Source organism: Streptomyces lancefieldiae (assembly GCF_031845825.1).
In the GTDB taxonomy this organism is placed as follows: Bacteria; Actinomycetota; Actinomycetes; order Streptomycetales; family Streptomycetaceae; genus Streptomyces; species Streptomyces lancefieldiae.
Genome location: NZ_JAVRFH010000032.1, coordinates 1 through 54,575, shown reverse-complemented (window position 1 = coordinate 54,575; position 54,575 = coordinate 1). Strand labels below are relative to the sequence as shown.

56 protein-coding genes and 1 pseudogene (1 of these 57 running past the window's edge) are annotated in these 54,575 nt (G+C 73.1%); 30 read left to right on the top strand and 27 right to left on the bottom strand.

Annotation, left to right across the window (positions count from 1 at the left end; all coding sequences use genetic code 11):
- Positions 1-201, top strand: partial view of an SDR family NAD(P)-dependent oxidoreductase gene (locus RM812_RS26830; RefSeq protein WP_311577134.1) — the end only. Its footprint begins 549 nt before the window's first position; the window shows 201 of its 750 coding nt (coding positions 550-750); its start codon lies beyond the left edge, outside the window; it ends in the stop codon at positions 199-201.
- A 9-nt stretch (positions 202-210) separates the two neighbouring features.
- Here the strand turns inward: RM812_RS26830 and RM812_RS26825 are convergent, their stop codons facing one another.
- From RM812_RS26825 to RM812_RS26815, 3 genes are all read right to left on the bottom strand, one after another.
- The gene (locus tag RM812_RS26825; protein ID WP_311577131.1) at positions 211-780 is read right to left on the bottom strand and encodes a hypothetical protein; all 570 of its coding nucleotides are present in this window, start codon (positions 778-780) and stop codon (positions 211-213) included.
- Between the two features lie 62 nt (positions 781-842).
- Positions 843-1,778 carry an N-acetylmuramic acid 6-phosphate etherase gene (murQ, locus tag RM812_RS26820; protein WP_311577128.1) on the bottom strand — a complete coding sequence of 312 codons (936 nt, stop codon included), beginning with the start codon at positions 1,776-1,778 and terminating at the stop codon, positions 843-845.
- A 102-nt stretch (positions 1,779-1,880) separates the two neighbouring features.
- Positions 1,881-2,816 carry a MurR/RpiR family transcriptional regulator gene (locus RM812_RS26815; protein WP_311577125.1) on the bottom strand — a complete coding sequence of 312 codons (936 nt, stop codon included), beginning with the start codon at positions 2,814-2,816 and terminating at the stop codon, positions 1,881-1,883.
- 55 nt (positions 2,817-2,871) lie between these two features.
- Between RM812_RS26815 and RM812_RS26810 the strand changes: the two genes are divergently transcribed.
- Positions 2,872-3,255, top strand: coding sequence for a hypothetical protein (locus RM812_RS26810; RefSeq protein WP_311577122.1), 384 nt, complete (start codon positions 2,872-2,874; stop codon positions 3,253-3,255).
- A 13-nt stretch (positions 3,256-3,268) separates the two neighbouring features.
- Complete coding sequence (locus tag RM812_RS26805; protein WP_311577119.1) at positions 3,269-3,547, top strand: DUF4031 domain-containing protein; 279 nt, start codon at positions 3,269-3,271, stop codon at positions 3,545-3,547.
- On the opposite strand, the gene RM812_RS26800 is transcribed toward RM812_RS26805, so the two are convergent.
- Positions 3,529-4,635: a GNAT family N-acetyltransferase gene (locus RM812_RS26800; RefSeq protein ID WP_311577116.1), complete on the bottom strand. Its 1,107-nt coding sequence runs from the start codon at positions 4,633-4,635 to the stop codon at positions 3,529-3,531. The genes RM812_RS26805 and RM812_RS26800 overlap by 19 nt on opposite strands.
- Positions 4,636-4,645: 10 nt before the next feature.
- On the bottom strand, positions 4,646-5,308 hold the full coding sequence (locus tag RM812_RS26795; protein WP_311577113.1) for an HD domain-containing protein: 663 nt from the start codon (positions 5,306-5,308) through the stop codon (positions 4,646-4,648).
- Here RM812_RS26795 and RM812_RS43105 point away from each other — a divergent pair.
- The 3 genes from RM812_RS43105 (at position 5,307) to RM812_RS26780 (ending at position 7,096) form a co-directional block, all read left to right on the top strand.
- Positions 5,307-5,561 carry a hypothetical protein gene (locus tag RM812_RS43105; protein WP_394816521.1) on the top strand — a complete coding sequence of 85 codons (255 nt, stop codon included), beginning with the start codon at positions 5,307-5,309 and terminating at the stop codon, positions 5,559-5,561. The two genes, RM812_RS26795 and RM812_RS43105, sit on opposite strands and share 2 nt — an antisense overlap.
- A gap of 32 nt (positions 5,562-5,593) precedes the next feature.
- Entirely contained in the window at positions 5,594-6,277 is a 684-nt protein-coding gene (locus tag RM812_RS26785; protein WP_311577110.1) for a maleylpyruvate isomerase family mycothiol-dependent enzyme, read from the top strand.
- A gap of 126 nt (positions 6,278-6,403) precedes the next feature.
- Positions 6,404-7,096 (top strand): copper homeostasis protein CutC, encoded by a 693-nt coding sequence (locus RM812_RS26780; protein ID WP_311577107.1) that lies wholly within the window; start codon positions 6,404-6,406, stop codon positions 7,094-7,096.
- Positions 7,097-7,446: 350 nt separating this feature from the next.
- Here RM812_RS26780 and RM812_RS26775 read toward each other — a convergent pair whose 3' ends face one another.
- A complete protein-coding gene (locus tag RM812_RS26775; protein WP_311577105.1) occupies positions 7,447-9,492 on the bottom strand; it encodes a HelD family protein in 2,046 nt (681 codons plus the stop codon).
- Positions 9,493-9,780: 288 nt separating this feature from the next.
- Here RM812_RS26775 and RM812_RS26770 point away from each other — a divergent pair, with 288 nt between their 5' ends.
- On the top strand, positions 9,781-9,963 hold the full coding sequence (locus RM812_RS26770; RefSeq protein ID WP_311577102.1) for a hypothetical protein: 183 nt from the start codon (positions 9,781-9,783) through the stop codon (positions 9,961-9,963).
- Between the two features lie 25 nt (positions 9,964-9,988).
- On the opposite strand, the gene RM812_RS26765 is transcribed toward RM812_RS26770, so the two are convergent.
- The 3 genes from RM812_RS26765 to RM812_RS26755 form a co-directional block, all read right to left on the bottom strand.
- On the bottom strand, positions 9,989-11,632 hold the full coding sequence (locus RM812_RS26765) for a DNA repair helicase XPB (protein ID WP_311577099.1): 1,644 nt from the start codon (positions 11,630-11,632) through the stop codon (positions 9,989-9,991).
- Between the two features lie 84 nt (positions 11,633-11,716).
- Positions 11,717-11,932: a hypothetical protein gene (locus RM812_RS26760; RefSeq protein WP_311577096.1), complete on the bottom strand. Its 216-nt coding sequence runs from the start codon at positions 11,930-11,932 to the stop codon at positions 11,717-11,719.
- A 490-nt stretch (positions 11,933-12,422) separates the two neighbouring features.
- Positions 12,423-15,032, bottom strand: coding sequence for a helicase C-terminal domain-containing protein (locus RM812_RS26755; protein ID WP_311577093.1), 2,610 nt, complete (start codon positions 15,030-15,032; stop codon positions 12,423-12,425).
- A 136-nt stretch (positions 15,033-15,168) separates the two neighbouring features.
- On the opposite strand from RM812_RS26755, the gene RM812_RS26750 reads away from it, so the two are divergent.
- Together RM812_RS26750 and RM812_RS26745 are read left to right on the top strand one after the other, a co-directional pair.
- A complete protein-coding gene (locus RM812_RS26750) occupies positions 15,169-16,206 on the top strand; it encodes a hypothetical protein (protein WP_311577090.1) in 1,038 nt (345 codons plus the stop codon).
- 166 nt (positions 16,207-16,372) lie between these two features.
- On the top strand, positions 16,373-17,035 hold the full coding sequence (locus RM812_RS26745) for an HAD family hydrolase (protein WP_311577087.1): 663 nt from the start codon (positions 16,373-16,375) through the stop codon (positions 17,033-17,035).
- Here the strand turns inward: RM812_RS26745 and RM812_RS26740 are convergent.
- Positions 16,984-17,262 carry a hypothetical protein gene (locus tag RM812_RS26740; protein ID WP_311577084.1) on the bottom strand — a complete coding sequence of 93 codons (279 nt, stop codon included), beginning with the start codon at positions 17,260-17,262 and terminating at the stop codon, positions 16,984-16,986. The genes RM812_RS26745 and RM812_RS26740 overlap by 52 nt on opposite strands.
- A gap of 162 nt (positions 17,263-17,424) precedes the next feature.
- Here RM812_RS26740 and RM812_RS26735 point away from each other — a divergent pair, with 162 nt between their 5' ends.
- Positions 17,425-17,808: a cold-shock protein gene (locus RM812_RS26735; protein WP_161163330.1), complete on the top strand. Its 384-nt coding sequence runs from the start codon at positions 17,425-17,427 to the stop codon at positions 17,806-17,808.
- A gap of 11 nt (positions 17,809-17,819) precedes the next feature.
- Here RM812_RS26735 and RM812_RS26730 read toward each other — a convergent pair whose 3' ends face one another.
- The 4 genes from RM812_RS26730 to RM812_RS26715 are packed head-to-tail and all read right to left on the bottom strand — an operon-like array spanning position 17,820 to position 21,348.
- On the bottom strand, positions 17,820-18,686 hold the full coding sequence (locus RM812_RS26730; RefSeq protein ID WP_311577287.1) for a 1,4-dihydroxy-6-naphthoate synthase: 867 nt from the start codon (positions 18,684-18,686) through the stop codon (positions 17,820-17,822).
- Positions 18,658-19,443: a futalosine hydrolase gene (locus RM812_RS26725; protein WP_311577077.1), complete on the bottom strand. Its 786-nt coding sequence runs from the start codon at positions 19,441-19,443 to the stop codon at positions 18,658-18,660. The genes RM812_RS26730 and RM812_RS26725 overlap by 29 nt, the downstream gene beginning before the upstream one ends.
- The gene (locus tag RM812_RS26720; RefSeq protein ID WP_311577074.1) at positions 19,413-19,901 is read right to left on the bottom strand and encodes a DUF2771 domain-containing protein; all 489 of its coding nucleotides are present in this window, start codon (positions 19,899-19,901) and stop codon (positions 19,413-19,415) included. The genes RM812_RS26725 and RM812_RS26720 overlap by 31 nt, the downstream gene beginning before the upstream one ends.
- 58 nt (positions 19,902-19,959) lie before the next feature.
- A complete protein-coding gene (locus tag RM812_RS26715; protein ID WP_311577071.1) occupies positions 19,960-21,348 on the bottom strand; it encodes an MFS transporter in 1,389 nt (462 codons plus the stop codon).
- A gap of 333 nt (positions 21,349-21,681) precedes the next feature.
- Here RM812_RS26715 and RM812_RS26710 point away from each other — a divergent pair, with 333 nt between their 5' ends.
- Together RM812_RS26710 and RM812_RS26705 are read left to right on the top strand one after the other, a co-directional pair.
- The gene (locus tag RM812_RS26710) at positions 21,682-22,608 is read left to right on the top strand and encodes a DUF3027 domain-containing protein (protein ID WP_311577068.1); all 927 of its coding nucleotides are present in this window, start codon (positions 21,682-21,684) and stop codon (positions 22,606-22,608) included.
- A gap of 251 nt (positions 22,609-22,859) precedes the next feature.
- Positions 22,860-26,012, top strand: coding sequence for a sacsin N-terminal ATP-binding-like domain-containing protein (locus RM812_RS26705; RefSeq protein WP_311577065.1), 3,153 nt, complete (start codon positions 22,860-22,862; stop codon positions 26,010-26,012).
- A gap of 154 nt (positions 26,013-26,166) precedes the next feature.
- Here the strand turns inward: RM812_RS26705 and RM812_RS26700 are convergent, their stop codons facing one another.
- Both RM812_RS26700 and RM812_RS26695 read right to left on the bottom strand, forming a co-directional pair.
- Positions 26,167-28,560: an HAD-IC family P-type ATPase gene (locus tag RM812_RS26700; protein ID WP_311577062.1), complete on the bottom strand. Its 2,394-nt coding sequence runs from the start codon at positions 28,558-28,560 to the stop codon at positions 26,167-26,169.
- 220 nt (positions 28,561-28,780) lie between these two features.
- The gene (locus RM812_RS26695; protein ID WP_311577058.1) at positions 28,781-29,038 is read right to left on the bottom strand and encodes a DUF2530 domain-containing protein; all 258 of its coding nucleotides are present in this window, start codon (positions 29,036-29,038) and stop codon (positions 28,781-28,783) included.
- Positions 29,039-29,217: 179 nt separating this feature from the next.
- Here RM812_RS26695 and RM812_RS26690 point away from each other — a divergent pair, with 179 nt between their 5' ends.
- The gene (locus RM812_RS26690; RefSeq protein ID WP_311577055.1) at positions 29,218-30,675 is read left to right on the top strand and encodes an NCS2 family permease; all 1,458 of its coding nucleotides are present in this window, start codon (positions 29,218-29,220) and stop codon (positions 30,673-30,675) included.
- 7 nt (positions 30,676-30,682) lie between these two features.
- Here the strand turns inward: RM812_RS26690 and RM812_RS26685 are convergent, their stop codons facing one another.
- A complete protein-coding gene (locus RM812_RS26685) occupies positions 30,683-30,865 on the bottom strand; it encodes a ribbon-helix-helix protein, CopG family (protein WP_311577052.1) in 183 nt (60 codons plus the stop codon).
- 155 nt (positions 30,866-31,020) lie between these two features.
- On the opposite strand from RM812_RS26685, the gene RM812_RS26680 reads away from it, so the two are divergent.
- Complete coding sequence (locus tag RM812_RS26680) at positions 31,021-31,458, top strand: MarR family winged helix-turn-helix transcriptional regulator (RefSeq protein ID WP_217139705.1); 438 nt, start codon at positions 31,021-31,023, stop codon at positions 31,456-31,458.
- Positions 31,459-31,485: 27 nt separating this feature from the next.
- Positions 31,486-32,850 carry an MFS transporter gene (locus tag RM812_RS26675; protein WP_311577047.1) on the top strand — a complete coding sequence of 455 codons (1,365 nt, stop codon included), beginning with the start codon at positions 31,486-31,488 and terminating at the stop codon, positions 32,848-32,850.
- 12 nt (positions 32,851-32,862) lie between these two features.
- On the opposite strand, the gene RM812_RS26670 is transcribed toward RM812_RS26675, so the two are convergent.
- Positions 32,863-33,450 carry a Uma2 family endonuclease gene (locus RM812_RS26670; RefSeq protein WP_311577044.1) on the bottom strand — a complete coding sequence of 196 codons (588 nt, stop codon included), beginning with the start codon at positions 33,448-33,450 and terminating at the stop codon, positions 32,863-32,865.
- 116 nt (positions 33,451-33,566) lie between these two features.
- Here RM812_RS26670 and thpR point away from each other — a divergent pair, with 116 nt between their 5' ends.
- Positions 33,567-34,139, top strand: coding sequence for an RNA 2',3'-cyclic phosphodiesterase (thpR, locus tag RM812_RS26665; protein WP_311577041.1), 573 nt, complete (start codon positions 33,567-33,569; stop codon positions 34,137-34,139).
- A gap of 130 nt (positions 34,140-34,269) precedes the next feature.
- Here thpR and RM812_RS26660 read toward each other — a convergent pair whose 3' ends face one another.
- Both RM812_RS26660 and RM812_RS26655 read right to left on the bottom strand, forming a co-directional pair.
- Positions 34,270-35,262, bottom strand: a complete 993-nt coding sequence (locus RM812_RS26660; protein WP_311577038.1) for an aldo/keto reductase — start codon at positions 35,260-35,262, stop codon at positions 34,270-34,272.
- Positions 35,263-35,314: 52 nt separating this feature from the next.
- Positions 35,315-35,902 carry a Uma2 family endonuclease gene (locus tag RM812_RS26655; protein WP_311577035.1) on the bottom strand — a complete coding sequence of 196 codons (588 nt, stop codon included), beginning with the start codon at positions 35,900-35,902 and terminating at the stop codon, positions 35,315-35,317.
- Positions 35,903-35,992: 90 nt separating this feature from the next.
- Between RM812_RS26655 and RM812_RS26650 the strand changes: the two genes are divergently transcribed.
- Positions 35,993-36,754 (top strand): aminoglycoside adenylyltransferase family protein, encoded by a 762-nt coding sequence (locus RM812_RS26650; protein ID WP_311577031.1) that lies wholly within the window; start codon positions 35,993-35,995, stop codon positions 36,752-36,754.
- On the opposite strand, the gene RM812_RS26645 is transcribed toward RM812_RS26650, so the two are convergent.
- On the bottom strand, positions 36,736-37,416 hold the full coding sequence (locus RM812_RS26645) for a GDSL-type esterase/lipase family protein (protein WP_311577029.1): 681 nt from the start codon (positions 37,414-37,416) through the stop codon (positions 36,736-36,738). The genes RM812_RS26650 and RM812_RS26645 overlap by 19 nt on opposite strands.
- A gap of 88 nt (positions 37,417-37,504) precedes the next feature.
- Between RM812_RS26645 and RM812_RS26640 the strand changes: the two genes are divergently transcribed.
- A complete protein-coding gene (locus tag RM812_RS26640) occupies positions 37,505-38,497 on the top strand; it encodes a WD40 repeat domain-containing protein (RefSeq protein WP_311577026.1) in 993 nt (330 codons plus the stop codon).
- On the opposite strand, the gene RM812_RS26635 is transcribed toward RM812_RS26640, so the two are convergent.
- Positions 38,471-39,268, bottom strand: a complete 798-nt coding sequence (locus RM812_RS26635; RefSeq protein WP_311577024.1) for a TetR/AcrR family transcriptional regulator — start codon at positions 39,266-39,268, stop codon at positions 38,471-38,473. The two genes, RM812_RS26640 and RM812_RS26635, sit on opposite strands and share 27 nt — an antisense overlap.
- Positions 39,269-39,358: 90 nt before the next feature.
- Here RM812_RS26635 and RM812_RS26630 point away from each other — a divergent pair, with 90 nt between their 5' ends.
- From RM812_RS26630 to RM812_RS26610, 5 genes are all read left to right on the top strand, one after another.
- On the top strand, positions 39,359-40,345 hold the full coding sequence (locus tag RM812_RS26630) for an ATP-binding cassette domain-containing protein (protein ID WP_311577022.1): 987 nt from the start codon (positions 39,359-39,361) through the stop codon (positions 40,343-40,345).
- Positions 40,342-41,166: an ABC transporter permease gene (locus tag RM812_RS26625; RefSeq protein WP_311577020.1), complete on the top strand. Its 825-nt coding sequence runs from the start codon at positions 40,342-40,344 to the stop codon at positions 41,164-41,166. Before RM812_RS26630 ends, RM812_RS26625 begins: the two co-directional genes overlap by 4 nt.
- A gap of 124 nt (positions 41,167-41,290) precedes the next feature.
- A complete protein-coding gene (locus RM812_RS26620) occupies positions 41,291-41,830 on the top strand; it encodes a hypothetical protein (protein ID WP_311577018.1) in 540 nt (179 codons plus the stop codon).
- 2 nt (positions 41,831-41,832) lie between these two features.
- Positions 41,833-43,032: a sensor histidine kinase gene (locus tag RM812_RS26615; RefSeq protein ID WP_311577016.1), complete on the top strand. Its 1,200-nt coding sequence runs from the start codon at positions 41,833-41,835 to the stop codon at positions 43,030-43,032.
- Positions 43,029-43,706, top strand: coding sequence for a response regulator transcription factor (locus tag RM812_RS26610; RefSeq protein WP_311577014.1), 678 nt, complete (start codon positions 43,029-43,031; stop codon positions 43,704-43,706). The genes RM812_RS26615 and RM812_RS26610 overlap by 4 nt, the downstream gene beginning before the upstream one ends.
- Before the next feature lie 24 nt (positions 43,707-43,730).
- Here the strand turns inward: RM812_RS26610 and RM812_RS26605 are convergent, their stop codons facing one another.
- A complete protein-coding gene (locus RM812_RS26605) occupies positions 43,731-44,930 on the bottom strand; it encodes a methyltransferase (protein WP_311577011.1) in 1,200 nt (399 codons plus the stop codon).
- 42 nt (positions 44,931-44,972) lie between these two features.
- Here RM812_RS26605 and RM812_RS26600 point away from each other — a divergent pair, with 42 nt between their 5' ends.
- Complete coding sequence (locus RM812_RS26600) at positions 44,973-45,080, top strand: DUF397 domain-containing protein (protein WP_311577008.1); 108 nt, start codon at positions 44,973-44,975, stop codon at positions 45,078-45,080.
- A 137-nt stretch (positions 45,081-45,217) separates the two neighbouring features.
- Here the strand turns inward: RM812_RS26600 and serC are convergent, their stop codons facing one another.
- Positions 45,218-46,336, bottom strand: coding sequence for a phosphoserine transaminase (serC, locus tag RM812_RS26595; protein WP_311577006.1), 1,119 nt, complete (start codon positions 46,334-46,336; stop codon positions 45,218-45,220).
- 109 nt (positions 46,337-46,445) lie between these two features.
- On the opposite strand from serC, the gene RM812_RS26590 reads away from it, so the two are divergent.
- Together RM812_RS26590 and RM812_RS26585 are read left to right on the top strand one after the other, a co-directional pair.
- Positions 46,446-49,304: an FAD-binding and (Fe-S)-binding domain-containing protein gene (locus RM812_RS26590; RefSeq protein ID WP_311577003.1), complete on the top strand. Its 2,859-nt coding sequence runs from the start codon at positions 46,446-46,448 to the stop codon at positions 49,302-49,304.
- Between the two features lie 117 nt (positions 49,305-49,421).
- Positions 49,422-49,979: a DinB family protein gene (locus RM812_RS26585; protein ID WP_311577001.1), complete on the top strand. Its 558-nt coding sequence runs from the start codon at positions 49,422-49,424 to the stop codon at positions 49,977-49,979.
- A 137-nt stretch (positions 49,980-50,116) separates the two neighbouring features.
- Here the strand turns inward: RM812_RS26585 and RM812_RS26580 are convergent, their stop codons facing one another.
- Both RM812_RS26580 and RM812_RS26575 read right to left on the bottom strand, forming a co-directional pair.
- Complete coding sequence (locus RM812_RS26580; RefSeq protein ID WP_311576998.1) at positions 50,117-50,401, bottom strand: hypothetical protein; 285 nt, start codon at positions 50,399-50,401, stop codon at positions 50,117-50,119.
- Complete coding sequence (locus tag RM812_RS26575; protein WP_311576995.1) at positions 50,398-50,658, bottom strand: hypothetical protein; 261 nt, start codon at positions 50,656-50,658, stop codon at positions 50,398-50,400. Before RM812_RS26575 ends, RM812_RS26580 begins: the two co-directional genes overlap by 4 nt.
- Positions 50,659-50,805: 147 nt before the next feature.
- Between RM812_RS26575 and RM812_RS26570 the strand changes: the two genes are divergently transcribed.
- From RM812_RS26570 to RM812_RS26555, 4 genes and pseudogenes are all read left to right on the top strand, one after another.
- On the top strand, positions 50,806-51,057 hold the full coding sequence (locus tag RM812_RS26570; protein WP_311576992.1) for a GntR family transcriptional regulator: 252 nt from the start codon (positions 50,806-50,808) through the stop codon (positions 51,055-51,057).
- A gap of 54 nt (positions 51,058-51,111) precedes the next feature.
- Complete coding sequence (locus tag RM812_RS26565; protein ID WP_311576990.1) at positions 51,112-51,927, top strand: class I SAM-dependent methyltransferase; 816 nt, start codon at positions 51,112-51,114, stop codon at positions 51,925-51,927.
- 76 nt (positions 51,928-52,003) lie between these two features.
- Positions 52,004-53,584, top strand: a complete 1,581-nt coding sequence (locus RM812_RS26560; protein WP_311576986.1) for a VCBS repeat-containing protein — start codon at positions 52,004-52,006, stop codon at positions 53,582-53,584.
- An 83-nt stretch (positions 53,585-53,667) separates the two neighbouring features.
- A pseudogene (locus RM812_RS26555) lies at positions 53,668-53,789 on the top strand (IS630 family transposase); the annotation flags it as partial.
- 63 nt (positions 53,790-53,852) lie between these two features.
- Here the strand turns inward: RM812_RS26555 and RM812_RS26550 are convergent.
- Entirely contained in the window at positions 53,853-54,314 is a 462-nt protein-coding gene (locus RM812_RS26550) for a hypothetical protein (RefSeq protein WP_311576982.1), read from the bottom strand.
- Positions 54,315-54,575 lie beyond the last annotated feature (261 nt).

The window sequence follows — 54,575 nt, the reverse complement described above, 5'->3', positions numbered from 1 at the left end:
GTCGACACCCCCGGGATCACGGACCTCTTCGGCGGGGAGAACGCGTCCGCCGGCCGGGCGAAGGTCACCGCGGACACCGCGATCGGGCGGATGGGGCGCCCCGAGGAGGTCGCCGCGGTGGTGGCCTTCCTCGCCTCCGGGCAGAGCAGCTTCGTCCTCGGCGCCAACTGGTACGTCGACGGCGGCGAGAACCAGATCTGACCCGGTGGCTCAGAGGCCGCCCATCGGCTCGATGTCCACCCGTACCGGCGTCCCCCACACCCGCAGCACCTCGTAGTCGGTGAACTCGTGGACGAGCCGGTACGCCATGGCCGCGCGCGGGCCGCGCAGTTGGGCCGCGATGTACAGCTCGGCCTCGCGGCGGTCGCGGCGCGGGGTGCCGCACAGCTGCCACGCCTGCCCGTTCCACAGCTCGGGCAGCCAGCGCTGCTGGGGCTGCGGCCGGTCACCGCGCACCCCGTACCGGGACGGGACCGGCTCGGTGGGCCGGGCCGGGACGGGGCCGCCGTTGTACTCGGCGCGGCGGGCGGCGCGGCGCCGGGTCTCGCACAGGAGGCACAGGTCGGGGGCGGCCTTGTCGACCGGGCCGTTCGGATGCTCGGGGCAGCGGGTGCTGGGGGCCGCCGTCGTGACGCCCTCCTCCAACTGGTCCAGCGCACGCTTCAGGTCCGCGCGGACCTCGTGCAGCTTGGCCTCCGGCGTGTCGGTGGTCAGGGCCTCGCCGTGCTCACCGAGGAGACGCAGGGCGCGGCCCAGGGCGGTCAGCTGGGCGTGGTTCATGCTCCCCAGAGTCGCACACCGCGCCGACGGTGCCGACGGTGCTGACGGCCCCGGGTGTGCGGTCAGCCGTCCGCCGCCGCCAGCGCCGCGCGCAGGTGGCCGCCGGAGCCCGCCAGAAGACGGGCGGCCGTGGGGCCGTCCACGCCGGCCAGCAGGGCCAGGATGGCGTTCTTGGCCTCGCCGCCGGTGGCGGTCAGGGCGCGCTCGATCTCGTCGTCGGCGGCCCCGGTGGCGAGCGCGACGATACGGCGGGAGCGGGCGCGCAGCTTCTCGTTGGAGGCGCGGACGTCCACCATCAGGTTCCCGTAGGTCTTGCCGAGCCGGATCATCGTGATCGTCGACAGCATGTTCAGGACCAGCTTCTGCGCCGTGCCGGCCTTCAGGCGGGTGGAGCCGGTGATCAGTTCGGGGCCGGTGACGACCTCGATGCCGTGCTCGGCGGCGGCGGCCAGGGCGCTGCCCGGGTTGCAGGCCAGGCCGATGGTCAGCGCGCCGAGCGCGCGGGCGTGCTCGACGGCGCCGACGGCGTACGGCGTGCGCCCGGAGGCGGAGACGCCGACCACCGTGTCGTCGGGGGTGAGGGCGAGGGCGTCCAGGTCCGCGCGGGCCAGGTCGGCCGAGTCCTCGGCGCCCTCCACGGAGGTGACCATGGCGTCCGGGCCGCCCGCGATGAGGCCGACGACCTGCCCGGGGGAGGTGTTGAAGGTGGGCGGGCACTCCGAGGCGTCCAGCACGCCGAGCCGGCCCGCCGTGCCGGCGCCCGCGTAGACCAGCCGGCCGCCGCGCGTCATGCGGGCGGCCACGGCGTCGATGGCGGCGGCGATCTCGGGCAGCCGCTGGGCGACGGCGGCGGGCACGGCGGTGTCCTCGCCGTTCATCAGCCGCGCGATGTCGAGGGTGGCCATCCGGTCGATCTCGGCCAGCTCGGGCCGGAACGCCTCGGTGGTCAGGGTCTCCAACTGGGAGCGGAGGTCGGGGTGATGGGGGGTTGAGGTCATGAGGGCGGCTCTTCTCCACTTCGGTGCCTGCACTTACCCAGGGGCGCGGGGAACTGCGCGACCAGCCACAACGGACTCGCAGTCGCGTACGGCGAACAACCCCTACGGTCTACCGCGCGATCCATGCCGGTGCGCCAACGCCTCGTAGGAAGCCGCCAGAGCCGGCGCCGCCGACTCGTACGTCCGCTGCGCCACCCCCACGAACAGGCAGTCCACGACCAGCAGCTGACTCGTCCGCGACGACATCGCCGCCGGCCGCAGCTCGCTCTCCCGCGACGTGGACGTGGTCAGCACGTGGTCGGCGTACTGCGTGACGGGGCTGTCGGGGCGGCCGGTGATGGCGACGGTCGTCGCGCCGCGTTCGAAGGCGACCCGCAGCGGTTCGATGACGTCCCCCGTCGACCCGGAGTGCGTGATCGCGAGGGCGACGTCCCCGGCGCGCAACTGCACCGCGTTGGTGACGGCGAGGTGCGGGTCGCTGGGGGCGTGGGCTATGAGCCCTATGCGCAGGAGCTTCTGGGTGAGGTCCTGGGCGACCAGCCCGGAGGCGCCGATGCCGTACACGTCGGTGCGGCGGGCGGTGGCGAGCGCGGCGACGGCCGCGCCGAGCTGGACGGTGTCCAGGCCGGCGGCGGTGTCGGCAAGGGTCTGCTGCTCGTCGTAGGCCAGCTTGGCGACGACGTCGGCGATCGGGTCGTCGACCGCGATGTCGGTCGTGATCGCGGGCGCGCGGCCGGACTGCTGCTGCGCGGCGAGTCCGGCGAGCGCGAGGCGCAGATCGCGGTAGCCGGGGTAGCCGAGCAGCCGGGCGGTGCGCACGACGGTCGCCTCGCTGGTGCCGGTGAGCTCGGCGAGGCCGGTGACCGTGAGGGCCGCGCAGCCGGCCGGGTCGTCCGCGACGGCCTCGGCGACCCGCTGCATGGAACGGGTCATCGACGGCGCCAGCGTGCGCACCTTGGCGGCGAGGGCGGCGGGCGCGGGAAGCGAGGCCCTGGTGCCGCCCGAGCCTGCGAAAGTTTCCTTCACTTCATCGGTCACTCATGAAAGATATTTTCGTTTCGGTTCGTGGGTCAAGAGTGCGCACAATGGGTGCATGGACCCCATCAGCCCCCTGGAGCAGGCGTTGCACGCCGCGCGCGCCCTCGTGCTCGCCGACCTGGTGGCGGGCGAGGTCGCCGAGCCGGACGTGGTGTCGCTGGTCGAGGAGTCCGTCGTGCAGCGGCGCTGGTGGGTCGAGCAGTGGCCCGAGGGCGCGGAGTTCGTGGCCGGGTTGGTCGCGCAGGACGTGCAGGACGCCCTGCTGGAGCGGTACGGCCGCTGGCCGCTGTGCCCGGTGTGCGGCTCCGGCGACCCGCACGCGCTGGACGTCGAGCCGGAACTCGGCCCCGACCCGCACTGGGTGTGCGGCAAGGCGGGGGTGAAGGTCGCGGCGGTCGGCACGCTGGGCGCGGCCACCGGCGACGCGCAGTCCTCGTGACCAGGGCCGCCCGGTGACCGTCTACATCGATCCGCCGACCTGGCCGGGTCACGGCCGCATGTGGTCCCACCTCGTCAGCGACGTCTCCTACGCCGAACTGCACGCGTTCGCCGAGCGGCTGGGCGTGCCGCGCCGCGCCTTCGAGCGCGACCACTACGACCTCCCCGCCCAGCGGTACGCCGACGCCGTCCGCGCCGGTGCCCTTCAGGTCAGCAGCCGTGAGGTGGTGCGGCTGCTGCACGGTGCGGGGCTGCGCCGGCGCAAGGGCTCCGCTCAGCCGCGCAGCTCGTAGGCGAACTGCGCGGTGTCCTCGGCGGCCTCGGTGTCCTCCCCGGCGACCCGGGTGAAACCGGCGCGGGCGATGACGGCCTGCGACGCGGTGTTGTCCGGCTCGGTCGTGGCGAACACGGACGTCACCTCCTCGCGGGCGAGCGCCCACGCGGACAGCGTGCGCAGGCCCTCGGTGGCGTAACCGTGTCCGCGGGCGGCCTCGGCGAGGTCGTAGCCGATCTCCACCCGGCCGTCCTCGTCGGGCGCGCCGTGGAAGCCCATGCCGCCGACCGCCCGCCCGTCCTCCTTCCGCACGAGTGTGAACACGCCCCACTCCGGCCGGTGCACGCCCGCCTCGTACGCCTTCAGCAGCATCCCGGCGGCGTCCCGGGTGCCCTGGAACGGCCCGCCGTCGACCCACGCGAACCCACCGTCGCCGCCCGCCGCCAGGTCGGTGGCCGCGGCGGGCGTGACCCCCTGGAGGGTGAGCCGCTCGGCCGGGATCACGAGGTTGTTGCGCCAGCGCCACTCGGTGACCGGGGCGCGCCCGGGCAGTTCGCCCCGGCCGGTGGCCCACAGCAGGGTGCGCCAGGGGTCGGCGCCGGGCTGGACGTGCGGGAAGATCCGGGTGAGGACGTCCTCGCACAGTCCGGCGGGCGGCTCGTAGGTCAGGCCCAGGCCTTCGGCGATGTCGTGCGTGTGCGCCAGCACCTCGGTGATCCCCATGGCGGCGAAGCCCTCGCGGTTCGCGCTGCGGAAGGGGTACGGGTGGAAGGCGCGGACCTCGCGCGGGGTGGTGCGGACGGCGGCGGCGAGCAGCGCGCCGGTCGTCTCGATCACCTGGAGGACGCCCTCGTTGTCGGCGGGGTCCAACCCGTCGTCGGTGCCGTCCAGGGTGATCTCGAAGGGGACGTAGGCCTCGGTGGCGCGTCCGGCCAACTGGCCCGCGTAGGCGATGAGGTCGCCCGCGATGTGCTCCGCCGTGTACCGGCAGCTCCACTCCAGGCCGCCGGCCCGCGCCGCCTCCCAGTCCCGGTCCGTCGCCGTCCGCAGCAGCGCGACGGCGCTCGCGACGGCCTCTTCCACCTGTTCCCCACCCATGGTCCGCATGCCGGGCAGGCTACGGCGCCGGGGTGTCCGGGAGCGACAGCATTTCCAGCTCGCCGCGGAGGTTGTAGCGGGCCGTCGCCTCCCACTCCCGCCGCCCGTGCGGGGTGTGGAACAGGCGGGGCAGGCCCAGGAGTTGGCGCAGCACCGCGGCCCTGCCCTCGCGGAAGGCGTCGTTCGGCACGAAGCGGTACTCCTCGCGGACGGCCGCCGTGTACGCCGCGTACGCCGACGGGGGCGAGGCGAGGATCGCCAGGTCCGCGTCGCACAGCACCTGCCCGTCGCGGTCGTCGTCGGCCGGGGCGTGGGTGACGGTGAGGCGGACGAGCCGTGCCACCTCGGCGGTCCTGCCCGCCGGGACCCCGGCCTCGGGCAGGGCGCGCTCGGCGAGACGGGCCGAGCGCTCCTCGTTCTCGGACCGCTCGGGCAGGTAGACCGCGTCGTGGAACCAGGCGGCGAGGCGTACGACGTCCGGGTGGTCCGCGTACTGAGCCAGTACGTCGACGTGGTCCAGGACCGCGGTCAGGTGGGTGAGCGTGTGGTAGTGGCGCTGGGGCTCCTGCCAGCGGGCGAGCAGGTTGTCGGCGTACGGCGCCGGGTCCGGCCCGGGTGCGGGGTTCCTGGTCGCGTCGAGGGCACGGGCGAAGCGGGAGCGCAGGGCGTCGAGGTCGGCCATGGGCGCATTCTCCCAGCGGACGCGGAAGGGCGGGCGGGCCACGCGCGACGACCGGGTCCTCGGCCGAGCGGGAGCGGGGAGGCGGCGGGCGGACGGCCACGCGGCCTCCGCCGGGGCCCTCCGTCGCGCCCTGACCTTCTGGACCCGGCCGCACGGCGTTCCGTCCCCGGAACACGCGGGCCGCTTCGAGGGCACGGAGTTCGACCCCGCCGTCCTCTTCGCCGCCGAACTGGACCGCCTGCCGGGACGCTGACCGCGGGGCGGTGCCGGCCCTAACGTGGTCCCATGACGACTCCTGCTGACACGCACGACGTACGCGACCCCGAGCTGCCCGGGCGGCTGCTGGTCACCGAGCGGGACGAACTGGTGCCCCTGCTGCGTTCCCGGCCGGACGAGGACTTCGCGCTGCCGATGGCCGCGTGTCCGGGCTGGACCGTGCGGGACGTGCTGGCGCACTGCTCCAGCGCGCTGATGCGGACGGTGGAGAACCGCTTCGAGGAGGGCGTCTTCTCGCCCGAGTCCAACGACCGCGACATCGCCGAGCGCGCCGACTGGACGAACGCCCGGGTCCTCGACGAGCTGGAGCGCGGCATGACCGAGGCCGGTCCGGTGATCAACCGGGCCGGCGGCGCCCTGGACATGCTCGCGCTGGGCGAGTGGGTGCACGCCGGGGATGTGCGGGTGGCCCTCGGCGAGCCGGGGGCGTACGCGGGGCGCGGGCTGCCGGAGGCGCTCGCGCTGCTCGGCACGGTCACCCGCGAGCGCGGCCACGTGCCGCTCCACGCCGACCTCGACGACAGGGACGAACCCCTGAAGCTGGGCGAGGTGAGCGGCGAGCGGTCGCCGGGCCGGTTCATCGGCGACGCCGCGACCCTCGTACGGCTGTACGCGGGCCGGCCCCTGGACGGCGCGGCCGGATACGAGCTGGCCGGGGTGAGCCCGGAGGAGCTGAACCTCTTCGGCGGCTGAGCGGCTGAGCGGCTGAGCGGTCCTCCCGTGGGGGGCGCGTCCCGGGACGCGGGGGAGCCCCGGCCCGCCGTCTGGGCGTAGTCTTGGATTGGACTAGACCTGTAGCAGGCCGACGAATGGGGTCCCATGAGCAAGCGTGCAGTCCTGGAGGTGATCGCCCTCGACGTCGAGGACGCGGTCGCCGCCCAGGCCGGAGGCGCGGATCGCCTCGAACTGGTCACCGACATGGCGGCCGACGGACTCACCCCGTCGACCGCGACCGTCGCCGCGATCCGCGCCGCCGTCGACATCGACGTACGCGTGATGCTGCGGCTCGCGGACGGGTTCGCGGCCGGGGACGTCGAACGGCTGGTGCGGGTCGCCGGGACGATGCGGGAGGAGGCCGGGGCCTCGGAGTTCGTGCTCGGGTTCCTCGACGCGCACGGTGACGTGGACCTCGGGGCGGTGGAGCGGGTCGCCGGCGCGCTGGACGGGTGCCGGTGGACGTTCCACCGGGCGATCGACCGCGCCGGGAACCGGGACGCCCTGCGCAAGCAGCTCGCGGACTTTCCCGGCCTGGACACCTATCTGACGGCCGGCGCGGCCGGTGGGGTGGACGAGGGACTGGCCGTCCTGCTCGCCGAGGCGCGGCGGCGGGGAGAGCCGGGGTACGAGCAGCAGTTGCTGGTGGGCGGCGGGCTGCGGCTGGACCATGTGCCGGGGCTGCTGGACGCGGGGATCGACGGCTTCCACATCGGCGGCGCGGCGAGGCCCGCCGGGTGGAGCGGGCCGGTGTCGGCGGAAGCGGTCGCGGAGTGGCGGCGGGTACTGGGGGACTGAGCGTCGCTCGTCCGGTCACCGGCGTGACCGCTCGCGGGGGCGGGGCGCGCGGCCCGGCGTTGCGGGGTGCCTCCCCCACGCTCGGCTTCGCCCGAGCGGGGGCCCCATGAGCGGGGCCTTCATCGTCCACCCGTGCCGCCCTGGGGGTCCTTCCCTGGCCGTTCGGGCACTGTGGGAGCCGCGACTGCCCGCAGCCGCGGCCCGGCGTTGCGGGGTGCTTCCCCCACGCTCGGCTTCGCCCGAGCGGGGGCCCCATGAGCGGGGCCTTCATCGTCCACCCGTGCCGCCCTGGGAGTACTTCCCAGGGCGTTCGGGCACGGGGGAGGCCCGACCGCCCGCGGCCGCGCCGGCTAGGCCAGTTGCGGCGGCAGGTCCGTCCCGTGCGTCACGATCAGCCCCGACACCGCTCGGGTCAGGCAGACGTACAGCCGGCGCAGACCCGTCCGCTCGTCCGGTTCGCCGTCGACCACGGCCTGCGGTTCGTCCAGGACCACGTAGTCGTACTCCAGACCCTTGGCCAGCGAGGCCGGGACCAGGGTCAGCCGGGTGGTGAGGGTCGTCTCCTCGCCCGGTCCGATGAAGCCGATCCCCGCCGCCCCGAGGGCGTCCGCCAGCTCCGGCACCCGCGCGTCGGCGACGATCAGGCCGACCGAGCCCTCGCGCTCCAGCAGTTCGCGGCACGCCGCCACCACGTCGGCCGTACCGGCTTCGGCCGTACGGATCTCGAAGAAGCCCGGGTTCTCGCGGATCGACGCCACCGGCGTCAGACCGGGCGCGATGTGCGGCAGCAGCCGGGAGGCGTACTCGATGACGTCCGTCGGCACGCGGAAACCGGCCGTCAGCTCCTCGACCACGGCCTCGCCCTTGCCCAGGTGGTCCAGGGCCTCCCGCCAGCTCCGGGTCGCCCACGGCGTGGTGCCCTGCGCCAGGTCGCCGAGGACGGTCGCCGAGCCCGTGGAGCAGCGCCGGCCCACCGCCCGGTACTGCATCGGGGAGAGGTCCTGCGCCTCGTCGAGGACCACGTGCCCGAGGGAGTGGGTGCGCTCGATCAGGTCGGTGGCCTCGTCGATCAGCACGGCGTCGGCGGGGGACCACCTGGCGGACTTCACCGAGCGGGCCGGCTTCACCCACAGCACCGCCTTCCGCTCGTCCTCGGTGAGGACGCCCTCGGCGTGCTCGGCGAGGAAGTCCGGGTCCGACAGGAGGCGCAGGACGAGCTTCGCGGGGTCGACCTGCGGCCAGACCGCCTTCACCCACGCCTTCACCGCGGCGTTGCGCGCCACCGCGTTCTGCACCCGGTCGTCCGGTGCCTCGCCCGCCCGCTCCATCTGCACCAGTACGGCGTGCGCGACGCGCTGCGGGAGAGCCTCGCGGGCGGCACCGTAGCGGATGTCGCGGGCGAGCAGTTCGCGGACGATCTCCTCCAGCTCGTACGCCGGCACGCGCCACCGGCGTGACCCGCGTACGACGACGACCCCTTCGGTGGGCAGGGTGACGTGCGAGTAGAGCGCCCTGCGCAGTACCTCCGCCATCCGCGCGTCGCCCTTGACCACCGCCGCCGTGGCGTCGTCCGCCCCGCGCACCTCGACGTGCGCGACCAGGTCGTCCACGGTGGCCTGGTGGACCGTCAGCTCGCCGAGCGCCGGGAGCACCTGCTCGATGTAGTGCAGGAAGGACTTGTTCGGCCCGATGACGAGCGTGCCGGTGCGGGCGAGGCGCTCGCGGTGGGCGTAGAGGAGGAAGGCGACCCGGTGCAGTCCGACGGCGGTCTTCCCGGTCCCGGGGCCGCCCTGCACACAGACCGAGCCGGCGAGCCCGGCGCGCACGATCTCGTCCTGCTCGGGCTGAATGGTCGCCACGATGTCGCGCATCGGGCCGACACGGGGCCGCTCGATCTCCTGCTGGAGCAGCTTGCTGGTGGTCGCCGCCTCGCCGGGGTCGGACAGGTGCTCGTCCTCGTACGCCGTGAGCTCCCCGCCGGTGTACCCGAAGCGGCGGCGCAGCGCGATGTCCATCGGGTCCTTCTTCGACGCCCGGTAGAACGGCTGCGAGACCGGCGCCCGCCAGTCGATCACCATCGGGTCGCCGTCCGCGTCGTGCACGTGCCGGCGCCCGATGTAGAAGCGCTCCCCTTCCCCGCCCTCCGCCTGCTCGGCCCCCGGGGCGTGCAGGTAGTCGAGCCGGCCGAAGAACAACGGGGTGTCGCTGAGGTCGGCGAGCGCCTTGATGCGCTGCTCGATCTGGTGCTCCAGGACAGCGGCGTTGACCCAGTTCGCGGTGACGTCGGTGATGTCGAGGGACTCGACGTCCTCACGCATGGCGCGCAGGGCGGAACGGGACGACGCGAGGTGCGAGCGCTCTTTGGAGAGGGGGTCGTCGTGGACGGGCGTGGACAAGGGGGTGCCTCCGGGAGACCTGCGATGGGGTGGGCGCGGGTGTGCGCGGTGGGCCGACCGGTTTCCGTCCGGCCGGCGGCACTCCGTGGGGAGGCGGGCAAGAGCGGAGATTCTAGGGGAACGCGGGAGGCGCGGGCCAGTGGTTTTCTCCCGACCCCGAGGGGGCCCCTAGGGGATCACGTCCTCCGCTCTGGGGGACGCGCTCCCTCCACGGTCGTAGCGGACGGGCCCGTGGGTTCGGCCCGCAGACCGATGCCCGCACGGGGGTCGCGGTCACACCATGAGGACATGAGCGCAGCAACCATCTTCCCCGCACCGGCACCCGGCCGCGCGTCCGGTGCCACGCCCCTGGCCGGCAGCCGGCGGCACCGGCTCGGTGCCCTGCGCGCCGTCAGGGTGTTCGCCGGCGCCGCCTTCGACGTGGTCGTCCTCGGCGCGTACGACGAGGAGGCCGGCGTCCGCCGCAGGTGAGCGCCCGGGACCGGCCTCCGATCGCTCAGCTCTCCGTCAGCAGCTCGTCCGCGTCCATGATCCGGTAGGCGTAGCCCTGTTCCGCCAGGAAGCGCTGGCGGTGGGCGGCGAAGTCCTGGTCGAGCGTGTCGCGGGCGACGACCGAGTAGAAGTGCGCCTGGTGGCCGTCGGCCTTGGGGCGCAGCACCCGGCCCAGACGCTGGGCCTCCTCCTGCCGGGACCCGAAGGTGCCGGACACCTGGATCGCGACCGTCGCCTCCGGCAGGTCGATGGAGAAGTTCGCGACCTTCGACACGACGAGGACGCTGATCTCACCCCGCCGGAAGGAGTCGAAGAGCTTCTCCCGCTGGGCGTTGGACGTCTCACCCTTGATGACCGGCGCGCCCAGGTGCTCGCCCAACTCGTCGAGCTGGTCGATGTACTGGCCGATGACGAGGGTCTGCTGCCCGGCGAAACGCCGCACGATCGCCTCCGTCACCTTCCGCTTGGTGTCGGTCGTCGCGCAGAAGCGGTACTTCTCCTCCGCCTCGGCCGTCGCGTACGCGAGCCGCTCGGAGTCGGTGAGGTTGACCCGGACCTCCACGCAGTCGGCGGGTGCGATGTAGCCCTGCGCCTCGATCTCCTTCCACGGGGCGTCGAACCGCTTCGGGCCGATGAGGGAGAACACGTCCGACTCGCGGCCGTCCTCGCGCACCAGGGTCGCGGTCAGGCCCAGCCGGCGGCGCGCCTGGAGGTCGGCGGTGAACTTGAAGACCGGCGCCGGCAGCAGGTGCACCTCGTCGTAGACGATCAGGCCCCAGTCCCGGGAGTCGAACAGCTCCAGGTGCGGGTAGACGCCCTTCCGCTTCGTCGTCAGTACCTGGTACGTGGCGATGGTGACCGGCCGGATCTCCTTCCGCGTCCCGCTGTACTCGCCGATCTCGTCCTCGGTCAGGCTGGTGCGCTTGACGAGCTCGTGCTTCCACTGCCGGGCGGAGACGGTGTTCGTGACGAGGATCAGCGTCGTGGACTTGGCCTGCGCCATCGCACCGGCCCCGACCAGCGTCTTGCCGGCGCCGCAGGGGAGGACGACGACACCGCTGCCGCCGTGCCAGAAGTTCTCCACGGCCTGCTTCTGGTAGGGCCTGAGCGCCCACCCGTCCTCGGCCAGCTCGATCGGGTGCGCCTCGCCGTCGACGTATCCGGCGAGGTCCTCGGCGGGCCAGCCCAGCTTCAGCAGCGTCTGCTTGATCTGCCCGCGCTCGGAGGGGTGCACGACCACCGTGTCGGGGTCGATGCGGTTGCCGACCAGCGGCGCGATCCGCTTGGACTTCAGGACCTCCTCCAGCACCGGCCGGTCGGTGGTGGTCAGGACCAGCCCGTGCGCCGGGTGCTTGGAGAGGGTGAGGCGGCCGTAGCGGTCCATCGTCTCGGCGATGTCGACCAGCAGCGCGTGCGGCACCGGGTAGCGGCTGTACTCGACGAGCGCGTCCACGACCTGCTCGGCGTCGTGTCCGGCGGCCCGCGCGTTCCACAGGCCCAGCGGGGTCACGCGGTAGGTGTGGATGTGCTCCGGCGCACGCTCCAGCTCGGCGAACGGCGCGATGGCCCGACGGCAGTCGCCGGCCCGCTCGTGGTCGACTTCGAGGAGCAGGGTCTTGTCGGACTGGACGATCAGCGGACCATTCACGGGCGGCACCCTTTCGCGTGCGTACGGCCGACCGCGACTGGACGGATCGGCCAAACGTCCAGTGTGCCTGATCGCGGGGCCGGGCTACCGGAGTGTGAGGTTGTTGATCAGCGGCCCCTCGATGGTGACCCCCTCCGTGACCAGGGGCTCGACGCCGGTGGACGGCAGGGGCAGCGGCAGCGCGGTGGCCTTGGGAGCGAGCGCCCCGAACAGCGCTGCGGCGGTGATCAGGGCGGCGACGGAGACGGCGACGGCGGAGCGGGCGGCGGAACGGTCGGGACCGGGGAGAGGGGAGGGCATGGGGTGTCCGGCCTTTCGGGGGGAGGGGCTTCCGGTGGCGTGAGGGGCGCGACGGGCGCGACGGGCGCGAGGGGCATGCGGGGCAGTGAGTGGCTCGGGAGCGGGCCGGGTCCAGGAGGGCGGGGACCCGGCCCGCGGCAGGGGGGCGGAACGGACGGATCAGAAGGTCAAGCCGCCACCCAGGTCGATACCGATCGCGGCGGCGTCGGCGGCGAACGCCGCGATCAGTGCGGCGGTGGAGGTCAGGACGGTGGCGACACGACGAACGGCACGCATCGGGTTTCCCCTTTCGGTTCGGTGCAGGACACCCGGTGGCTGCCCGACCGCCGACGACTCGATGCGGAAGATGAAAAAAGCTCCCTCTCAGGTGCGAATCACCCGGCGTGGCGTGCATGAATCACGGCATACGCCCGAAAGTGCGCAAGAAGAAGGAATCGCGGCCGGACGGGTGTGAAACCCGGGGAACCGGGTCACCGCAGGTCACGCCACGTCACGTCGCGTCGTCGGCGAGTTCGGCGACGCCCGTGATCCGGTGCAGCGGATACGTGCGTACCTCGTCCGCCGTGTGGTCGTACGCCGTGACGAAGCCGCCCTCGACCCGGATCGGGGCGATGACGCGCTGGCTGGCGGCGCCCTCGGCGTTCACGTAGCCGATCCACAGCGCCTCGCCGGTCATCACGGCCGCCTGCACGGTGGCGAGGGTCTCGGCGGCCCCCGTGCGGGGCAGCTCACCGCCCGCCCCCGAGGATCCGTCCTCGTCACTCCCGGCGCCCGGCTTGCGCGGGGTCGTGGAGGCCAGGTCGCCGGCCCGGATCGCGCGGATCGCCGCCGTCAGAAGCGTGTCGTCGGGGACCGGCGGACCGTCCGGGACCGGCTCCGGTGCCGCACGCGGCGGGGTGCGGTGAGCGTCGGCCCGGGCGATCAGCACGTCGCCCGCGGCGGACTCGGCGGCCGGCGCGAACCCCATCGCGCGCAGCCCCTCCAGCAGCGCCGCCGGGTCGCTCTGCGCGGCCAGCACGGTCGGCGCGAGACGGCGCAGCCCGAGGCCGGCGGCCCGTTTGTCGGCGAGGATCTCGTCCAGCGTCGCGTCGTCGTCGCAGCGCACGTACGCCGAGGCCGCGCCCACCCGCAACTGCCCGTGCCGCCGGGCCACGTCGTCGATCAGGTACGTCAGTGGCTGCGGCACCGGCGTACGGGAGTGCCGGGCGAGGAACGCGTGCAGGTCGGCGGCGGTCCGCCCGGCGTCCAGCGCGCGGCGCACCGAGCCCGGCGTGAACCGGTAGACGGTCGCCCCGCCCTTGGACTCCACGTCCGCGAGCACCCCCAGCAGGTCGGCCAGCGGGCGCTCCAACGGCCCCGGCGCCACCGCCGTCAGGTCTGCCTGGAGCAGCACGTGGTCCAACGGCTCGGGGAACAGCGGCGCGAGCAGCCGGGCGGCCCTCGCGGCGGCGACGGCCTGCTCGGCGGGGGCGAGGGGAGCGGGCGCGGGCGGCGTGTGGTGGTGGACGGGCAGCTTGTCGCCGGGCCCCTCGGACGACTCGGCCCGGTGCGGCGGCTCGGGCGCCCCGATCAGCGCCCGCCCGGGCGCCGCCAGCGCGCCGCGCCCGGTGACGCCCAGCAGCTCGGCCTCTGACAGCGTCCACCGGGCGATCCTGGTGCGCAGGTCCTCCTCCGGCTGCGTCCGCTGCTCCCGCTGGGGCGCGCGCAGCGGACGCTCCCACTGCAGCCGGGCGAGCACCGACTCCTCGGTGGGCGAGGCGCCCTGCGGCAACATGGCGAGCAGGGCCAGCACCCGGTGCCGTACCTCCGGCGCCACCGAACGGTCCAGGTTCGGGCCCAGCGCCGAGAGCGTGCGGTCCTTGGCGTCCCGGCCGCCGACCACCCCCGGCGTGCGGGTGGCCGTCAGCCACGTCACGGCCAGCCGGGCCCAGCGCTCGGCGGGAGGCAGCTCGCGCCACTCGTCGTAGGCCGGGGTCGCCGCGTACCGCTCGTCGTCCCCCACTGCCTTGACGGCGTGGGAGGTACCCCCACCGCCGTCGGAGGCGATCAGCCCGGCCGCGTAGGCCAGCTCGACCCAGAAGGCGGCGACCGGCTCGGGCACGTCCAGGGCGACGGCCGTCCGCTTCAGGTCGCGCACGCTCAGCCCGCCGGCCCGCAGCACCGCCGGGCCGCCCTCGTCCCAGTCCTTCAGCAGCTCCTCGACGGTCGCCAGTGCCGTCAGGGCCTGCCCGGCCGCGGTGGCGTCCACAAGCTGTGGACGGTGCGCGGCGGCGGCCTCCACCGGCGGCGGCACCGGCTCGGGCGTGCGGTGCGCCCGCCCCGCGCGCAGGTGCAGGGCGGCCTCGCGGGGGAGGACGACCGTGCCCGGGGCGGTCGGCAGCAGCAGCCCGCGGTCCAGCAGCGCGCGCAGGTGCGGTGCGGGATCGTGGGTGACCTGACCGTAGGGAGGTCCCCACACCAGCCGGGCCAGCACCTCACGGGACTCCTCGGGCAGCTCGGCGAGGAGCGCCGCCATCCGCCTCCGGTCGGTGAACAGGGCGCCGAGCGCGGACACGGCGGAGACGGAGTCGTGGGTCGAGGGCAGGCCGACGGCGGCGAGGATCTCCTGGATCCGGCCGGGCGACATCCCCGCCGTCGCCTCCCGCACCGTGGGGCCGAGACCGGTCGGGGACGGGTGCTGCGGGGAGGGCGCGAGCAGCTCACGCGCGGTGCGCACCAGCCGCAGCCGGTCGTCGGCGCCCCACACCAGGGCCTGCTCGCGCAGGAGGGCGACGGCCCGGGGCAGGGCGGCCGAGACGGCGGGGTCAGCCGTGTCCCCGGGGTCCCCGGCCATGAGACCGAGCAGCTCGCCGTACGGCGCCGGGTCCGCCGCCACGGCCAGCGCCTGAGCGGTCTGCAGCGCGAACCGGTCCAGCCGCTCCAGGGCCCGGACGACCGAGGCACGGGTACCGGCGCGGGTGGCGAGCTGGGTGAGGTCCGTGGGGACGGGAGTGACGAGGTCGGGCCGGCTGCGCAGGAGGGCGGCCAGCGAGACGTCGTCCCTGACGCGGAGGGCTTCCGCGAGGGACCGGGGGGCCGCGGACTTCTCCTCGGTGCTCATCCGGCCCACGTTAGCGGGTGGGTACGACGGTGGGGTGTCGCGTGGGTGCGCGGTGCGCGGGGACCTGCGCCGCGGGCGGGAACATTCGGTACCTTCGTCCGACGGGGTACCACAACACACCGCCCCGGAGGGCTTTGTGGGGATCGAGAGCGACCAGGTCGTCTACGAGTATCTGAGCCGCGTCGGTGACGTGGCCCAGCAACGGCAGCTGCCGTCGGCCACCCGCATGCGGCTGGTCGCCGAACTGCGGGGCGAGATCGACCGGCGCCGGGCCGGGACCACCGTGGACAGCCCCGCCGCCGTCCGCCGCATCCTGGACCGGCTCGGCAGCCCCGACGACATCGTCGACGCGGCGGGGGGCACGAGTGGTGCAAGTGGTGCCGGGGGCGCCGGGGGTGGTGCCGCGCCGGCGTCGGCGCCGCCCGCGGCCGTGCCCGTGCAGAAGGAGGGCGAGCCGGGGAACGCGGAGCGGCGCAAGGGCCTGTGGCGCGCCGTCCCGCGCCCCCGTCCCGCCCCGCCCGCGTCGGAGCCCGAGCCCGCGTCGGTTCCCTCCCCGCCGCACGCGGCGAGCGCGCACGAGCTGGGGGACGGCGTCACGCAGCCGGACTGGTGGCGGGTGGACAACGGCCCGTTCGGAGGCGGCGGCGACAGCGTGCCGGGGTTCGTCGGCGGCGTCGAGATCCCGGAGCTGCTGAAGCCGCCGCCGAGGGAGAAGGACGAGGCGGCGCAGAAGGAGCCGGCGGCCGCGGAGGCGGTGGAGGAGCCCGCGGAGCCGGTCGCCGGGAGGACGGGGCGGGCCCGGCGCCGCCGCCTGCCCCGCCTGTGGCCCGAGGGCGGCTGGAACAGCCCCCTGCTGCTGCTCTCCGCCACCCTGCTGGTCGCCGGCACCGTCCTCAGCAGACCCGAACCGATGGTTCTGGGCTGGCTGCTCGTCTTCCTCTCCCGCCGCCTGACCCCCGCCCAGGCGAAGTGGGCGGTACTGGGCCTGCCCGGCACGGTCGCCGCCGTGGGCGTGGTGTGGCTGTGGGGCCGTACGGACGGCCGCTGGGGCGATCCGATCGCCGAGGGCCGCATGAGCGACGCCATCACCGAGACCTTGCCCTGGGTCCTGAACTCCGCCGCGGTGGCCACGGCCCTCTACCTCCTCTGGCGCGCCCGCCGCCCCCGGGGCTGACCAGGCGCCCCTGGGTGTCCCGTCCCCGGCGGACGCCGTCGGCGGGCCGGCCCGCGGTGGGCGGCCGACGGACTGGGACACGGTCGTGGCCTCGGAGCCGATCACCCGTCGCCACCGGGCGGGTGATCGGGCCGGCCCCGCCGGGTCTCCCGGCACAATGGGGCCCATGGCATTCACGACCCGCCCCGCGCCCACCGTCGGTTTCGACCTGGACATGACGCTGATCGACTCACGCCCCGGCATCCGCGCCTGCTACCTGGCGCTGACCGAGCGGACGGGGACGTACGTCGACGCCGATCTGGCCGTCACCCGGCTCGGGCCGCCGCTGGAGGAGGAGCTGGCGCACTGGTTCCCGGCCGAGGAGATCGCGGCCACCGCCGACCTGTACCGGGAGATGTACCCGACGTACGCCGTCGCCGCCACGCCCGCGCTGCCCGGCGCCCGGGAGGCCGTCACCGCCGTACGGGAGGCCGGCGGACGGGCGATCGTCGTGACCGCCAAGTACGAGCCGAACGCCAAGCTGCACCTGGCGCACCTCGGCATCGAACCGGACGCCGTGATCGGCGACCTGTGGGCCGAGCAGAAGGCCGTGGCGCTGCGCGAGCACAGTGCCGACGTGTACGTCGGCGACCACCTCGGCGACATACGCGGCGCCCGCGCCGCCGGTGCCCACTCCGTGGCCGTGGCCAGCGGCCCGTACAGCGCCGAGGAACTGCGGGCGGCCGGCGCCGACGCGGTCCTCACCGACCTGACCGGGTTCCCGGCGTGGCTCGCGGGCTACCGGGACGGCGACGGGGCGGGCGAGGGCCCCGACGCGGCGCGCGCCTGACGCCGGCCCGCCGCGATCGACCGGAACACCCCCGCGCCGGCGATCAGGAAGCCCACTCCCATCAGCATGCTCAGTACGAACATGTAGGTGGGGAAGGGCGTCGTCCCCATGAGCAGCGGGGCCACCGTGACCAGGGTGGCCACGGCGCCGACGAAGAAGACGATCGCACCGGCGCGGATCAGTCGGTCACCGGGCGCGGCGGAATTCGTTTGGGTTTTGTCACGCACCCGACCAGGGTAGTTCCCAGCCCGAGGGAACAGCCGGGGAACGTCTTGTCACCGGCTGCAAGACCATTAGCCTTGGTACCGGCGGGTCCGGACGACCCGCCCAAGTGCTATCAAGAGCCGTTTCCGAGCAGTTTTCCGACGAGTACGAGGACGAGGACAGACGTGCCCACCGGCAAGGTCAAGTGGTTCAACAGCGAGAAGGGCTTCGGCTTCCTCTCCCGCGACGACGGCGGTGACGTCTTCGTCCATTCCTCGGTCCTCCCCGCCGGAGTCGAGACCCTGAAGCCGGGACAGCGCGTGGAGTTCGGCGTGGTCGCCGGACAGCGCGGTGACCAGGCCCTGTCCCTCACCCTGCTGGAGCCCGCGCCCTCGGTCGCGGCCGCACAGCGCAAGAAGCCGGACGAACTGGCCTCCATCGTCCAGGACCTGACGACCCTCCTGGAGAACATCACCCCGATGCTGGAGCGGGGCCGCTACCCCGAGAAGACGGCCGGCAAGAAGATCGCCGGCCTCCTCCGCGCGGTCGCCGACCAGCTCGACGTCTGACCCCCCACCCCTTACGGGAACGCCAGCGCGTCCGGGCCGAGGGCCGGTACCAGTCCCTCGGCCGCCGCGCGGGTCAGCAGGCCCCGGACCGCCGCGTAGCCGTCCTCGCCGAGGTCGGCCGTGAACTCGTTGACGTACAGCCCGATGTGCTGGTCGGCGACGGCCGGGTCCATCTCCTGGGCGTGCTCCATGACGTACGGACGGGAGACCTCCGGGTCGTCCCAGGCCGCCCGCACGGACGTACGGACCGAGTCGGCGAGGCGCGTCAGCGTCGCCTCGCCCAGCGACCGCTTGGCGATGATCGCGCCGAGCGGGATCGGCAGCCCGGTGGTCCGCTCCCAGTGCTCGCCCATGTCGGCGAGCTTGTGCAGCCCGTAGTTCTGGTACGTGAAGCGCGCCTCGTGGATCACGAGTCCCGCGTCGACCTTGCCGTCCCGCACGGCCGGCATGATCTCGTGGAACGGCATGACGACGATCTCGCCGACCCCGCCGGGCACGGTGTCCGCCGCCCACAGCCGGAACAGCAGGTACGCCGTCGACCGCTCACTGGGCACCGCCACCGTGCGGCCGCGCAGGTCCACGTCCGCCTCCCGGGTCAGCACCAGCGGACCGCAGCCCCGGCCCAGCGCGCCCCCGCAGGGCAGCAGGGCGTACTCGTCGAGGACGTACGGCAGCACGGCGTACGACACCTTCAGCACGTCGAACTCACCGCGCTCGGCCATGCCGTTGGTGATGTCGATGTCCGCGAACGCCACGTCGAGCGCGGGGGCGCCGGGGACGCGGCCGTGCGCCAGCGCGTCGAAGACGAAGGTGTCGTTCGGGCAGGGGGAGTACGCGATCCGCAAGGGCTCAGAGGCCGTGTGGGTCGTCTGGGTCATGGGGGTCATGGGGGTCATGGTGGTTCCAACTCGTGAGAACGGGTGCGAGCTTCCCGAAGGCGTCCGTCAGCGCCGCGAGGGCGTCGCCGATGCGCCAGGCGGCACGGTCCCGGGGGCCGACCGGGTTGGAGACCGCGCGCAGCTCCAGCACCGGCACCGCGTGCGCGGCGGCGGCCTCGGCGACGCCGAAGCCCTCCATCGCCTCGGCCAGGGCCCGCGGGTGGCGGGCGCGCAGCAGCGCGGCGCGCCCGGCGGTGCCGGTGACGGTGGACCCGGTCAGGACGGTGCCGGGGCGGGCCCCGGTCGCGTCGGCGACCCGGCGGACGAGGCCGGCGGGCGGGCGGTGGGTGACGGTGCCGAAGCCGAGGTCGGTCACCGGCAGGAAGCCGTCCGCCGTCTCGGCGCCCAGGTCGGCCGCGGTGATCTCGTCGGCGACGACGAGCGAGCCGACGGGCGCGTCCGGTGCGAAGCCGCCGCCGATCCCGGTCGAGACGACCAGGTCGTACGGGGCGCCGTCGAGGGCCGCGGCGGTCAGGGCGGAGGCGGTGGAGGCGGCGGCGAGGGCGGGGCCGACGCCGGCGGCCAGCAGGTCCCAGCCGCCCGGGAACCGGCGCAGGAGCACGCCCGGGCGGGACGCCTCGGCGCCCGGCTCCGGGAACGCCGATGCCACCGCGTCCCGTTCGACGGGGACCGCGGTGGCCACGAGGATGCGCGCGGAGGACGTGGTCAGTCGTCCTTCTTCAGCTTGAACGACCACAGACCGGTGGCCTTCTCGCTGCCGGCCTTGCCGTCGCCGGCCTTGATGGTGACCAGCGTCGAGTCGCCCTGGGCGCCGTACTGGGCGTTGAAGAACACGCTGCCCGGGACCGTGCGGTAGGTGTTGTCCGTGTCGTCGGTGAGCTGCTGACCGTTCATCAGGATCGTCCAGCGCTCGTCGGCGACCTCCGGGTCCACGCCGAGGCGCACGGTGTCGTCGGGGTTGACCGTGATGGACTTGACGTCGTCGTCCTGCAGGCACTTCTGGATCTCGGCGGTCTCCAGGACCTTGTCCTCACCGCCGCAGGTGGCCTCGGAGCTGACCGAGTCACTGCCGACCGTGACCGTGGCCATGGGCGTCGGCTGGTCACAGGCGGACAGCAGGAGCAGTCCGGCGGATACGGCGCCGGCGGCGGCGACGGCGCGGCGGCGTCGCACAACGGATTGCAACGTGGTCATGGGCGAAGGCTATACGGCGCCTCCGGCCCTCCCCCCACCTGGGTACGGCGTGGCGTGGTCACGCCACCCTCGGTCGCGCCGGCCCCCCGTGCCGGGCCGAGCCGATCAGGCCCCGTACGGTCGTCAGCCACCCGGCGGCAATGATCGCGGCGGCCACCGACAGGCCCAGCGTGCCGTTCAGCGGCAGCACGATGCCGACCGCTCCGCCCAGCACCCAGGAGACCTGGAGCAGCGTCTCCGAGCGCGCGAACGCCGACGTGCGGACCTGTTCCGGCACGTCCCGCTGGATCAGCGCGTCCAGGGACAGCTTGGCCAGCGCCTGCGCGAACCCGGCGGCCGCCGCCAGGCACGCCACCAGCACCGCGCCGAAGAACACCGCGGCCGTGACCGCCGTACCCAGCACGAACGCCACGACGGTCACGATGATGATCTCCGGCGCCCGTGACCGCAGCCACGCCCCGACCGCCGTGCCCAGCGCGTTGCCCGCGCCGGCCGCGACGCCCACGATCCCCAGCGACACGGCCGCGCTCTGCCCCGTCATCGGGTGCACGCGCAGCAGGAAGGCCAGGAAGAAGATCAGGAAGCCGGACAGGCAGCGGATGGCCGCGTTGGCGCCCAGCGCGTGCGTCACCGCAGGGCCCACGGTGCGCAGCCCGGGACGCCTGCCCGGCTTGCGCAGCGGCCCGTGCAGGTGCTGTTCGTCCGCGGCGAGCAGCGCCCGGTCCTCGCCGCGCGCCGAGTCCACCTTCCGCGGCAGCGTGAACGACAGCACCGTGCCGGCGACGAAGATCACGAAGGCGCCGTACAGCGGCCAGCGCGGCCCGACCTGCTGGAGCCCCGCCGCGATCGGCGCGGCGACGCCGGTGGCGAGCAGCCCGCACAGCGTCACCCGCGAGTTCGCCTTCACCAGGGAGAAGCGCGGCGGCAGCAGCCGGGGCACCACCGCGCTTCTGACCACGCCGTACGCCTTCGAGGCGACCAGTACGCCGAGCGCGGCCGGGTACATCTCGACGCTGCCGCTGACGACCGCCCCCGACAGCACCAGCGCGAGCAGCGCCCGGGCGCCCATCGCGGCCGCCATCGCCGCGCGGCGGCCGTGCGGCAAGCGGTCCAGGAGCGGACCGATCACCGGCGCGAGGAGGGTGAACGGCGCCATGGTGATCGCGAGGTAGAGCGCGACCCGCCCGCGCGCCTCGTCGGTCGGGACGGAGAAGAAGACGGTGGAGGCGAGGGCGACGGTGATCATGACGTCGCCGGCGCCGTTCACCCCGTGCAGCTCGATCAGCTTGCCGAGGCCGGACTCGCCGGCGCCGTGCGCGTGCGTCGCCCGGCGGATGCCGCGCGCGGTTCCGGTCACCGGCAGACGCAGGACACGGCCGACCGCGCGGAACCGCCCGGGGCCGCGCCCCCGGCTTCCGCCCTTGAACTCCGTCCGTGCGGCTGCCACCCCGTCATAGTGCCCCGAGAGCGGGGGCCGTAGCGTCGATACGGCGCGGATGGCGGTGATCGAGTCGGCCTGTCCCCACCGGGGGACGCCCGGCCGTACCCCGCCGAAACTCCCGTCGGTGTAGGCCCAGCGCACATGAGCAGGTAGCGTGCTTAGCGCGCCGTGGCGAACGTTCTCGGCCGCGCGCCTTACGGCCATCCCGCAGAATGGATGACGTAGGTGTGCCCGAGCGCGATCGGGCGCGGACGTCGACGCGGTCCACAGGTCCGCTCCGTCCGCCCCTCGCAGGCAGCGGCGCACTCGTGAGACGGCGTATGGAGAGAAGCGATACCTGTGAGCGCAGCGACAACGCGAAGCCGCACCCCTGACCGTCTGTGCGCCGAGGCCGTCGACCTCGCCCGCGCCGCAGCCGAGGAGGCCGCCGCACCCGGCGTCGTCGGTGAGCACGCCGGGCTGGTGTCGGAGGGCGACCGGGTCGTCACACACTTCTTCGCCTGCAAGGAGCTGGGGTACCGCGGCTGGCGCTGGGCCGTGACCGTGGCCCGCGCCTCCCGCGCCAAGATCGTCACGGTGGACGAGGCGGTCCTGCTGCCCGGCCCGGACGCCCTCCTCGCCCCCGAGTGGGTGCCGTGGAGCGAGCGGCTGCGGCCCGGCGACATGGGCCCCGGCGACCTGCTGCCCACCGACGCGGAGGACCTGCGGCTGGAGCCCGGCTGGACCGGCGAGGACGAGCCGCCGCCGAACTCCGCCGTGTCCCACGAGATGGCCGACCTGGTGGAGGCCGAGGACGCCGAGGTCACGGCCGGTCCGCCGGCCGAGCTGTCGACCGTCCCGGCCCGTGGCACGATCTCGGCGGTCGCCGAGGAACTGGGCCTGCGCCGCACGCGGGTGCTCTCCCGGTACGGCCTGCATGTCGCCGCGGACCGCTGGGAGGAGGGCTACGGCCCCAAGACCGCGATGGCCCAGGCGGCCCCCGCGTCCTGCGTGAGCTGCGGCTTCCTGGCGCGGATCGGCGGCTCGCTGGGGCAGGCCTTCGGGGTGTGCGCCAACGAGTTCTCGCCGGCGGACGGTCATGTGGTGTCCCTGGCCTACGGGTGCGGCGGGCACTCCGAGGCGGCGGTCATGCCCAAGCCGCCGCGGGTGGCTCCGCCGGTGATCGACGAGACGCGGGTCGATCCGTTCCCGTTGCGGCCGGCGGCGGATTCCGGGTCGGTGCCCGTGGCCGAGGACGAGGCGGTGGCGGAGCTGGGGCATTCGTAGGGCGCGGGCGCCTGTGACGGCGGGTGCGGGTTTGGGTGCCGGTGCCCGTGCGGGTGCGGGTGTGTCGTGGCGCGCGTCCCCCCCGGGGGCTGCGCCCCCGGACCCCCGTCGGCCTTGACGGCCTCGTCCTCACACGCCGGACGGTCTGGAATCGCCCCTGACCGGCGTTGGTCGGGTGGGCTGGAAGTGTGGCGGGTCGGTGAGGGGGATCGTCGCGGTACCTTCGTGGTCCGTCGATGAGGAGAGTCACCGTGAGCATGTTCGTACGGCCTGCCGCCGAGGGCGCGGACCCGTTCGGTACGGCACGTCTGCGGCGCGGGGTGCTGGACGCCTGGGCGACGAGCCCGGCCCGGTTCCGTGAGGACGCCAACGCGGAGGAGGACCTCGTCCTCGGCGGCTACCGCGACCGGCTGGTCGTCGAGCTCGCGCAGAACGCCGCCGACGCCGCCGCCCGGGCCGGCGTGCCCGGTCGGCTCCGGCTCACCCTGCGCGGCGGTGTCCTCGTCGCCGCCAACACCGGCGCCCCGCTGGACGCGGCCGGCGTCGAGTCGCTGTCCACCCTGCGCGCCTCCGCCAAGCGGGACGCCGGGGACAGCGCGGTCGGCCGGTTCGGGGTCGGCTTCGCCGCCGTCCTGGCCGTCACCGACGAGCCCGCCGTCGTCGGCCGGCACGGCGGGGTGCGCTGGTCCCTGGCCGAGGCCCGTGACCTGGCAGCCGACACCGCGCGGCACAGCCCCGGCCTGGGCGACGAGATCCGGCGGCGCGACGGGCACGTCCCGCTGCTGCGGCTGCCCTTCCCCGCCGAGGGCAGCGCTCCCGACCCGTACGACACGGCCGTCATCCTCCCGTTGCGCGACACGGCCGCCGCCGACCTCGCCGAACGGCTCCTGCACGCCGTGGACGACGCCCTGCTCCTCGCCCTGCCGGGCCTGGAGGAGGTCGTGGTCGAGGCGGGGGAGGACGTACGCACCCTCACCCGCCGCACCGAGGACGCCCTGACCGTCGTGGAGGACACCCGTCAGGGCGTCACCCGCTGGCGCACCGCCGCCGCGCACGGACCGCTCACCCCCGACCTGCTCGCCGACCGGCCGGTGGAGGAGCGGCTGCGCCCCCACTGGTCCGTGACCTGGGCGGTGCCCGTCGACGCCGACGGCGGCCCCGTACGGCCCCGCACCAGCCCCGTCGTGCACGCCCCCACGCCCAGCGACGAGCCCCTCGGCGTGCCCGCCCTGCTCATCGCGTCCTTCCCGCTGGACTCCACCCGCCGGCACGCCGCGCGCGGCCCCCTGACCGACTTCCTGACGGAGCGGGCCGCGGACGCCTACGCCGGGCTGCTCGCCGACTGGCGGCCGGTCACCACCGGCCTCGTCGACCTCGTGCCCGGCCCGCTGGGCAAGGGCGAGCTGGACGGCGCGCTGCGACAGGCGATCCTCGAACGGCTGCCGCGCACCTCGTTCCTGCCGCCCGCCGTCCCGCCGAGCGAGGACGACCCCGACCTGCCCGAGTCCCTGCGTCCCCGCGACGCGGAGGTGGTGGAGGGCGCGGGCGGCGAGACCGTGCGGGTCCTCGCCGAGGTGCTGCCCACCCTGCTGCCCGCCGGGCTCGAACGCCGTGCGGAGCTGCGCGCGCTGGGCGTGGCGCGGGTGCCGCTGACCGACGCGATCGACCGCCTGGCCGGACTGGAGAAGGCCCCCGCCTGGTGGCGGCGGCTCTACGACAGCCTCGCCGGGGTCGATCCCGACCGGCTGTCCGGGCTGCCCGTGCCGCTCGCCGGGGGTACCTCCCAGGCTTTCGGCACGGGGGGAGGCCGTACGACCATCGGCCCCCGGCAGGTGCTGCTGCCCTCCCCGGAGGCCGCCTCCCTGGACCCGGGGATCCTCACCCGCCTCGGTCTGAAGGTCGCCCACCCGGACGCCGCCCATCCGCTCCTGGAGAAGCTCGGCGCCCTCCCGGCCACCCCGCGTGCCGTGCTCACCACCCCGCAGGTGCGCGCCGCCGTCGCCGCGTCCCTGGACGACGAGGGCGGCACGAGCTGGGAGGAGGACGCCCTCGACGCCGACGAACTGGCCGACATCGTCCTCGGTCTGGTGCGTGACGCCGGGATCGACCCCGGGGACGAGCCGTGGCTCGGCGCGCTCGCCCTGCCCGACGAGGACGGCGAACTCTCCCCGGCCGGCGAGCTCGTCTTCCCCGGAGGCTCCTTCGCCCAGGTCATGCGCGAGGACGAACTCGCCGCCGTGGACGCGGAGCTGGCGGAGAAGTGGGGCCCGGAGCCGCTGGCCGCCTGCGGTGTCCTCGTGACCTTCGCCCTCGTCCGCGCCACCGACGTCGTTCTCGACCCGGACGAACTGGAGCCCCGCGAGGGCGACTTCGCCGAGCCGGACGACGCGGGTCTGCTGGACGCCGTGGACGTGTGGAGCGAGGACGTCCTCGACCGCTTCCCGGACAGCCCCGTACCGCCGGTCGCCACCGAGATCGTCGCCGTGCGCGACCTGGACCTCGTGGCCGACGACCGGTGGCCGCAGGCCCTCGCCCTGCTGTCACAGCCGCCGTTGCGCGACGCGCTCGTCCAGCCCGTGCGCGTCCTCCTGCCCGACGGCACCCACGAGGTGGTACGGCCGTACACCGCGTGGTGGCTGCGCGGGCACCCGGTGCTCGGCGGGCGCCGCCCGGCCGGTCTGCGCGCGTCGGGCGGCGACCCGCTCCTGCGCGGCCTGTACGACGAGGCCGACGCCACCGGCTTCGAGGACGAGCAGGTGCTGCGGGCGCTGGGCGTACGCACGTCGGTGGCCGCCCTGCTCGACGAGCCCGGCGGCGCGGCCGAGCTGCTGGACCGTCTCGCCGACCCCGGCCGTCCGGTCACGGCCGCCCAACTGCACGCCCTGTACGGCGCGCTGGCCGAGCTGGACCCGGACCGGGTCACCCTGCCGGACGAGGTGCGGGCCGTGGTGGACGGCCGGGTCGAGGTGGTGGACGCCGCCGACGCCGTGGTGGTCGACTCGCCCGACCTGCTGCCGTTCACGTCGGGCGTCCCGCTGCTGCCCGTACGGCCGACGCGGGCCGCCGAACTGGCGGAGCTGTTCCAGGTACGGCGGCTGAGCGAGTCCGTCACCGGCCGGGTGGACTCCCAGGGCGCCGAACACGACGTACCGGAACCGGTGCGGGTGCTGCTCGGGGCGCGGACCCCGGCGTCGTACGTGGAGCACGAGGAGCTGGTCGTCGACGGCGTGGAGATCGACTGGCGGCTGACGGACGACGGCGTGCTGCACGCCGCGACCCTGGAGGGCGTCGCCGCCGGGCTCGCCTGGGCGGCCGGTCAGTGGCCGCGCCGCTTCGAGGTCGCGGCGCTCCTGGAGGACCCGTCGCGCACGGAGGAGCTGGCCCGGGACCGCTGGTTCGACTAGGGCACATCTCCAGGCGTGAGCACTCGGCGGGAAACTGTCCTCGTCGCGCTCGGATGAGCGCGACGAGGACACTCGCGGTCGGAATGCTCACGCTTTTGCGGACAGGTACGGACACCCGGGTGGGGCCTGCGCGCCGGCGCCGCCACGGCTCCGGCTAGGCCGGGAAACGGCGGTCGACCAACCTCCACAGGAGTTCCAGGGCGGCCGCCGCCCCCACCGCGATGCCGACGGCGGTCCACGGCATCGTCACGCCCACCAGCTTCAGCGCGAAGAACTCCTGGAGCCACGGCACTCCCAGGACCACCAGGAAAGCCGCGCCCATGGCCGCCACCAGGCCCACCCGCCACCAGGTGTAGGGGCGGGCGATGATCGCCAGTACCCACATCGAGACCAGGAACAGCGTCAGCGTGGCCGCACTCGTCTCCGCGTCCAGCGCCCCCGGGCCGGAGTAGTGCTGCCGGGCGACGAGGTACGTCGCGAAGGTCGCCGCCGCGGCCACCACCCCGCCCGGGATCGCGTACCGCATCACGCGCCGGACGAAGTGGGGCTTGGCCCGTTCCCTGTTCGGGGCGAGGGCCAGGAAGAAGGCGGGGACGCCGATGGTGAGGGTGGAGAGCAGCGTGAGGTGGCGGGGCAGGAACGGGTACTCGACCTGCGAGCAGACCACCAGGACCGCCAGCAGCACCGAGTACACCGTCTTGACCAGGAACAGGGTCGCGACCCGGGTGATGTTGCCGATGACCCGGCGGCCCTCGGCGACCACCGACGGCAGCGTGGCGAAGCTGTTGTTGAGCAGCACGATCTGCGCGACCGCCCGGGTGGCCTCCGAGCCCGAGCCCATCGCCACGCCGATGTCGGCGTCCTTCAGCGCCAGGACGTCGTTCACGCCGTCGCCGGTCATGGCGACCGTGTGGCCGCGCGACTGGAGGGCGCCCACCATGTCCCGCTTCTGCTGCGGGGTGACCCGCCCGAACACCGTGCCCTCTTCCAGGGCCTCGGCCATGTCGTCGCGCTCGGCGGGCAGCCGGCGCGCGTCGATGGTGGCGCCGGTCAGCCCGAGCTTGCCGGCGACCGCGCCGACCGACACCGCGTTGTCGCCGGAGATGACCTTGGCCCGGACGTTCTGCTCGTCGAAGTAGCGCAGCGTGTCGGCGGCGTCCGGGCGCAGCCGCTGCTCCAGGACGACCAGGGCGGTCGCCGTGACCCCCTCGGCCACCTCGGGATCGTCCAGGTCGCGGGCGGCGCGGGCGAGCAGCAGCACCCGCAGGCCCTGCTCGTTGAGCCACCCGGTCTCGGCGAGGGCGGGGTCGTCCTCGGCCAGCAGCACGTCCGGAGCGCCCAGCAGCCACGTACTGGAGGTGCCGTCGCCCTCGCCGAAGGTGGCGCCGCTGTACTTGCGGGCGGAGGAGAACGGCAGGGACTCGGTGCAGCGCCAGTCGTCGGCCGCCGGGTAGGCCTCGATGACGGCCCGCAGGGAGGCGTTGGGGCGCGGGTCGGACTCGCCGAGGGCACCGAGCACCGTGCGGACGTACGTCTCGTCGGCACCGTCGAGGGTGCGCAGTTCGGTGACGTCCATGCCGCCCTCGGTGAGGGTGCCGGTCTTGTCCAGGCAGACGGTGTCGACCCGGGCCAGGCCCTCGATGGCGGGCAGCTCCTGGACGAGGCACTGTTTCCGGCCGAGCCGGACGACACCGATCGCGAAGGCGACCGAGGTGAGCAGGACCAGGCCCTCCGGGACCATGGGGACGATGCCGCCGACCGTGCGCGCGATCGAGTCGTCCAGCTCGTCGTCCTTGGCGAGCAGCTGGCTGAGGATCAGGCCGATCGCGGTCGGGACCATCATCCAGGTGACGTACTTCAGGATCGTGGAGATGCCGGAGCGCAGCTCGGACTGGACCAGCGTGAAGCGGGAGGCCTCCTCGGCGAGCTGCGCGGCGTAGGCCTCGCGCCCCACCTTGGTCGCCCGGAACGCGCCGCCGCCCGCGACCACGAAGCTGCCGGACATGACCTGGTCCCCCGGCTGCTTGACCACCGGGTCGGCCTCACCGGTCAGCAGCGACTCGTCGATCTCCAGCCCGTCCGCCTCGACGCAGACGCCGTCGACGACGATCTTGTCCCCGGGCCCGGTCTCGATGACGTCGTCCAGCACGATCTCCGACGTACTGACCTCGGCGGCCTTCCCGTCCCGGCGCACGGTCGGCCGGACCTCGCCGATCAGCGCCAGGGAGTCCAGGGTCTTCTTCGCACGCCACTCCTGGATGATGCCGATGGCGGTGTTGGCGAGGATCACGAAGCCGAACAGGCTGTCCTGGATCGGCGCGACGAACAGCATGATCACCCAGAGCACGCCGATGATCGCGTTGAACCGGGTGAAGACGTTGGCGCGGACGATGTCGGCCAGCGAGCGGCTGCTGCGTACCGGTACGTCGTTGACCTCACCGCGTGCGATCCGCTCGGCGACCTGGGCCGCCGTCAGCCCGGTCGCGGCCGGGGGGACGGGAAGGGCGTGCGCGGAGCCGAGTCGGCCGTCCGCGTCGAGATGCGTCATGCATTCGACGGTACGTGCGGTTTTACGGCGTCACCCGCCGAATGCGCGGAAGATCCGACCTGGGGAGGAGCGCCGCGCCGACGTGTGATGCCGTAGTACTACGAGACCGGAACCGCGTCCCCGTGCCGTGTCAGCCGTGTCAGCCGTGTCAGCCGGGTCACAGGCAGCCGGCCCGTCTCCGCCGATGCCACGACCGACGCCACGGGCAGGTCGTCGGGCGCTACGCCGTGCCCGTCTCCCGCGCCCGCTTGATCGCGGCGTCGCGCTTGCGCACGTACCAGACGCCGATCAGGCCGAGCCCGCCGCCGGCCAGGCAGGTCCACACCCACCAGGCGTGGCCGTGATCGTCGAACCAGCCGTAGAACGGCAGCTGCACGAGGAAGAGGACGAACCAGAGGACGGTGCCGCCGGTGATGGTCGGGACCACGGGGCCCTCCAGGGGCTCCGGCGCCTCGTGCGTGGGTGTCCACTTCGTCATGCGTACAGCTTACGAGCCGGGCGCCGACGGGTTCACGGCGCGGCGCCCGGCCGGTCTACGCGCGGAGATAGCGATCTGCGGCTCATACGTTCATACTGAACCCGTTTGTCTCTGACCACTTTCATTCGTAGGAAGCACCAACAAGGCCGTGGGGGAACCTGTTGGTGATGAGGTCCCGCATGTCCACCTCGGCCTCCGCCAAGGTCCCCCCGTCCCCCGAGTCGCCGGAAGACCGACGGCCCCCGCAGAACGCCCTCGACCGCTACTTCAAGATCTCCGAGCGCGGCAGCACGCTGCCCCGCGAGATCCGCGGCGGTTTCGCCACCTTCTTCGCGATGGCCTACATCATCGTGCTGAACCCGATCATCCTGGGCAGCGCGAAGGACATGTACGGCCACCAGCTCGACAACAGCCAGCTGGTCACCGCGACCGCCCTGACCGCGGCGTTCACCACGCTCCTCATGGGCGTCATCGGCAACGTCCCGATCGCGCTGGCCGCCGGCCTCGGGGTGAACTCCGTCGTCGCCCTCCAGCTCGCCCCGCGGATGTCCTGGCCGGACGCCATGGGCATGGTCGTGCTGGCCGGTTTCATCGTCATGCTGCTGGTCGCGACCGGCCTGCGTGAGCGTGTGATGAACGCCGTGCCCTACGGCCTGCGCAAGGCCATCTCCATCGGTATCGGCCTGTTCGTCATGATCGTCGGTCTGGTCGACTCCGGGTTCGTCACCCGGATGCCGGACGCCGCCCAGACCACCGTCCCGCTCCAGCTCGGTACGGGCGGTCACCTGCACGGCTGGCCGGTGCTGATCTTCGTCCTCGGTGTGCTGCTGACCCTCGCGCTGATCGTCCGCAAGACCCCGGGCGCCATCCTGATCTCGATCGTCGTGATGACCGTCATCGCGGTGATCATCAACGCCGTCACCGACATCCCCTCCTGGGGCCTGACGACCCCGGAGTGGCCCGGCAACCCCGTCTCCACCCCCGACTTCGGGCTGGTCGGCGAGGTCAGCCTGTTCGGCGGGTTCGAGAAGGTCGGCGTCCTGACCGGCGTGCTGTTCGTCTTCACCGTGCTGCTGTCGTGCTTCTTCGACGCGATGGGCACGATCATGGGCGTCGGCGACGAGGCGAAGCTGACCGACGCCCGGGGCCAGATGCCGGGCATCAACAAGGTCCTGTTCGTCGACGGTGTCGCGGTCGCCGCGGGCGGTGCCAGCTCGGCCTCGGCCACGACCTGCTTCGTGGAGTCCACGGCCGGCGTCGGCGAGGGCGCGCGCACGGGCTTCGCGAACATCGTCACCGGCGCGCTGTTCGCCGCGGCGCTGTTCCTCACCCCGGTCGCCACGATGGTCCCGTCCCAGGCGGCCACCCCGGCGCTGATCGCGGTCGGCTTCCTGATCCTGGCCGGCTCGATCCGGGAGATCGACTGGTCCGACTTCACGATCGCCATCCCGGCCTTCGTGACGATGCTGATGATGCCGTTCACCTACTCGATCACCAACGGCATCGGCATGGGCTTCATCACCTTCTCGGTGCTGCGCCTGGCGGCCGGGCGGGGCCGGGAGGTCCCCGTGGCGATGTACGTGGTGTCGGCGGTGTTCGCCTTCTACTACCTGATGCCGGCCCTCGGCCTCACGTGAGCGGAGCTCAGGTGACCCCGTAGAACCGCTCCGTCTCCTCGACGGAGGACTGGAACCGCTCGTCGAAGTCATTGCGAATGAGCGTCCGGACGACATAGTCCTGGACGCTCATTCCTCTTTTGGCCGCGTGGTGCCGGAGCCGGTCGAGCAGCTCCCCGTCCATCCGCAGGCTGAGCACGCTGGTCCCCATGCGCACGAGGGTCGCCCCGCGGGCCGGGCGCTGCTCCGTTTTCCGGAAACGACTCACTCGTACGGGTGAATCACGAGTTTCAGTGGCGGGCGTCACGGGCACGCGGGCGGATGAGCGGTGGTATTTCGCGAGACTAATGAGTTACGCTAAGGAACATGCCGGACCTCAAGCATGGCGACGACGCCGCCGCCGTGAACTCCCTGCGCTCCGCCGTGATGCGGTTGTCCCGTCGGCTCAAGCACCAGCGGGTCGACGAGTCACTCAGCCCCACCGAGATGTCGGTGCTCGGCACCCTCTCCAACTGCGGCAGCGCGACGCCGGGCGAGCTCGCCCGCAAGGAACACGTCCAGCCGCCCTCGATGACCCGCATCGTGGCGCTCCTGGAGGCCAAGGGACTGGTCCGGCTGGAGCCGCACCCCGAGGACCGGCGCCAGAAGGTCGTGACGCAGACCGAGCAGGCCGTGGTCATGCTCGAGGAGAGCCGCCGCAAGCGGAACGCGTTCCTGGCCACGCTGGTCGAGGGGCTCGACGAGGACGAGTGGGCGAAACTGCGCGCCGCCGCCCCCGTGCTGGAGAAGCTCGCACACCTGTAGGCAGCATTCGCGAGGAGGCGAACCCTTTTGAGTACGGGACCCGGAGCAGCTTCCGTCCCCGCACCTGACCACGACGACTCCCTGTCCAAGGCCCCCGGGGCCCCGCGCAAGACGTCCATGTTCGCCTCCCTGAAGGTCAGGAACTACCGCCTGTTCTTCCTGGGCCAGGTCGTCTCCAACATCGGCACCTGGATGCAGCGCATCGCCCAGGACTGGCTGGTGCTCAGCCTCACCGGCTCCTCCGCGGCCGTCGGCATCACGACCGCGCTGCAGTTCCTGCCGATGCTGCTCTTCGGCCTCTACGGCGGCGTCCTCGTGGACCGCCTGCGCAAGCGGCCCGCGCTGCTGGTCACCCAGTCCGCGATGGCCCTGACCGCGCTCGCCCTCGCCGCCCTCACCCTGACCGGGCACGTCCAGGTCTGGCACGTGTACGTCGCCGCCTTCGCGATGGGCCTGGCCACCGTCGTCGACAACCCGGCCCGGCAGTCGTTCGTCGCCGAGCTGGTCGGCCGGGACCAGCTCCAGAACGCGGTCAGCCTCAACTCGGCCAACTTCCAGTCCGCCCGACTGGTCGGCCCCGCCGTCGCCGGCCTGATGATCACCGGGGTGGGCACCGGCTGGGCGTTCCTCGCCAACGGCCTGTCCTTCGTCGCGCCGCTCAGCTGCCTGATGCTGATGCGCGCACGCGACCTGCACGCCGTCCAGCGCGCCCCGCGCGGCAAGGGACAGCTGCGGGAGGGCCTGCACTACGTCGCCGGCCGCCCCGAGCTGATCTGGACGATCACCCTGGTCGGGTTCATCGGCACCTTCGGCTTCAACTTCCCGGTGTTCCTGTCCGCATTCGCCGACGACGTCTTCGACGCGGGGGCAGGCGCCTACAGCCTCTTCAACACCCTCATGGCCGTCGGCTCACTGGCCGGTGCCCTGCTCGCCGCCCGGCGCGGCACGGCGCGGCTGCGGGTGCTGATCGCGGCGGCGCTCGCCTTCGGCGCCCTGGAGATGGTGGCGGCGACGGCACCCGAGCTGTGGCTCTTCGCGCTGCTGATGGTCCCCATCGGTGTCTTCAGCATGACGGTCAACGTCACCGCCAACACCAGCATCCAGATGTCCACCGACCCGGCCATGCGCGGCCGTGTGATGGCCCTGTACATGATGGTCTTCCTCGGCGGCTCCCCGGTCGGCGCCCCGATCGTCGGCTGGGTCACCGACACGTACGGCGCCCGGGTCGGCTTCGCCGCCGGCGGCGCGATAGCGGCCGCCGCCGCGGTCGTGATCGGCCTGGTCCTGGCCCGCGTCGGCAACCTGCGGCTGTCGGTCGGCTGGCACCGGGGGCACCCACAGGTGCGGTTCGTGCCGCGCGAGCGGCGGGAGGAGCTGGCGCCGGCGGCGTAGCCGGGCCCCGGGTCAGTCGCGGGGGAAGTCGTCGGTCGTGAGGGTGAGGCCGACGGCGGTGCCGGTCAGGTCGATGTCCTCGCCGAAGCCGAAGCTGACGGCGCTGTGGTACTTGCCGTCCTTCGGCAGGGTGTGCAGGTGCCACTCGCCGGTGTACGGGTCGACGATCAGGTACACCGGGACGCCGGCGGTGGCGTAGGTGTCCTTCTTCGGGCCGTAGTCGTTGCCGGCGGTGTCCTTGGAGATGACCTCGGCCACGAATTCGACGTCTTGGTAGCGCCAGTAACCCTTGCCGTCCTTCACCGACCGATGGGCGATGGCCGCGACGTCGCAAGCGAATCCGTTCAGCCGCCCGGGGAAGTCGATCCGCACGTCCGAGGTCAGTTGCTTGCGTGCGTACTTGGCGCGCAGCTGTTCCAGGACGTCGAAGATGATCTCGAAGTGTTGGTGCCGCTGCGGCGTCATGAAGATGTGACCCCCGACGATCTCGGTCTTGTACCCCTCGGGGACGGGCATCTTCTCGAGCCACTCGAACATGACGTCCAGAGTCAGCCCGGTGCTCTCCTCGGCCATCTCGATCCTGTCGTCAAGGACGGTCATCGTGGCGCTCCTCCCCGACTGCCCCCGACGCGGGTGCAGCCGCGCGGTACAACGATACGCACGGTGACCAGGACACGCGCGGACGTACACGTGTTCTCCGGGGGAGACTGTCCGGCATGAGACTGTTCGCCGCTGTCCTGCCCCCCGAGCACGTCACCGACGACCTCGCCGCCGAGGTGGCCGCGCTGCGCAGGCTGCCCGGAGCGGATGGGCTGCGCTGGACCGGCCGCCCCGGCTGGCACTTCACGCTCGCCTTCTACGGCGAGGTGGACGACGACCTCGTCCCCGGCCTGTCGGCCCGCCTGGAGCGCGCCGCGCACCGCACGGCCTCCTTCGAGCTGGCGCTCCGCGGGGGCGGCCAGTTCGGGCACGGACGGGCGCTGTGGGCGGGCGCGGAGGGTGATCTCACGACCCTGCGGCTGCTGGCCGACCGTGCCGAGTCGGCGGCGCGCAAGGCGGGGCTCCCGACGGGGGAGCACCGGCGCTACACCCCCCACCTGACGCTGGCCCGCAGCCGGGAGGCGTTCGACGTCCGGCCGTACCTCGACGCGCTGGCCGCCTTCACCGGCCCCACCTGGAGCGTGACGGACCTGGCGCTGGTGCGCAGCAACCTGCCGACCTCCGGAGTGCCGGGCGAACAGCCCCGCTACGAGGCGGTCGCCCGCTGGCCGCTCGGCGCGTCCGGTTAGGCTCTGGGGCGTGGACCCGAAGACCCGGAACCGGATCATGGCCGGTGTGCTCGTGCTGATGCTCGTGGTGGTGGCGGTGGCGGCGGCGCTCGGATAGCGCGCCGCCGGCCACCTCAGGCCCCTGCGCGCCTCACCAGGCGAACGCCTCCGGGGAGGGCCCCGTCCCCGGGAAGATCTCGTCCAGCCCGCCCAGCAGCTCGTCCGACAGCTCCAGCTCCACGGCCCGCAGCGCCGACGCGAGCTGCTCGGCGGTGCGCGGACCCACGATCGGACCGGTCACGCCGGGCCGCGTCAGCAGCCAGGCCAGCGCGGCCTCGCCCGGCTCGACGCCGTGCTTGTCGAGCAGGTCCTCGTACGCCTGGATCTGCGACCGCTTCGCGGGGTCGGCCAGGGTGTCGGCCGCCCGTCCGGAGGCGCGCCGTCCGCCCTGGACCTCCTTCTTGATGACGCCGCCCAGCAGCCCGCCGTGCAGCGGCGACCACGGGATGACGCCGAGGCCGTAGTCCTGCGCGGCCGGGATGACCTCCATCTCGGCGCGGCGCTCGGCCAGGTTGTAGAGGCACTGTTCGCTGACCAGGCCGATGGTGCCGCCGCGCCGGGCGGCGGTCTCGTTGGCCTGGGCGATCTTGTACCCGGGGAAGTTCGAGGACCCGGCGTACAGGACCTTGCCCTGCTGGACCAGCGTGTCGATGGCCTGCCAGATCTCGTCGAAGCCGGTGGCGCGGTCGATGTGGTGGAACTGGTACAGGTCGATGTGGTCCGTCCGCAGCCGCTTGAGGCTGGCGTCGACGGCCCGGCGGATGTTCACCGCGGACAGCTTGTCGTGGTTGGGCCACGCGTCGCCGTCGGCGGCCATGTTGCCGTACACCTTGGTGGCGATGACGACCTTGTCGCGCCGGTCGCCGCCCTTGGCGAACCAGTTGCCGATGATCTCCTCGGTGCGGCCCTTGTTCTCGCCCCAGCCGTACACGTTGGCGGTGTCGAAGAAGTTGATGCCGGCGTCCAGCGCCGCGTCCATGATCGCGTGGCTGTCGGTCTCGTCGGTCTGCGGTCCGAAGTTCATGGTCCCGAGGACGAGCCGGCTGACCTTGAGTCCTGTGCGTCCGAGCTGCGTGTACTCCATGGTGCCCAAGCCAACGGCTTGGAGTGCGCTCCAGGCAAGCGGGTTCGTTCGGTCAGTCGCGGGGGAAGCCGGCGGTCGGGAGGGTGAGGCCGAGGACGGTGTCGGTGAGGTCCAGGTCCTGCCCGAAGGCGAGCCGGAACTCGGCCGTGTAGTCCCCGTCCTTAGGCTGTGAGAAGACGTGGCAGCGCCCCTGGTAGGGGTCGGCGATGAGGTAGAGGGGGACCTCGGCGGCGGCGTAGGCCAGCTTCTTGGGGCCGTAGTCGTTGGCGGCGGTGCCCTTGGAGATGACCTCGGCCACGAACTCGACGTCCTGGTACCGCCAGTGGCCCGTTTCGTCCTGCTCCGCGCCGTCGCGGAGCTTGGCCACGTCGGGGCAGAAGCCGTTCTCGCGTCCCGGGAAGTCGATGCGGACGTCCGAGAGCAGCTCGACGTCCATGCCGAAACGGTCTTCGATGGATCGTTCGATACGGCGGATGATTTTGTGGTGGGTGCCACGCTGCGGTGTCATGTGGACGTTGCCCTCGACGATCTCGACCCTGAATCCTTCGGGGACGGGCATCCGCTCCAGCCGCTCGAACCACTCGTCCAAGCGCTGAGTGTTGCTGTCGGCCATGGCGATCCTGTCGTCAAGGACGGTCATCGTGGCGCTCCTCCCCGGCTGTCCCACGGGCGGGAGCAGCCGCGCGGTACAACGATACGCACGGCGACCAGGACTCGGGAGGACGCGCATATGCCAGACCGGGACCGGGACCGCACCGACCACCTCGTCGCCCTCGTCCGGCGCCACCTCGGCGACCACGACGTGCTCGGCGTCTACGCGCACGGCTCCGCCACCCTCGGCGGCCTGCGCCCGCACAGCGACCTGGACCTGCTGGTCGTCGTGCGGGACCGTACGACGCACGGGCGACGCGCCCGGCTCACCGAGGAGTTGCTGAAGGTGTCCGGCGGCGAGGGGCACCGCCCCGTCGAGCTGATCGTCGTCGTGCGGGACGACGTCCGGCCCTGGCGGTACCCGCCCCGCCGCGACTACCTCTACGGCGAGTGGCTGCGCGACGCCTACGAACGCGGCCACGTCCCCGAGCCCGAGGGCGATCCCGACCTCGCCCCGCTCCTGACGATGGTGCTGCGCGCCGACGCCCCCCTGTACGGCCCGCCGCCCGCCGCCCTCCTCGACCCCGTTCCGCACGAGGACCTGCGGCGGGCGATCGTCGCCGGGGTGCCGGGGCTCATGGCCGAGCTGGAGTCGGACACCCGCAACGTCCTGCTCACCCTCGCCCGGATCTGGAGCACGCTCGCGACCGGCGAGATCCGGTCGAAGGACGCGGCGGCCGACTGGGCCCTCGCGCGACTGCCGGTCGCCCACCGCCCCCCGATGGCCCACGCCCGCGCCGTCTACCTGGGGCAGGAGGAGGAACGCCGGGGCGACGGCGTGCGGCCGTGCGCCGAGCACCTGGTCCGGGCGGTCCGGACGGCCTACGCGGAGGCGGAGTAGGGCGCGCCCAGCCCCCACTCCTCGTCCATCGCGTCCGCGAAGGCCCCCGCGATCCTGTGCTCGCCGCTCTCGTTCGGGTGCGTGCCGTCGTACGTGTCGGTGTGGAAGTCGTAGGCGGCGGGCGGCGGGACGAGCAGCAGCGAGGAACCCGGCTCGTCGAGGTCGGCGATCGTCTTCGCGAGGAGTTCGTTGAAGCGGTGGACCTGGCCGGCGAAGGACGCGTCGGCCTCCACCCGGATGTTCGGGACCACCGGCATCACGGCCATGCGGACGCGCGGGTTCGCCGTCCGCGCCCCGGCCACGAAGGCGCGGACGTTGTCGGCGGTCTGGTCGGCGTTCGTGTAGAAGCCGAGGTCGATCAGGCCGAGGGAGACCAGGAGCACGTCCGCACCGCTGGTCCGTACCGTCGCGCCGATCAGCGGGGCCATGTGGTGCCAGCCCTCGCCCCAGCCGGCCAGGTGGGCGCGGGGGAAGTCGGGCTCGGCGTAGGCGTACGAGGTGGGGGCGTCCGTCACCGGGTCGTGCAGCGCCTCGCGCGGGCCGACGAACGTGAAGGGGCGGCCGTACGAGGCGCGCAGGTGCTCCCACAGCCGGTAGCGCCACGTGTGTTCGCCGGCGCTCCCGATCGTCATGGAGTCACCGACGAACATGAACCTGAGCATCCGCTCATCATGGACGATCACCCCGACCGGCGCGAGGTGAGGTCGACCACCTGCAAGGAACCGCCGGGCGGGATGGCAGTCTTGGGGCATGCGCCGACCCCTCGCCCTTGTCGCCTCGGCCCTTCTCGTGGGCGCGTTCGCCGTGCCCGCCTCCGCCGCCGACGGGGACGGCCAGATCGCCGGGTCCGGCGGATTCACGATCAAGGACCCGCGCATCACCGAGTCCAGCGGCCTCGCCGCCTCCCGGCTGCACCCCGGCATCTACTGGACGCACAACGACCAGGACAACGGGCCGTACCTGTACGCCGTGGACGGCGCCACCGGCGAGACCGTCGCCCGCGTCGCGCTCTCCGGCGTCGGCACGCCCCGGGACGTCGAGGCGATCTCCATAGGCCCGGACGACCGGATCTACGTCGGCGACATCGGGGACAACCTCGGCGGCACCTGGCCGCACGTGTGGATCTACGAGCTGCCCGAGCCGAAGGAACTGAAGGACCAGACCGTCAAGGCCGCGCAGTACGTGGTGAAGTACGCGGACGGTGCCCGTGACGCCGAGTCGATGGCCGTGCACCCGAAGACCGGGCGCGTCTACATCATCGACAAGAAGGAGGACGGCGGGCACCTGTACGAGGGGCCCGCGAAGCTGTCGACGTCCGGCACCAACGTCTTCCGGCCGACCGCCCCCGTCGATCTGTGGGCCACGGACGCCGCGTTCTCCCCGGACGGCGAGCAGCTCGCCGTGCGCGGCTACCTGGGCGGCATCTGGTACGCCTGGAACGGCGGGAAGATCGAGCGCAAGGGGCGGATCAGCGTGCCGCTGGGGCAGGGCGAGTCCGTCACCTACACCGCCGACGGTGCGAAGCTGCTGCTCGGGATGGAGGGCGAGCAGAGCCCGGTGCGGGCCGAGGACGCGCCCGGGGCGGGGTCCGGTGGCGGGGGCGAGGAGTCGTCCTCGGGTGCCGGGGCCGCCGCGTCCGACGAGGACGGCTCCGGCGGTGACACGCTCAAGTTCGGCGCACTGGGCCTGATCGTCGCGTGCGCCGCCCTGTTCGGGCTACGCAGACTGTTCCGGCGCGGCTGAGCCGGCGGAACCGTCCGCCGCGGTCCGCGCGGCCACCAGTACCTCCAGCCCGTCCAGGATGCGCTGCAGACCGAACTCGAAGTGGTCGAAGTCGGTGCCGAACGTGTCCTCGGAGAGGGAGGCCAGGACGGGGTAGCGCCCGCTGGTCATGGCCTTCTCCAGCACCGGCTGCTGGGCCTGCCAGAACTGCGCGTCCGTCAGTCCGGAGCGGCGCTCGGCCTCCTCCTGGTACACCTGTGTGCGGGCCGCGCCGACGACGTACCCGTCGATCATGATGATCGCCGACACCAGCTCGCGGTCGGTCAGGCCCATCGGCCTGATCCGGGTGAGCACCTTCTCCATGCCGTCCAGGGCGGCCGGACCGAGGATCGGGCGGGACTGGTTGACCTCCAGCAGCCAGGTGTGGCGGCGGTAGAGGGCGAGGGTGGCGCGGCCGAGGGCTTCCAGCGCCGAGCGCCAGCCGCCGTCGCCGAGGTCGCCCGGGTCCTCGGACGGGCGCTGCGCGCGGTCCAGCATCAGGTCGATCAGTTCGCCCTTGCCGGGGACGTAGCGGTACAGGGACATCGTGCCGGTGCCCAGCTCGGTGGCGATGCGGCGCATCGAGACCGCGCCGAGCCCGTCCCGGTCCGCGACCTCGACGGCGACGTCCACGATCCGCTCCAGCGTCAGCCCCGGTCTGGGCCCCCGGCTGGGCCGTCGGCCGGTGTCCCACAACAGGTCGAGGGTGCGGCCGATGTCGCCGCTGCCGCTGCTTTCCGTGCCGCTTGCCATGAGGGCAGTTTAATTCCGCGAAACAAAACTGGGTACGGTGTACGCGTAATCGGGTACGGTGTACTCAGTTAGGGAGTGAGAGGGGGACCCATGAGCGACGGACACGCCGTACGGGCCGAGGGCCTTCAGAAGCGGTACGGCGACAAACACGCCCTCGACGGCTTCGACCTGACCGTCGGCGAGGGCACGGTGCACGGCCTGCTGGGGCCGAACGGCGCCGGCAAGACCACCGCCGTGCGCATCCTGTCCACGCTGGTCAGGCTGGACGGAGGACGGGCCGAGGTGGCCGGACTGGACGTCGCCCGGCAGGCGCGCGAGGTGCGGGCGCGGATCGGCCTCACCGGGCAGTACGCGGCCGTGGACGAGGTGCTCACCGGTCGGCAGAACCTGGAGATGTTCGGACGCCTGTTCCACCTGGGCGGCAGGCGGGCCCGGGCCCGCGCGGTCGAGCTGCTGGAGCAGTTCGACCTGACCGACGCCGCCGACCGGGGCGTCGGCAAGTACAGCGGCGGCATGCGGCGCCGCCTCGACCTCGCCGCCTCGATGATCCTCGCCCCGTCCGTCCTGTTCCTGGACGAGCCGACGACGGGCCTCGACCCGCGCAGCCGCGGCGAGGTCTGGGACTCGGTGCGGGCGCTGGTGGCGAGCGGCACGACCGTGCTGCTGACCACGCAGTACCTGGAGGAGGCCGACAGGCTGGCCTCTCGCATCACCGTCATCGACCAGGGCAGGGCCATCGCCGACGACACCCCGGACGGGCTGAAGAACCTGGTCGGCGGCGACCGCGTCGAGGTCGTGGTCGCCGAGCGGGCGGAGATTCCGAGGGTGGTGAAGGTGGTCGCCCGCGTCTGCGACGGCGAACCGGAGGCCGACGAGGAGGCGCTGCGCGTGCACGCCCCGGTCACCGACCGGGTGTCCGCGCTGACCGAGGTGGCGCGCACCCTCCAGGACGAGGGGGTCCGGGTGGAGGACATCGGGCTGCGCAGGCCGAGCCTCGACGACGTGTTCCTGCGCCTGACGGGACACCGCACGAGCGCCGCGGGTGTGAGGGAGAAGAAGGAGGCGGTGGCGGCATGAGCGCCCTCGACCCGACGACGGCGCCGCCCGAGCGCGGCCGCCTGTTCTGGCTGCTCGCCGACTGCGGCAACATCGTCCGCCGCGGCCTGACCCACTACCAGCGCCAGCCCGTCAACATCGCCTGGCAACTGGGCTTCCCGATCCTGTCCGTCCTCCTGTACGGCTATGTCTTCGGCAGCGCGATGACGGTGCCCGGCGGCGGGGACTACAAGGACTTCCTGATGCCGGGCATGTTCGCGATGACCATGGCGTTCGGCTTCATCAACACGGCGACCGTCGTCGTGTACGACTCCACGAAGGGCGTCATCGACCGGTTCCGCTCGATGCCGATGTCGTCCTCGGCGGTGGTGGCCGGGCGCGGGGTCACCGATCTGGTCGTGGCCTGCGCGGAGTTGGCCATCATGATGCTGACGGCGATGGCCATGGGCTGGCGGCCGGACGGCGGCTGGGGCTTCCTGGCCGCGTTCGGGCTGCTGCTGTGGCTGCGGTTCGCGCTGATCTGGATCGGTGTGTGGCTGGGGCTCCTGGTCCCGAACCCGGAGGCCGCGGGCGGTCTGTTCGCGGTGGCCTTCCCGCTGACGATGATCTCCAGCATCTTCGTCGCCCCGCAGCTCATGCCCGACTGGCTGGGCTGGGTGGCCGCCTGGAACCCCATCTCCTCCACGGCGGCGGCCGCCCGCGAGCTGTTCGGGACGCCGGTGGGCGGCGGCGACGCGTGGGTCGAGCAGCACGCGCTGCTGATGGCGGGCGTGTGGCCGGTGATCCTGACGGCGGTCTTCCTGCCGCTGTCGGTACGGCGGTTCCAGCGGCTGAGCCGGTAGGGCCGGAGCGGGGCGACCGGGCCGGCCGGGCCGTGGGTGGAGACCGGGGGAGCGGGGGATCTCCACCCCCGGCTCCACCCACGGGCCCGGGTGCCGGGCTCCTCTCCGGAGCAGCCTTGAGGGCATGACAGCGACCGAGTGGATCACCGACATCGCCCTCGTCCTCGTCGTCTTCCGGCAGCTGCGGGAAGGCCGACTCGACCGCAAGACGTTCCTGGTCCCGCTGGGGATCGTGGCCTTCGTGGCGTACTCCTACCTGGACTCCGTCCCGACCGACGGCAACGACCTGCCGCTGATCGCGGCCCTGGCCGGCGTGGGGGCGGCGCTCGGCGTCGCGGGCGGCGTCTTCACCCGGATCAGGGCACTCGGCGGTCACCTGATGATCAAAGCCGGCGCCGTGTCGGCGGTCCTGTGGGTGCTGGGCATGGGAGCCCGCATGGGCTTCCAGGTCTGGGTCGAGCACGGCGGTGGCGCCGACGACGTGGCCCGGTTCAGCATCGCGCACCACATCACGACCGACCAGGCCTGGGTGGCGGCGTTCGTGCTGATGGCGGTCACCGAGGTGGTCACGCGGGTGGCCACGATCCACCTGCGCAGCCGCACCCGCGCCCGGTCCCTGACTCCTGCCGCCCCCGTCGCGCCCGTCCTCGACCGTACGGCCTGACCGTGCGCTATGTTCTGCCGGTGCCCGCCACCGACAACCCCCCGCCGCCGCACCCGGGGGCGGACCCGCGGCCGGTCCCCGGTCAGGACCCACGTGTGCAGTGGGGCCTGAGCCTCGCGGTCATCGCCGTAGGAGCCCTGACGATCCGGCCCATGGGGTTCGGCGGCCAGGGACTGGCGGTCGCCGTCCTCTTCGTGCTCAACTCCGCGGCACTGCTCGGCCGGGGCCTGCCCGAGCACCGGGTTCCCCCGCGGGTGGCGCTCACCTGGCTCACCTCCGGCATCGCCGCGGCCATCGCCCTGATCGGCGTCAGCGGTAGCGGTACGAGCTACCTGTTCGCCTTCTTCCTGGCCGGCCACATCGGCTACCGGCTCGACACCAGGCGGGCCCTCGCTCTCGCGGGGACGTGCTCCCTGCTCTGCGCCGGTGTCCTGTACTTCCACCTGGGGCCGGGGGACCCGGAACTGCCCTGGGTGCTCGGCCTCACCACCGGCGTCCCGGTAGTGGTCGGCATCCTCAACCGCACCCAGCGCCAGGCCGTACGGTCCGCGCTCTCGGCCGCCGAGTCGGCGGAACGCGCCGCCCGCGCGGAGGCCCGCACCGCCGTCCTCACCGAGCGCGGCCGGATCGCCCGTGACGTGCACGACGTCCTCGCGCACTCCCTCGCCGGGATCAACATGCAGTTGGAACTGGCCGACGCGCTGCTCGAAACCGGTGACCTGGAGAAGGTCCGGGAGGCCAACAACAAGGCCCACGGCCTGGTCAAGGAGAGCCTGAAGCAGGCGCAGTGGACCGTGCACGCGCTGCGTGAGGACGCGCTGCCGCTGCTGGAGAGCCTGACCGCGATGATCGAATCAGCGGGCCACCACGACGCCCTCACCGTCACGGGAAGCGTCCGCGAGGTGCCGGCCCGGGTGACCCAGAACCTGCTGAGGATCGCCCAGGAGGCACTGACCAACGCCGCCCGGCACGCTCCCGGCGGAGGGGTCGACGTGGAGCTGACGTTCGCCGCCGCGTCGATCACACTGAGGGTCCGCAACCGGCCCGCCACCCGCGCGGTGACTCCGGGCGTCGGCAGCGGAATGGGGTTGATCGGAATGCGCGAGCGCGTCGCCCTGCTGGGCGGGACGGTCGGCGCGGGGCCGATCACCGAGGGACGCGACCAGGGCGGCTGGCAGGTGGAAGCGGTGATTCCGGGATGAGTGGACAGACCGAGGGACCAGCGCGGCTGAAGGTGGTCGTCGCGGACGACCAGGCCGCCGTGCGGGAGCCGCTCGCCGCGGTGCTCGGGCTGGCCGAGGACATCGACGTCGTCGCGGCGGCCGCGGACGGCGGCGAGGTGCTGGCGGCGGTGGCCGCCGGGCCCGTCGACGTGGTGCTGATGGACCTGCGCATGCCCGTGATGGACGGCATCGAGACCACCCGGCGCCTGAGCGAGGAGCATCCGGCGGTGGCCGTGGTCGTCCTGACCACCTTCGCCGACGACGACTCGATCCTGGGCGCCCTGGGCGCCGGTGCCCGCGGGTACCTCACCAAGAACGCGGGGCGCCAGGACATCACCCGGGCGATCCGGGCCGCCGGCGCGGGCCAGTCCGTACTCGACCGCGAGGTCCAGGACCGGCTGCTCGCCACGGTCCGGGCGAAGGCACCCGCCCCGGGCCAGGCGGCCCGGGAGCACCTGCCGGACGACCTCACGCCCCGCGAGCGCGAGGTCCTCACCCTGATCGGCCAGGGCCTGTCCAACCGTGGCATCGCCGAGAAGCTCTTCATCAGCGAGGCCACGGTCAAGACCCACATCAACAACCTGTTCGCCAAGGCCCACCTCCGCGACCGCGCCGACGCGGTCCGCCGCGCCATCGCGGCGGGGCTGGCCTGAGGGACGTACGGGTGTGAGCCACGATCAGGCCGGGCGGCGGCCGACCGCCTTGAAGAAGGTGTAGCAGAACACTCCGTCGGGCTCGGCCGTGCGTCGCAGGGCGGCGATGCCCGCGTCGAAGGTACGCGGATCGATCAGCCCCGCCGCGACGGCGGGCTCCCGGACACCCGAGACCATCGCGGTGAAGGTGCGTCTGGTGAAGCTGTCGGCCAGGTCCGGCCGACTGCCGTCGACATAGACGGTGCGCGGGGTGACGGCGATGTCCGACCAGTCCGCCTCGTGCAGCATGGGAAAGAGCCGTCGCCCGATGAGGGCGTCGCCGCCGGCGTGCCGCTGCAACGTCACCTGGCACGCGATGGCCGCACGCGCGGCGTCGTCGTCCGGATGGAAGTAGGCCGAACCGTGGTCCCCCTCGACGACGGTGACCGTGCCGCCGGGCCGGACCAGGCGACGCAGCCGCCGCAGAGCGTCGACCGGAGCGGGCAGGTGCTCGAGCAGGAAGCACACGAAGACGTGGTCGAAGGACCCCTCGGCGAAGTCTCCCTCCCGCTCCGGGAGCGCGAACACGTCCTTCTCGACGAACTCGACGTTCGACAGTCCCGCTGCGGCGACGCGACGCGAGGCCGCCTCCAGCGACTCCGGAGCGATGTCGACCGACACGAAGTCCGTGCCGGGGCTCTGCGAAGCCAGGGTGGTGGTCTGGGCGCCCACACCGCACCCCACCTCCAGGACCCGTTCGCCGGGCTTGAAGCGGGTGTCGCCGTGCAGCAACTCGACCAGGGCGCCCGCCTGGTCCGCGAGCCGCGCGCTCTCCTCGGAGCGGTATCCGTGCACGTATTGCTCGAACATGGTCATGGTCTCGATCACCTTCATCAACTGGTCCGGCTCCGCACTCTCCAGCGCGGCCACGAGCCGGTCGCGGAGCTGACTCCGCCGCCTGAGGTCCTCCTCGACGTCGACGAGGTGCGCGCGCAGGGTCGCCGCCGGGTCCGGATCCTCCTGGTCCAGCAGCGCCGCGACCTGCCGAAGCCCCAGGCCGGTCCGGCGCAGGGCCATCGCCCGGTAGAGACGGGTGACGTGCGCGGGGCCGTAACGGCGGTGTCCGCTCGGCGTACGTTCGGGAGACACCACCCCCATCGCGTCCCAGTGCCGCAGCACCCGCACCGACACCCCGGACGCCAGCGCCAGTTCCCCAACCGTCCACCACATCCCGTCGTCGTCCACGGCGCCAACGCTAGGTCCTCACACGGTGTCAGCTACAAGCCCGTGCGGCGGCGTCGCGGCACCGCCGTCCGCGACAGCAGGCAGCAGGACGGCCCCCTGCTCACCGTCTCCCGCGACGGCCGACAGGCCTTCCTGCGCCGATTCGAGTAGGGGAGGCATGAGACGGCCACCTACACCCCGAACTCTCCGGGCAGCAATACGATCGTCGAGGAGCAGGGCGTGCGGTTGCACGAAGGGCGCCCGGCGGATCGTCCGCCGGGCGCCCTGCGTCGTCGTACCGGTGACGACTACAGCTTCTCGATCACGTGGTCGACGCACTTCGTGAGCGCCTCGACGTCCGCCGGGTCGATCGCCGGGAACATCGCGACGCGCAGCTGGTTGCGGCCGAGCTTGCGGTAGGGCTCGGTGTCGACGATGCCGTTGGCGCGCAGCACCTTGGCGACGGCGGCGGCGTCGATGTCGTCCGTGAAGTCGATGGTGCCGATGACCTGAGAGCGCTTGGCCGGGTCGGAGACGAACGGGGTGGCGTACTTGGACTCGTCGGCCCACGTGTACAGGCGGGTCGAGGAGTCCTTGGTGCGGGCGGTGGTGAAGTCCAGGCCGCCCTGGCCGTTCATCCACTCGAGCTGCTCGCCCAGCAGGAAGAGGGTGGCGAGCGCCGGGGTGTTGTACGTCTGGTTCTTGCGGGAGTTGTCGATCGCGGTCGGCAGCGAGAAGAACTCCGGGATGTGCCGGCCGGACGCGTGGATCCGCTCGGCGCGCTCGATGGCGGCCGGGGAGAAGACGCCGATCCACAGGCCGCCGTCGGCGGCGAAGGACTTCTGCGGGGCGAAGTAGTAGACGTCGGTCTCGGCGATGTCCACGGGCAGGCCGCCGGCGCCGGAGGTGGCGTCGACCAGGACGAGGGAGCCCTCGTCCGCGCCGGCGACGCGCTTGACGGGCATGGCGACGCCGGTGGAGGTCTCGTTGTGGGTGAACGCGTACACGTCCACGCCGGCCTCGGCCCGCGCCTCGGGGTGCGTGCCCGGGTCGGAGGAGACGACGGTCGGCTCGGCCAGCCACGGGGCGAGCTTGGCGGCCTTCGCGAACTTGGAGGAGAACTCGCCGAAGCTGAGGTGCTGCGACTTGTTCTCGATCAGGCCGTGCGTCGCGACGTCCCAGAACGCGGTGGAGCCGCCGTTGCCGAGGACCACCTCGTAGCCGTCGGGGAGCTGGAACAGCTCACGGATGCCCTCGCGGACCTTGCCGACCAGGTTCTTGACGGGCGCCTGGCGGTGGGAGGTGCCGAGGAGGGACGTACCGGTGGCGGCCAGGGCGTCCAGCGCCTCCACCCGCACCTTGGAGGGACCCGCGCCGAATCGACCGTCCGCGGGCTTGATGTCAGCAGGAATCTGGATCTCAGCCACGAGCCGGAGGGTATCTCTTCGGCGAAACCGGACGGAGACATGTCCGTCCGATGAGACGAGATCTCCGCCCTACGGACCTGTGGTGAGCTACGAAGGCCATCCTGGACGCATGACCGATCTGGAGGCAGCACTGCGGAAGGCCGTCCGGGGCGAGGTCGGCTTCGACGTCACCTCACGGGCACTGACCACCATGGACGCGTCCAACTACCGGCGGGTCCCGCTGGGCGTGGTGGCGCCGGCGGACGCCGACGACGTGGCGGCCGTGCTGGAGGTGTGCCGGGCGCACGGGGTGCCGGTCGTGGCGCGGGGCGGTGGCACGTCGATCGCGGGGCAGGCGACGGGCACGGGCGTCGTCCTGGACTTCACCCGGCACATGAACCGGCTGCTCTCGCTCGACGCCCGGGCGCGTACGGCCGTCGTCCAGCCGGGACTGGTCCTCGACCGCCTCCAGGAGGCCGCCGCCCCGCACGGCCTGCGCTTCGGCCCCGACCCCTCCACCCACAGCCGGTGCACGCTCGGCGGGATGATCGGCAACAACTCGTGCGGCTCCCACTCGGTGGCGTGGGGCACGACGGCGGACAGCGTGCGCGAGCTGACGGTGCTCACCGCGCGCGGGCGGCGCCTGCGGCTCGGGCGGGAGTGGGCCGGGGCACCGGAGGGCCTGCGCGAACTGGTGGACCGTGACCTGGCGCGGCTGCGCACCGGCTTCCCCGAGCTGCCCCGCCGTATCTCCGGCTACGCGCTGGACGCGCTGCTGCCGGAGCGGGGCGCGGACGTGGCCCGCTCCTTCTGCGGTTCGGAGGGCACGCTGGGCCTGCTGACGGAGGCGGTGGTCGACCTGGTCGAGGCGCCACGCGCGCGGGCGCTGGCGGTCCTCGGGTACGCCGACGAGGCCGGCGCGGCTCAGGCGGCGGCCGGGCTGCTGCCGCTCGGGCCGCTGACGGTGGAGGGCATGGCGGTGGACCTGGTGCCGTCCGCGTCCGCGGCCGGGCTGCCACGGGGCGGGGCCTGGCTGTTCGTGGAGACCGGCGGCGAGTCGGCGGCGGAGGCACGCGCGCGTGCGGAGGCGGTCGTGCGGGCGGCCGATGTCCTCGACGCCCTGGTGGTGACCGACCCGGCCGGGCAGCGGGCGCTGTGGCGGATCCGGGAGGACGCGAGCGGCACGGCGACGCGGATGCCGGACGGCTCGGAGGCGTGGCCGGGCTGGGAGGACTGCGCGGTGCCCCCGGCCCGGCTCGGCGCCTATCTGCGGGACTTCCGGGGGCTGCTGACCGCTCACGGCCTGCGCGGGACGCCGTACGGGCACTTCGGTGACGGCTGCATCCACGTACGGATCGACTTCGACCTGCTGACGGACGCCGGGGTCGCCCGTTTCCGCCGCTTCTCCCGGGAGCTGGCCGACCTGGTCGTGGCGCACGGCGGCTCGCTGTCCGGGGAGCACGGGGACGGGCAGGCGCGGGCGGAGCTGCTGCCGCGGATGTACGGGGAGGAGACGGTCGCGCTGTTCGAGCGTGCGAAGTCCGTCTGGGACCCGGACGACCTCCTCAACCCCGGGATGCTGGTCCGCCCGGCGCCGCTCGACACGAACCTGCGCTTCGCCGTCCTGCCGCGCGAGCCGGTGGACGTGGCGTTCGGCTACCCGTCCGACGGCGGCGACTTCTCGGCGGCGGTGCGGCGCTGCGTCGGGGTCGCCAAGTGCCGTACGACGTCGGCGTCCGGCTCCGGGGTGATGTGCCCGTCGTTCCGCGCGACGGGGGAGGAGGAGCACTCCACGCGGGGCAGGGCGCGGTTGCTGCACGAGATGCTCGCCGGTGAACTGGTGACCGACGGCTGGCGCTCCACGGAGGTCCGGGACGCGCTCGACCTGTGCCTGTCCTGCAAGGGCTGCCGCTCCGACTGCCCGGTCGAGGTCGACATGGCCACGTACAAGGCGGAGTTCCTGCACCACCACTACGCGGGCCGGCGCCGTCCCGCCGCCCACTACGCGATGGGGTGGCTGCCGGTGTGGCTGCGCTGGGTGGCGCGTACGCGTACGGCGCCGGTGGTCAACGGGCTGGCCGCCGTGCGGCCGTTGGCGGCGCTGGCGAAGCGGCTGGGCGGGATCGCGGGCGAGCGGGAGGTGCCGCGGTCGGCGGGGGAGACGTTCAGCCGGTGGTGGCGCGGGCGGCGTCCGGCTGCCGGGCGGACCGGCGACCTGGTGGTGCTCTGGCCCGACACCTTCACCGAGCACCTGTCTCCGTCCGTCGGCCGGGCGGCGGTACGGGTGCTGGAGGCGGCGGGGCTGCGGGTGGTGCTGCCGCCGACGCTGCGGGGGCGGGCCGTCGGGGACGGTGCCTCGAAGTCGGCGGCCGCCCTGCTGACCGCCCGCCGGGGCCGGGTCTGCTGCGGCCTGACGTACCTCTCCACGGGCCAGCTGGACCGCGCCCGCGCGGTGCTGCGCCGCACGCTGGACCTGATGGCCCCGGTGCTGGAGACGTCGGCGCCGGTCGTCGTCCTGGAGCCGAGCTGCGCCGCCGCCCTGCGCACGGACCTGCCGGAGCTGTTGCACGACGATCCGCGCGCGGGCCGCCTCGCCGGGAGGGTGCTCACCTTCGCGGAGGTGCTGGAGCGCCACGCCCCCGACTGGACCCCGCCCGCCGTGGACCGCCCGGTCACCGGCCAGACCCACTGCCACCAGCACGCGGTCCTGGGCGACGCGGCCGACCGCCGCCTGCGCGAGGCGGCGGGGCTGACGGGTGAGTTGAGCGGCGGCTGCTGCGGTCTCGCGGGCAACTTCGGTTTCGAGGCCGGTCACTACGAGGTGTCGGTCGCTTGCGCGGAGGACCAGCTGCTTCCGGCGGTGCGCGAGGCGCCGGACGGGGCGGTGGTCCTGGCGGACGGCTTCTCGTGCCGGACGCAGCTGGAGCAGCTGGCGGGGGTGCGGGGGCGGCACCTGGCGGAGGTGCTGGCGGAGGGTCTGGGGGAGTGAACGGGCGGTCCGCCCCTTGTCCTTCGCGGTCCAGGACGATCTAGGACACCGGCTGGCCTCGATGGTTCATAGCGTGCTCCTTGTCCGACGGAAGAGAAACACCGGAAGGCGGAGAGCATGACCTTCGACGAGATGACCACCCGCGACCGGGCCGGGGCCCCGGCCGTCACCGGTGAGCGCGCCGACCTGCTGGAGACGCTGGCCAAGCACCGGCACTTCCTGCGCTTCACCACCCGTGACCTCACCGACGAGCAGGCCGGACTCCGGACCACCGCCGGCGAGCTGTGCCTGGGCGGCCTGATCAAGCACGTGGCCGCGGTCGAGCGGAGCTGGGGGGACTTCATCCTGAACGGCCCGTCGGCGATGGGGGACTTCACGGCCATGACCGAGGCCGACTGGGCCCGGCGGGCCGACGAGTTCCGGATGCTGCCCGGTGAGACGCTGGCCGGTGTCCTGGCCGCCTACGCCGAGGTGGCCCGCCGGACCGACGACCTGGTCGCCACCCTGCCCGACCTGGGGGCCTCGTGGCCGTTGCCGAAAGCGCCGTGGTCCGAGCCGGGCGCGCGGTGGTCGGCCCGCCGGGTGTTGCTGCACATCATCGCCGAGACCGCTCAGCACGCCGGCCACGCCGACATCGTCCGTGAGTCCCTGGACGGCGCCAAGACCATGGGCTGACCGGTGACGCGGCCAGGATGCCGTTCCCGACGGCGGACGGGCGGTGCCGCGGGGGCGGCACGTGGTGGAGGTGTCGGCGCAGGGGCTGGCAGTCCCGGGACACGGTGACAGAACCGGCCCGGGTGTCATCGGCCCGCTCAGTTGAGCCCGCGTAGTCTCCGCCCTCGGCTCTCGGCCACCCGTAGCGCGTCCGCGAGGGCTTGGGTGAGGCACTCGGCGAGGTAGCGGAGTTCGCCGTGCGGGGCACGCGGGAGGAGATCGTGGGCGTGGGCGAGGAGCTCCGCTCCCATGCCGAGCTGGGTGGCCTCGGTGGTGTCGGCCAGCCGTGAGACGGGGCCGCCGTCGTCGTCGGTGACGAGGTAGCAGGGCTTGCCCTCGGCGCCGGACCAGGGGAGCAGGCGGGGCTCGCGTGATGTCGTCATGCCGCGGCCTCCAGTTCGCCCGGCGCGCCCGCGAGGAGGTATGGGCGGACGGCCACGGTCTCTGTGCCGTCGAGGGTGGTGGGCAGGCCGTAAGGGCTGCGGTGGGCGGGGAGTGCGGGGAGGGGCATGACGCCGGCGGCGGACGGAGTGGGTGGTGCGGTACGGACCGCTGGACGCGGGCTGGTGCGGTGGTGGGCGCCTCGGGGGACGGGCGTCAGGCGCAGTCGTGCGAGGAGGCGGCCGATAAGGTCGGTCATGTCATCAGCTCCGATCAGGTACAGCTGGTGGCCGTGCCCCCGGACGGCTCCACCCGTCGCGGGGGTCTGGCAGTTCTCCAGAGCATTCTAGGCATGCTAGGGACCCTACGTATCGCCTATTGCGCTAAGTATGCTCATGCTGAATTGGTGATCGAGTTTGTTCCCGACATCCCCCGCTGGCGTCAGGTTGCCGAGGTGGTGCGTGGTCGCATCGCCGACGGCACCTACCCGCCGCGTACGCGCGTCCCTTCCGTCGTACAGCTCACCGCGGAGTTCGGGATCGCCAACGCGACGGCGCACAAGGTCCTGCGGGCGCTCCGCGAGGAGGGGCTGACCTACACGGAGCCCGGCCTCGGATCCTTCGTGGCTCACCGGCCGGATGACAAGGGCGAGGCGTAGCACCGGGCTCGTGCCGGATGGACTGCCCCACCGGGTGGTCGCCAGAATGCACGGATGACGACCCCTGAGTTGACATCAGAGATCGTGAGGTTCTACAGCGAGACCGCCGACGAGGCGGACCGGCTGGACACCACGGCCGACGGGCGTCTGGAGATGGTACGCACGCAGGAGTTGCTGCGCCGCCACCTCCCCTCGGCGCCGGCTCGGGTGCTCGACGTCGGTGGTGGTCCCGGGACGCACGCCCGGTGGCTTGTCGAGGACGGGTACGCGGTGCATCTGGTCGACCCGATTCCCCGTCACGTGGAACAGGCCAGGGCCACCGGCGCGTCCGTCGAACTGGGCGATGCGCGACGTCTCACGGCCGACGACGGCTCCTACGACGTCGTCCTCATGCTGGGCCCCCTGTATCACCTGCCGGAACGGGCGGACCGGGACCGTGCGCTCGCGGAGGCACGCCGTGTGGTGAAGCCCGGAGGGCTGCTGGCGGTCGCCGGTATCAACCGGTACGCGTCGCTGTTCGAGCATGCCGCGTACGCCCACCTGCACAAGGAGTCGATGCGGGAGAGCATCGGGACGATCCTCGCGACCCAGGTCCACGACGGGAAGAAGGCGTTCACGACGGCGTACTTCCACAGCGGGGAGCAGTTGCGCGACGAGGTGGCGGCGGCGGGGTTCACCGGTGCGGAGGTCTTCGGGATCGAGGGGCCTGCCTGGGCCCTGCTGGCGGCGGCGGAGCGGAACACCGGTCAGTCGTTCCGGGAGTCGAGCCTGTTCGAGTCCGTCCTCACGGCCGCGCGCATGGCCGAGCCCCATCCGGAGCTGCTGGCGGCGAGTTCGCATCTGCTGGCCGTCGGGCGTCGGCCGGTCTGACACGCGGGACCGCGCCTGGGCGCCCTGCTCCGCGCGGGCCTGGGGACGGGGCGGAACCGCGTGGTCCGGTTGGTGCGTGATCGTTCGTATGGACGGTTCGGGTGACCAGGTGGCAGGGCCGCGGCGTCGCGTCGGCAAGCGGGCGTGGGCGATCGGGGGCGGTGCGGCCGTCGTCGCGTTGGCGGTCGTGGTGGGTGCGGTGGTCGCCGACGACGAGCCGTCCGACATCACCGCGTCGCACGCGTGCCGGACCTCCGTCCACGGCGGCGCGCCCGCCACCCGGCCCGGGCCGGACCGGTCGGCCCCGCCCGGCACCGCGCCCGCCGCCGACTTCGACGGGGACGGTCACCCCGACCTGGCCTTCGGCTCGCTCGGGAGCGTGAAGAACGGGAGCGGCGGCGGCAGCATCGAGGTCGCGTACGGGTCGGGGGACGGGACGGGGCTCGACCGGTGTCAGTACCTCACGCAGGACGACCCCGCGATACCCGGGAAGAACCGCGACGAGGCGTTCTTCGGGACCGACGTGGTGGCCCGCGACTTCGACGAGGACGGCTACACCGACCTCGCCACCGCCGTCTTCGACTGGAAACCGAGCCTGATCATCATGTGGGGTTCCCCGGGCGGGTTGTCACGGGCCACCCGGGTGCCGGGGACGGACGGCAGCCACGTCTCCTGGGACATCGACCCGATCCTGGAGGAGCAGCTCGCCGCCGGCGACTTCGACGGTGACGGGCACGCCGACCTGGTCTTCGGGCTCGGCTCCGACGAGGGCCTGCTCAAGGGCCCCTTCGAACGGAACGGCACCCCGGCCGCGACGGGCGCCGTCCCCGCCCCGCGCCGGCCCGAGAAGGACATCGAGACCGCCAATTACCAGGACCTCGTCGCCGGGGACCTCAACGGCGACGGCGCCGACGAGCTGGTGACCTTCCACTACGACGCGCCCCTGGACGCGTCCTGGTCCCAGACGCGCTGGCCGGTCGGCTACTTCCAGGGCGGCCCGGACGGCCTCACCCAGCCGGACGGCGTCGACCTCCCCGACGCGTCCACGGCGGCCGTCGGCGACGTGGACGGCGACGGCTACGGCGACCTGGTCCTCAGCCCCCGGGGCGGCGACGCGAGCCGCAGCTCGGTGACCGTGGTGTACGGCTCGGAGACGGGGCCGGGGAAGCGGACGACGACCGTCGACCGCGACACCCCCGGCGTGCCCGGTGAGGAGCCCCAGGACGAGGACGCCGTCCTCGTCTCCCTGGACACCGGGGACGTGAACGGCGACGGCTACGCGGACGTGGTGGCCGGGGCTCCCCGGTGGGACCCGTACGCGAAGCCGGGCCCGGAGCAGGTGCTGTTCCTGGCGGGCGGCCCGGACGGGCTCACCGGGGAGGGGGCCCGGGTGTTCGAGGCGGGCGACCTCGACGCCGGCTCGGGCGGGCGGGCCGGTTTCGGCGCGTCGGTGGGTCTCACCGACCTGGGCGGCGACCGCCGTGCCGACCTGGTGGTGGCCGCGCCGGGCAGCGACACGGTCGACGGCTCCGCGTGGCTGCTGCCCGGCACGGCGGACGGACCGTCCACCGGGGGCGTCACCCGGCTGTACGGGGACACCTTCGACGACACCGAGGGGCTGGGCCTGCTGTTGGGCGGCGGCGGGATCGCCCGCTAGCGCTTTGACCGCATAGGTTCACCGAGTTGATGGTCATGGCGGTTGGATGTGCGGTGACGCCCGATCCGACCGCCGGAGGCGCGGTGGCCGAGCCTGTACGAATGCGCAGACGACCAACCAGGAGGGGCAACGGCTGCAGCAGATCGTGCGCTGCGGCAGCACGAGTTCCGTGCGCTATCGGCGCGCGATGATGTTGCTGGCTTCTGGGGCGGACGCCCCCTCAAAGCCGCAGCTTGCCCCAACCTGGCGAACCTACGCGGTCACAGCACTAGATGTGGATCAGGATCTGTCGTAGGGGATGTCCGAGCGCGTTCGTGAGGGAGGCCAGCTCCTCGTCGGTCAGCCATCCCCGATTCGGATACATGACCTCGAGCCTGAACCGCGCGAAGCCCATCGGCCAGTCGTACACCAGCTCGTTGAGCGACGTCTCGGCGTCACAACAGGGAACGGTGACCATGAGCGTTGAAAAGCCCTCGTCGTAGCGCTCCGAGACTGCCTTCCCCCACCAGCCGGGTGAGCACTCCGCACCGCAGTGCTGGCAGGAGATCTTCTTCAGATTGGCGCCGCAGTCGACTACCTCGACGCTGTCGTGCCACTTGGCTTCCAGGCCACGGCGGGCGTCGTCGTCGGCAAGCATCCCGGACAGCACGACCGCAGCACGATCCGCCGCATCCTTACTGGGCCGCCAGTACGGATCAGTTGCAATCACCGTCAGGTAGTTGTCACTCATTGCCCGCCTCCCGTGCCCGCCAGGGGCCGCTCCTCGTCCACCAACCCGGCGAACCTATCCGGTCGCAGCACTAGTAGGGCTTGGTCATGTTGGTGCGGGGTCTGGCATGTCGCGGTGACAGGTGGGGCAGGCGCCGGTCCAGGTCGCGAGGAGTATCTGCAGCTCGCGGACGACTCGGTAGAGGCTCAGGCCGACGCCGTCTCTTTTGGGGATCGGCTCAGTCGCTGGAGGGTGCAGAAGGCGTGGGCGACTGAGACGAGG

Bases quoted from the DNA above. Each gene is read 5' to 3' on its own strand.
- RM812_RS26700 (WP_311577062.1), bottom strand. From the start codon at position 28,560: ATGACGCATCTCGACGCGGACGGCCGACTCGGCTCCGCGCACGCCCTT.
- RM812_RS26690 (WP_311577055.1), top strand. From the start codon at position 29,218: ATGTCCACCTCGGCCTCCGCCAAGGTCCCCCCGTCCCCCGAGTCGCCG.
- RM812_RS26655 (WP_311577035.1), bottom strand. From the start codon at position 35,902: ATGACCGTCCTTGACGACAGGATCGCCATGGCCGACAGCAACACTCAG.
- RM812_RS26785 (WP_311577110.1), top strand. From the start codon at position 5,594: ATGACGACTCCTGCTGACACGCACGACGTACGCGACCCCGAGCTGCCC.
- RM812_RS26685 (WP_311577052.1), bottom strand. From the start codon at position 30,865: ATGGGGACCAGCGTGCTCAGCCTGCGGATGGACGGGGAGCTGCTCGAC.
- RM812_RS43105 (WP_394816521.1), top strand. From the start codon at position 5,307: ATGGGCGCATTCTCCCAGCGGACGCGGAAGGGCGGGCGGGCCACGCGC.
- RM812_RS26590 (WP_311577003.1), top strand. From the start codon at position 46,446: ATGACCGATCTGGAGGCAGCACTGCGGAAGGCCGTCCGGGGCGAGGTC.
- RM812_RS26695 (WP_311577058.1), bottom strand. From the start codon at position 29,038: ATGACGAAGTGGACACCCACGCACGAGGCGCCGGAGCCCCTGGAGGGC.
- RM812_RS26660 (WP_311577038.1), bottom strand. From the start codon at position 35,262: ATGGAGTACACGCAGCTCGGACGCACAGGACTCAAGGTCAGCCGGCTC.
- RM812_RS26770 (WP_311577102.1), top strand. From the start codon at position 9,781: ATGAGCGCAGCAACCATCTTCCCCGCACCGGCACCCGGCCGCGCGTCC.
- RM812_RS26575 (WP_311576995.1), bottom strand. From the start codon at position 50,658: ATGACCGACCTTATCGGCCGCCTCCTCGCACGACTGCGCCTGACGCCC.
- RM812_RS26645 (WP_311577029.1), bottom strand. From the start codon at position 37,416: ATGCTCAGGTTCATGTTCGTCGGTGACTCCATGACGATCGGGAGCGCC.
- RM812_RS26745 (WP_311577087.1), top strand. From the start codon at position 16,373: ATGGCATTCACGACCCGCCCCGCGCCCACCGTCGGTTTCGACCTGGAC.
- RM812_RS26580 (WP_311576998.1), bottom strand. From the start codon at position 50,401: ATGACGACATCACGCGAGCCCCGCCTGCTCCCCTGGTCCGGCGCCGAG.
- RM812_RS26670 (WP_311577044.1), bottom strand. From the start codon at position 33,450: ATGACCGTCCTTGACGACAGGATCGAGATGGCCGAGGAGAGCACCGGG.
- RM812_RS26565 (WP_311576990.1), top strand. From the start codon at position 51,112: ATGACGACCCCTGAGTTGACATCAGAGATCGTGAGGTTCTACAGCGAG.
- RM812_RS26610 (WP_311577014.1), top strand. From the start codon at position 43,029: ATGAGTGGACAGACCGAGGGACCAGCGCGGCTGAAGGTGGTCGTCGCG.
- RM812_RS26625 (WP_311577020.1), top strand. From the start codon at position 40,342: ATGAGCGCCCTCGACCCGACGACGGCGCCGCCCGAGCGCGGCCGCCTG.
- RM812_RS26680 (WP_217139705.1), top strand. From the start codon at position 31,021: ATGCCGGACCTCAAGCATGGCGACGACGCCGCCGCCGTGAACTCCCTG.
- thpR (WP_311577041.1), top strand. From the start codon at position 33,567: ATGAGACTGTTCGCCGCTGTCCTGCCCCCCGAGCACGTCACCGACGAC.
- RM812_RS26795 (WP_311577113.1), bottom strand. From the start codon at position 5,308: ATGGCCGACCTCGACGCCCTGCGCTCCCGCTTCGCCCGTGCCCTCGAC.
- RM812_RS26635 (WP_311577024.1), bottom strand. From the start codon at position 39,268: ATGGCAAGCGGCACGGAAAGCAGCGGCAGCGGCGACATCGGCCGCACC.
- RM812_RS26630 (WP_311577022.1), top strand. From the start codon at position 39,359: ATGAGCGACGGACACGCCGTACGGGCCGAGGGCCTTCAGAAGCGGTAC.
- RM812_RS26825 (WP_311577131.1), bottom strand. From the start codon at position 780: ATGAACCACGCCCAGCTGACCGCCCTGGGCCGCGCCCTGCGTCTCCTC.
- RM812_RS26810 (WP_311577122.1), top strand. From the start codon at position 2,872: ATGGACCCCATCAGCCCCCTGGAGCAGGCGTTGCACGCCGCGCGCGCC.
- RM812_RS26640 (WP_311577026.1), top strand. From the start codon at position 37,505: ATGCGCCGACCCCTCGCCCTTGTCGCCTCGGCCCTTCTCGTGGGCGCG.
- murQ (WP_311577128.1), bottom strand. From the start codon at position 1,778: ATGACCTCAACCCCCCATCACCCCGACCTCCGCTCCCAGTTGGAGACC.
- RM812_RS26760 (WP_311577096.1), bottom strand. From the start codon at position 11,932: ATGCCCTCCCCTCTCCCCGGTCCCGACCGTTCCGCCGCCCGCTCCGCC.
- RM812_RS26755 (WP_311577093.1), bottom strand. From the start codon at position 15,032: ATGAGCACCGAGGAGAAGTCCGCGGCCCCCCGGTCCCTCGCGGAAGCC.
- RM812_RS26720 (WP_311577074.1), bottom strand. From the start codon at position 19,901: ATGACCACGTTGCAATCCGTTGTGCGACGCCGCCGCGCCGTCGCCGCC.
- RM812_RS26800 (WP_311577116.1), bottom strand. From the start codon at position 4,635: ATGCGGACCATGGGTGGGGAACAGGTGGAAGAGGCCGTCGCGAGCGCC.
- RM812_RS26550 (WP_311576982.1), bottom strand. From the start codon at position 54,314: ATGAGTGACAACTACCTGACGGTGATTGCAACTGATCCGTACTGGCGG.
- RM812_RS26585 (WP_311577001.1), top strand. From the start codon at position 49,422: ATGACCTTCGACGAGATGACCACCCGCGACCGGGCCGGGGCCCCGGCC.
- RM812_RS26780 (WP_311577107.1), top strand. From the start codon at position 6,404: ATGAGCAAGCGTGCAGTCCTGGAGGTGATCGCCCTCGACGTCGAGGAC.
- RM812_RS26620 (WP_311577018.1), top strand. From the start codon at position 41,291: ATGACAGCGACCGAGTGGATCACCGACATCGCCCTCGTCCTCGTCGTC.
- RM812_RS26650 (WP_311577031.1), top strand. From the start codon at position 35,993: ATGCCAGACCGGGACCGGGACCGCACCGACCACCTCGTCGCCCTCGTC.
- RM812_RS26730 (WP_311577287.1), bottom strand. From the start codon at position 18,686: ATGACCCAGACGACCCACACGGCCTCTGAGCCCTTGCGGATCGCGTAC.